We start from the raw sequence: 46592 nt of genomic DNA, 5'->3' as shown, positions 1-46592 counted from the left end.
ATGGCATCAATGTAAGCCAATACAAACCGTCGAGTAAAGCTGATGCCAATTATTAGAGGAAGATAAAATTGAAAAATGGTTTTAATGGTATATGCAATTGTTTTAATCTTCTAATAATATTCATGCCAGATTTTTATTCTGTGAATGGGCGATTAATAAGCATCAGAAGGTTGATTGATGGGGTTTATCCACCGTTTTTTCAGTGGCTTACTGCTATTCCTGAAAGAGAAATTGTGATCGCGGCAGGGTTATCGACAAGGCTTTATCTGCAAGAGGAAACGGCGTGCAGAATAAAATAGAATTTTTTCTATAAATTTAATGTCCTTGTTCAGATTTTTAAGCCTGAGAAGGATAAAATCCTGGCGTGAAGAGGTTGTGAGTGATGAGTACATAAACTATTATCATTTTCCTCCGGTCACGAGAATTTAGAAAAGACATGAATAATACTGAACGTATCGTAAAGGTAATGGTGTTTTACAAAATAAATATATTTAAAGAGATAATATTCCGGGCGCTCCATGATCTTTTACCCGATTACGTACTGAACATTACTCAGGTCGATTCCACTGAACAGGCGCTGGCGGCGGTCGCGGATAATAACGTGGATGTTTTCTTCACTGAATTTAATTATCTGCTTAATCATAAAGAGTGGAGTGCGGAGGTCAGCAGCCGTTTTACATCTTTATGTAAAACCCATCACGTCAGGCGTGTTCTGTTGGTGCCCGAGCTGCCTTACGGGCTGTTAAAAAAAGTTCTGGAGATGAAATTTGAATTAACCATCAGTCAGCAGGATGAATTGACTGAACTGAAAAAGGAATTACCCGCGTTGCTCATGGCGGACGGGCAAACACCGTCGATCTCTTCGTGGCTCAGGCGGGTAATGCGGTCCGGTTCCCGGGCGCGCTCCATCCTCTCGGCCAGAGAGTGGGAGGTGCTCCATCTTATCGTGGAAGGATTTTCAACGACGGAGATTGCCCGTCATCGAAACCGTTCGGTCAGTACCATTGCGACGCAGAAGCACAATGCGATGAAAAAGCTGAATCTTTCCAACCACAGCGAACTGATTAAGTATGTGCAAGCGGTTGGAAAGATGGAGAAATAGCTCACATCAGGGATAGATAATATTCAGCGTAGCCGATGTATTGATCTTACCCTGGCTCACCTGGGCGGGCGCCCACACGTAATAGTACGCCGCCATCGGAAGGTTGAAATGTTCGTCCAGCGCCGCGCCAGCCGCCACGCTGAAAATCATCGTGGCGTTGCCACGGCTGGTGGTTGAGGTAGAGAAGGTCACCGGCGTTTGTGGGGCGTCACGTTTTATCAGGCGTAGCCCCACGCCCTGCGCCGCGCTACTGCTGCTGTCGATCAGCACCGAGCTGTCGGTTGAGAGCAGCTGCGTGCTGGACAGAAACATCTCAATTGCCCGATCGGAATTGCCGTTAACCCCGACGTTCTGACAGCTCATGTTCAGTGAAAAAGGCGTCAGCCCCGGCTGTGAGGATGCACTGAGCTGGGGAATGCCGAGCGTCGGCAGCGCTACGGTCAGCCCCGCATTATCAAAGGAACAGGTAGTCAGTTTTGGCGCGTATTTGATGATCATCGGCTGACCAAACATATCGCGGTTGTCGTAAGGCCACTTGAACCCGCTGAATAACCACTGCGCTATCTTGATGACCTGATTGATTGGCCAGGTGATGATTTCCCAGAAGGATAGCCCACTCATGTCGCTGACGAACAGAACGTCGCTCATGTTCGCTGTATCCCCCGTCAGGGTAGTGCCGCTCTGGTTAACGAGGGTGAAGCGAACCGTAAACGGTGTGTTCAGCTCAGACGCCGTATGGCTACCGCTGGCAGTCAGGGTTTTATTGGCCGGGGGATTGGTGATCTCCGCCCGCACCATATACTTGTTATTGCTGAACCCGAGGATGGTCGCGTATTTGCTGTCGGTCGAGAGGATCGGCGTGTAAGAAAATTCACTGTTACCTGTCGTACAGTTGAATGAGCCGCTGTACTGGGTGCTGAAGCTGCCGGTCCATGTGGGCGTGGCCGGGCTCAGCTTATCCGATAAATCAATGGTAATCGGTGTGCCATAAACGATGCTGCTGCCGGAGCAGGTGGCATAGCTCATCCCACTAATACTGGAGAGGAGCAGGAATATGAATGATCGTAACATTTTGATAATCCGTAATTAATGGCAAACCGATGAGGGGCTGTTCAGCCCCCAGGCTGGGGTGGAGATTTCGCACTTCCCGCCGCGGAGATGCACGTTGAGCGCGCGTGGCGGCTGTTCAGCGCGGATATACAGTACGCTGGCCTGGCCGACATACCCGACAGATTCACCGTGTTCATCAAGCACTTCAGTGCCAAAAGGCAGCGGTTTGCCGTCGGCACGCGTCGCATGAAGTACCCATGACTGGCGTTTGTCGGTTTCGAAGCGGATGTAGCTCACCGCCCCGTCGTAAGGGGCCACGTTAGCCATGTTGCCGATCACCTCCGCGCCAGCGCTGTTTTCCGTTTGCGATAACGTAATGGCGTTTTTGCGATACGGGGTGGCGTAAGGCACCAGCGCCACGCCATCGCGGTTCGTCATAATGCTTTCATCGCCGTTCACCATCAGTCCCTCCGCTTTTGGCGCATCGACGATAGTCATGGTTGTGCCGGTTTCGTTTGAGGCGAGAACGTGCCACGGGTAGGCCACCAGGCTTCCCCGTCCGCTGAGCCCGGTCTGGCGGTAGTCGGAAGATTCGCTGTAAGAGCCACCGAGTGTCGCGAAGTTCGAACGGTACGCGGCGTTAACGCTTGCCGCATTTTTACCCCCCCGCGCATTACTGCCGGAGAGGGTGTAGCTCAGGCGGTTCGACGCCAGCGCGTTCCCGCTCATGCTGATATTGCTCTGCTCGTAATGCGAATCGCTGGCCGTCAGGCTGGAGGTGATCCAGGCATTATTATCAAACAGCGAGAACGGCAGGCTGAGGGAGAGGTAAAGGCGCGTCTCTTCTTCACTGTCCCTGTTCCGTACCCGGCTGGCCGACAGGGTATAGCTGGCGCGGCCGATGGCGTTGGAATAGCCCATCTGGTATTCGCGCGTGGTTTGCTGTGAGTTCCAGTAATCGCGCTGTGTGCCGGAGACAAATACCGTGCCCCAGTTATTGAGCAGGCGCTGATTAAGGTTAAGCGTAAAGGTATTCTTGGGCTGCGCCGCGCGCAGGGCATCCCAGGTGCTTAGCGACATGTCGGGCGCAACGCCAAACCGATCTTCATAGTCGTCGTACTGCGCTCTCAGGCGCTGATACCCTTCGCGCGAATAGAGCGCGTCGCTGAAGCTGTAATAGCCTTTAGTGGAATAGCGATAGGCCGCCAGGGTGAAGTTGGTGGCGGTGGTATCGATAAATTTGCTGTACGACACGCGATAACTCTGACCGCTGCTGGTGCGATCCTGTAGGGTGGTTTTGGCGTGGGTGACATCAAACGAGACCGCGCCAAACGGAAGGTTCCATCCGGTACCGACAAGCCCGGCCTGGTAGTTATCGCTAATAATCGTCCCGGTATACCCGGTGATGAGGTTATTAAACCCGTAGCGCAGCGTGGCCTGCATGAATGCGGGTTCGGCATCGAGCGTGTTCTGGTGCACTTTACCCGCCACCACGCTGTACTGACTCACCCCTTCTTTTAGCATCCCGGGCACGGCGGAAAACGGCACCGTGAAGGACTGCTGTGAACCGTCCGCTTCACGCACCACCACCAGCAAATCGCCCGCGGAGCCGGTAGGCTGAATGCTGTCGAGGGTAAACTGGCCCGGCGGTACGTTCTCCTGATAGATCACGTTGCCATTCTGGATAACTTTCACCAGGGCGTTCGTCCGTGCCACGCCGTGAACCACCGGTGAAAAACCCTGCTGTGAATTTGGGCGCATCTTCATGTCCGACGCCAGCGACACGCCGCGCACGCGCAGGGAATCAAACAGATCGCCAGGAATATAAAAGTCACCCAGCGTCAGGTTGGATTTCAGCGAGGCCAGGGGACGGCGCAGGTAGCGGGTATTATTCTGCCAGCTACTCTCTCCGCTGGCCGTTTTCCGCCAGGCGCTGCTGTCGCGAAACTGCCAGCCGAACAGGTTGGCGCCGGAATCCAGCCCGGCATAAAAATCATCATTTGTGTCTTTCGCAGCGCCTTTTGCGCGGGTGTTATACCAGGTCGTGTTCCACGAGAGCATCAGCGCCGGGATCCCCTCATCCCAAAACTGGGGGGCAATGTAACCTTCTTCAGTACGCAGCACGGCCGCCTGCGGAACGGTAAGCGCCAGACTCAGGGTGCTGGTATCGGTTTTGACTTCACCGCCCTGAACCAGATCGCGCAGCTGCACCTGCCCGTGCGCAATGGCGGGCGCAGGCACGGACGTGGTGTTGATGCCAAGCGACCGGGCATCTTTCCAGGCAAGGCGGATGTCGTCACGCTGCTCGCCGTAGATGACGGTATAACGTCCCTTCCAGCTGCCGTTTACGTAGATATCCATCTCCTGACTGCCGGCAGGCATGGCGTTGTTTTCGGAAAAGCGAGACAGATCGGACTCACCGGATGCGCCAGCAAGCAGGGAGGGATCAAACGAGACGGCCCCTGATTTATGCGAAAGCAGAAGCGTGCAGACTGCCAGCAGACAGAGTCTGTTTGGTTTCATTTTCATGGTGAGTCTTTCCGATCACTGACTGGTGAAAGTCCGGGTTTTATACGCGCCAAGATCGTCCACATACATCAGCTGGAAGGTCTGTCCGCGCTTAACCGTATTTTTTGCGGCGACCGTCAGCTGCCCAAACGGGGAAAGCATCGGGGACTCCTGAAGCAATTTCGTTTTACCCAGCGAAATATTGGCGACCGTAATATGGAACGGACTGTTATTTGTAATGCGAAAGCGATCGCCTTCGGCGGCGAGCGTCAGTTTCGCCACCGCGTCATCCAGCGTGCCTTTCAGCGCAGCGGGCCGGTAAAAAAGTTTGATACGGGATTTAATCGCCAGCTGAACGGTATTCTGATTTTGCAGATTTTCAGGTCTGGGCGGAATGTCGAGGACATTCAGGAAAAAGACGGATTCGCGATCCGCAGGCAAGCTGGATGGCAGCTTTTTAATACGAAGCTGTTGGCCATTATGTTCGTTAACTTTTATCACCGGCGGCGACAGCAGAAACGGCACATTGGCTGTTTCCGGCGTGGAATTAATATCACCGTCATCTATCCAGGATTGCACCAGAGCGGGCGCATCGCCCGTATTCATTAACTGGACGATCACCTCTTTGTTATTTTCAGGATAAAGGACACGGGTGCCATTAATGACAATATTGGCCCATGAGTGACCGGTGCTTAGCAGTAAGCCTGCCAGCAAAATTGCCTTGCGCATGATTGCAACCTTAAATACAGGCTCTGCGAAAACAGAGCCTGAATAATCATTATTACAGGTAGGAAATGGTATACGTTACGTTGGAGCTTAACTCGCCCACGGTGGCGGCAGCGGCGTTCGTTTTATAGTAATAAACATCCAGCGTCAGCGTCTCGGAATCTGGCGCGGTCGCTGTACCCATAATATCCGTAGTGTAAGGCTGGTTCAGGGTAATTGGCGTAGACGAACCTGGCTCCACTAACGCAAAACCGACATTACGTGCCACACTGGCATCGCTTTCGTTCACGCTGTTATTCAGCAGGTATTTACCGTCAGTGGAAATATTATCCGCGCTGGAGAAATACACTTTCAGCGGGGTACCGGTTGTTCCGGCTGCTGGTGAACAACCTGAGAAGGTCAGCGCAATAGATTTTTTATTCTTAGTGATCAGGCCAACCGTGGTGCCTGCATCTTTTACCGAAATAGGGGAAAGCGCAACGGTAAAGTCCGCGCTTTTACCGCCGTTAATGGTACAGGTTGTATCGGTAATAGCGCCGGTAAAGTTAATGATACCACCCGCTGAATTGTCTGCGGCAACTGCGCTGGTAGAAGCAATAGCGGCGGCCAGCAGTGATACGGTCATGATCGATTTGAACATGATAAACTCCATGAAGATTTGTGTTATTTAAAATGAATGTTAATCGGCTACACATGTCCCTGATGTACCGGCTAGACGCATGGCGACTCGGGAGAATGCTTTGACGATATTATGTTGCACTAAAAAAGTACATAACAAAACATTATTCCAACAACTTCTAAAGTTTAAGATTATAATCTTGCGAGTTAGTTTTTTTTAATGTTTTAACCTAAATGCGTTAGTTCGAATATTTTTATTAATGATTTAATAATTGTTAATTAATGAAGCTTTATGAATTCATCTCTCAATTAATATCACGCGACTTGACCACACAAACTTTAGACTTATTATTGCCTGGCAAATGCACATAATTTTAACAATGGCGTAATAATAATATGAAGTATCTCATTGATCTTACAATGCTTTATGAAGTCGACACCGGTATGATCATGATTAATGGAGAGGAAGAGTCATCCATTAAGTTATCTAACCAGGCGGGTCGTCTGCTTTATGAACTTATCATCAATAATGGTAAAACTCTCGACAGAGACGACCTGATAAAGAAGGTCTGGGAGGATCATGGTTTCTCTGGTTCTTCGGTAAGTCTGAATGTTGCCATAAGTGAAATCAGAAAAGCATTTCGTACTTTAGGATGCGATCCTTTACTGATAAAAACGATACGTGGCAAGGGATTTAGCCTTGCCGCGCATATTGAACATCACACGGTCAGGCCGCCGGTCGTTTCAACGCTTAGTGAGCAATCTGCCTCTGAAGCATTCGATACGCTAGCGCATAAGAAAGATGCCGATCCGCCTAAACAATTAATATCGCTGCACAGACTCTTTATTTCTCTTTGCACGTTATTACTGATTACCGTTATCGGCACCGCTGTTTTACTGTTGCACCAAAGGGATTCCTATGCCGAGAGCCTGAAAGATTCTGATATGCATCTGCTCGGTAAAGTGGACCGGTGTACGGTATACCTGATCGATAAGAATATGTATCAGCCGCGACAGCACTACTTTAATCACGTAAAAGAGGTCATTGCCAGTCAACATATCGACTGTCAACACCAGGTTGCAGATGCTTACTATTCCAGGTTTAAAAAGTCGCAGATAGAAAATTATTTCCTGGCCATCTGTTATCAGCAGGACAGTATCGACGATTATAAGAACTGCATTTCTTACAGAAGCCTGACCGGGAGTTAAAATATGTCAAGGACTAAAATGAGTGTACTGTTCAGTATCGTACTGGCGCTGTCTGCCATCGCGTTGTTGTGGATCTATTTTACCAGAACGCAGGATGAGGGGTTTGGCTGCCAGTCAGATACCATTTCCTGGAAAACCTATTCCACGGGTGAGTTAACCGATATGTCGCTAACCACGCTTTTCCTGTTTAACAACAAAGATGTTGTGACGGTTATTCATAAAGGCGTACTCAAGAAAGAGGGCAAAAGCTACCTGATTGACAGAAATTACACGCTCAGCGTGGAAAAAGTCGACGGAAGCAATATCTTTTATATTAAGGATAAAAAGCTGAATAAATCTGAAGATGATGCGGCGCCGGATGGCGTTGTAAACGAAATGTTACTTGATAATATCAACTTCTTCTATATTACCCGCGTTAAACCGCACGCCTGGTTAATTAAGGGGCTGGTTTTGCCTGTAATGATGTGTGTGGCTGTTCCGACGTCCTGATATTTCTCTTTACTGAAAAATCGATATTTATCTATTGCTCGGGAAATTGAGTGATTTACTCAATACGTAACAATAAGATACGAGAAATTTATTTATATTTTTATTGTTATTCTCCGGCGAGTGAATTTTTCTGTATTGCCTCGTTATTTTGCGGCTGTCTATACTCCGCCTCGAAAAAGGGGCTCCCCTTTTTATACACGTGGATTCTTTTTTGAAGGACTAAATAAATGAACAAACTGAACGCTATCGTTCTGGGCTCCCTGTTGTCTGTTTCTGCCCTGAGCGCAGTTAATGCAGCAGAAACGACGGCTTCTGCCACCTGGCAGGCAACCGCGACCAAAGACAGCGAATCCGACCTGGTTGTTACGCCAACGCGTGCTTTGAACTTCGTTTACAGCGCCAATACCAAATCTTTCAACACCGATACCGGTCTGTTTGATGTGGCTATCCGTGGCGATCACTCTACGGCGACCAGCTTCAAACTCGAAGCTATCCTCGACGATTCAAACAACACGCTGTTCAGCGTGGGCGGTGAAGCGACCAAGCTGAAAGTGGGTGCGCGTTGGGGCGGTAACGACCTGGGCTCTATCGGTGGCACCGTGGGGGCGAAATCAACCGCATGGACCACGCTGGTTGATTCTTCTTCTAACACCGGCGTCTCTTCTGGCCTGTGGAACCTGACCACCAGCGCAGGCGCGGCGGCAGATACCGAAATTACCGGCCAGGACAAATTCGTCTTCTACGTTGACTCCGCTCAGGACAACGCGGGTACTGCGAAAGAGTTCAAAGACCTGACCAACAGCCTGTGGGAAGGGACCGTATCTGTTGCGTTCCGCGCAACCTGGGGCTAAGGCCTGATCGATCCAGGGGCGCAAGCCCCTGTTTAGGGAAATAGCATGTTTAACCTCAAATCCGCCTTCTTATTTTTATTATTTATCTCTTCCTCCGCGCTGGCCATTAATGTGGGAAAAGTCACCACCATTATTCCTGCGGATGCTGACTCCACCGCCAAGGAAATAAAAAACGAAGCAGACAGCGTGCGTATTGTTTCTGTTCGCGCACAGCGGATCAGTAGCCCAATGGATGAAGGGATCGTCATTAATCCGGAGAAAGTGGACGAGCTGTTGCTGACGCCCACGCGCATGGTAATGCCCGCCGGTACCAGCAATATTGTCAAATTTTACTATCACGGGAACGCCGATAACAAAGAGCGTTACTACCGCATTACCTTCACGGATGAAGGGGTGAGCGAAGAGGTGGACAGCGGTTCGCCAAAAAACGGTACCGGGATGACGCGCGCGGTGGTGAGCACCATTCTGGTGGTTCAGCCCCGTGATAAGAAGATCGACTTCGTCTATGTGGCGGGAAAAATAACGAATAAGGGCAACACCGCTTTTCGCGTCAATGCGACCGGAACCTGCCTGAAGCCGAATCCGGAATCACCGACTACGCCGTGTACCAAAAACTTCTACCTGATGCCGGATACCTCGCGCGCTATTGAGGATATCAACGTTACGGATAACCATTTTCATCTCGGAATATGGGACCTGAAACAGTTCATACCTGTTAAGTAAGGATGCATGGTGAAAAATAAATTAGTGTTGCCGGTGATGATGGCTTGCGCATCCGGCACGCTGCCCGCGCTTGCGCATGCAGCCTCAAGCTCCGTGGTTATCGCTAATTACCGTTTTCCCGACTCGCTTTATGCACTGCTGGAGCAGGGGATCAAAATTCCCGTCTATCTGGTGAATACGCGTCCACACTCAGCACAACAAGGGAACCACGAAGGCACGGCGAGCGAATATGTTCGTATCGGTGACGTGACGCTCTTTGCAAAAGATCTGAAGCTGGGGCTGAGGGACGTTCAGGTCCAGGAGTCTGATAACGGCATTCGTCTGTCAAAAGAGATGAGAACGTTATTGCAGAGCATTAACGACAAGCAGTTTGATGACCAGATGCGCATTCCGGTAAGTACGGGGTCCGCGTTCGAGCTGGATCAGAAAAAAATGCGCCTGTTGCTGAATCTGTCGCAGAGCGACTACGGGGTGAATATTCGCCCGCGTGAGGTGGACATTGATGCGCCGGAGTCTGACGACCTGAGCGGCACGTTCTCCTACAACCTCGGGGCGTATCACACCGAGAGCGGCTACGGTGACAGCTGGTCGTCGGGGTATCTGAACGCAAGAAACTGGATCTCAATGGGCGTTGATCATGTGCTGATCGACGGCTCTGGCTACGTCAACGAGAGCAGCAGCGATACCCAGATGAACGCGGTTATGTGGGAGCGCGACTATCAGGGGATGCGCTACGCCGCGGGCATGCTGAACGGCTGGGCGATGCAGTCTCTGGCGAGCGTCAGCGGGATTTCCGGCGGTGAAGTCTACGGCGTTTCCATGGGCAACCAGGCCAACTCCCGTAAGCGCGATAACACGCTCTCTCTGACGCCTGTGGTGGTCTATTTCCCCACGGCGGGCGAGGCCCGTATTCGTCGTGACGGGCAGCTTATCGGGATTCAGCGCTTTGACGTCGGCAACCATGAAATTGACACCAGCAGCCTGCCCTACGGGATCTACAGCATCGAAGTTGAGGTGGTGAGCGGAAGCCGCACCGTGTCGCGTAGCATGTACACCGTGAATAAGCCGTTCTCCAGCAACGTGTCGGAAACGCTGCGCTGGCAGATGTGGGGCGGGATGTATAGCCGCGATAAATCCGTCGTCAATTATAAAAAATACGCGAAACACAAAAACGAGCAGGACAACACCTACTACTACGATTACGACACCAAACATAAAGACACCATGTCGCTGGTGGGGGCCTCGTTCAGCAAGCGCAGCGGGATGGTCGACTGGAACGCCTCCACCTACATGATGCGGGAACACATCGTCAGCGAGCTGTGGGCCTCCCTGAACCTGACGGGCTATTTCTCGGTGAATACCCAGACCATGGCCGCCTCCGACGGAACGTACCGCGCCAACTACGGCGCGAATCTCAGCCTGCCGTGGCAGATCGGTTCGGTCTGGTACTCCCATGAACAGCTCTCCAGCGGCAAGTTCCTCGATATCTATGAGAGCAAGGGCAACACCTGGGGCGCCTCCTTTAGCCTGCCGTCGTTCGGCCTGCCCTCAGCGGGCAACCTGAGCCTGATGCGTCAGGAGGACGACCTCTATCGCTATAAACGCTATCAGCTGGACTACTCCCAGGGGTTATACGCCGGTCGCTACGGTACGGCGCGCCTGCGGGTGGGGATGTCGCGCAACAAATACGACGGGTATTACGAAGAGAAAGATCGCTACGTGATGCTCGATTTCGCCATACCGCTCGGCAATACCGTGTCGGTTGGCGTTTCCCACAATCGCGATACCGGCACGGCGCTGAACGTCAGCGCCAGCCGCCAGTTTGAAGGCGATTACCTGAAATCGGCCACCGCCAACGTCTCGAAAGCCTTTAACAGCCGCCAGGATCGCAGCGTAAGCGGCGGCGGCAGCTTGAACTTCGACACGCCGTGGAACAGCAACATCCTCAGCGTCCAGAGCGGCATGAGTAAAGGCTGGAACTCCACGCTGACCAGTGACGGCAGCGTGGGCTGGTCCAAAGAGGCCATCGCCGCCGGGAAAGGCACCGAAAGCGCAGGGGTGATTGTCAGTACCGGTCTCAAATCTGATGAAGCGCTGACCCTGAAGCTTAACGGCCGGGCAGAACGCATCAAAGGGGATAAAACCTGGCTGTCGCTGCCGGCATACCAGGCTTATGACCTGGAAGTGATGAACAGTGAAACCGGTACGGAAAGCTATGAGATTGGCGCGAATGCGCGTCGCCATATCACGGTTTATCCGGGCAATACCGTGGTGATGAAGCCGCAGGTGAAGAAAATCGTCACCCTGTTTGGCCGCCTTGTGGATGCAAACGGCAATCCGATTGGCGCCACGCAGATCAAAAACCACGTTGGGCTGACCCGGACGGAGAACGACGGACGCTTCGTGATCGACGTTGATAAGAACAACCCTGTCCTGAGTATCGCCACGCCGGACGACAGCGTCTGCGAAGTGCGCCTGGACATTGAGTCTAACCGCGGTGCGCTGTGGCTCGGGGACATCTCCTGCGACAAAGGCGATTTCGTCTGGCAGGAAGCAAAAGGAACGCAGGAACGTGACGATGAAAAAGATATTCGCTCTTAATTTGCTGCTGATGAGCGCGGTGGCCCATGCGCAGGAGCTGCCCTATTTCGCCATTAATAATCCGGACAATAACGGTACGGGAAACAGCGCGGGGCTGTTTAGTCTGAACAGCACCTCGACCGCGTTTTTACACGGTTCGCGTGAGTGGCCGACGCTGAGCGCGAAAACGAATAACGGTATCGCCACTTACATCCCGGACAACAGCTACAGCGGTCCGGCAGGCAGCGCGCTGACCATCGACTTTTCGGTGACCGGTTCCAGCGCCTCTCCGTTCTTTAAAGGGACGGCGTGTTCCTCGTCCTGCGGCAACACGGGGTACACCCCGACGACCCGCTATACCGATACGTCGATGGTGGTCAAGCCGCCGGTGATGGAGCCCGGCACGTCATACGGGCGCTGGGTCCTGGGCGATCCGTTCTTTAACTATCTGCTCAACGCCGCGCCAGGGGATGAAGTGACCATCACCTCCACGCCGCAAATCAGCTCCATCAACAAAGTGACCACCACCAATACGCTTCACAAGGTGGGCACGCTGACCATGACCAACTCCAGGGCGCTCAACCTGGGGATTGACCCGATCAGCGGCGAGGTGACGATTGTCGATGGATCAACAGGGGCCACCTGCACCAAATACACCCGCAACACGGTCTCTGGCGTGCTGTGCGACCTGCTTGAATACACGTTTGTTGGGGAAGATATCTCCGGTTACAACGGGGGGCTGGCGCTCACCTCTTCCCGCGTCAACAGCGTGCTGCAATCGCACATGAACGGCGGCACCGGGCTTGCCGCCGAGCTGACCTTCGATGAAAACACCTGGTACAGCATCTCCGGCGGTATCCTGAGTGATACGCGTGTCCTGGCGAACACCTTCCTCGCGGCGCCGCAGAAAAACGGCGGCAAAGCGTACCTTAAAATATTTTTGCCGAAGGCGTTAATTCTGAGCGTGGCGCAGGCGGGGGACGGCAGCAGCATTGGCAATATCGTCAGCCTGTGCCTGACGCCCGGCAACAGCTCGCTGGCGGCGGATTTCTGCTTCCAGCCGGGGGGCGGCCTGGTGATTAACCCTATTCAGCCGGGGCTGGAGATTACGCCCGACAACCCGGATTATGCCCTCGATCCTGACGGTCTGGGCGGCTCAGGGAAAGGCGCCATCGGCGAAACGCCCATTGAGATCCCCTACACCATCACCTACAGCGGGGCGCAAAAAGATGCGGCGATTGCGGTCACGGTAAAAGTCACCGGGCCTACTCAAAGCCTGAATGGGGTGGACTACTGCGCCTTCAGCGGCAACGGCTTTACGGTTCCCATTCCGGGCAACGTGCTGGTGGGGAAAAGCCAGACGCGCATGGCGCATAACTGTAAAGGCGAGGTACTGTCGATCCCGGCGCCAGCCACCCATGCGGAAGAGTGGGACAAAATGAGTTCCGGCGTGACCGATATGTGGCTCTGGAAAACACCGCTGATCCTCCAGTTCGTTATGGATAATCCGGTATCGAAGACCACCTATGACGGAAATAGCTGGTTTGGCGAAGTGACCGCGCAGGGAAGAATAGATGTTAGCGCATCCTGGAATTAATCAACCATGACTGGAAAATTCCTGGCTATTTTTGCAATAAATTGCTTCATTTCCACAGGGGCAAATGCTTTAATTATCGAAAGTCTGAATATTGATTTTCTTCCCGAAAGAGAAGTTGTTTTTCAGCCGATAAAAAACGATACCAGCGAACGTCAGAATTATACCGTTTCGCTTATTCAGGTAGACGTTCCTAAAGAGAAGGGAAAAGAAACCGAAATAAAAGACGGCGAAGTCATGTATTCGCCTAAGCAATTAACGCTGGGGAGCGGTGAGCGCGCGGGTTTTAAATTTTACTATACCGGCCCGCATGACAACAAAGAGCGATACTATCGCGTAAAATTCACCGAGACGCCGCTCCAGGCAAAGGTCATCACGCGTAAAGGCCAGCGCATCCAGTCGGATGTGGTGGTCTCGCTTGAGGCTATTTTGATTGTCCGTCCATGGACACGACATTTTGATTATGCGTTTAGCAACGGGGTGGTGAGTAATACCGGGAATACCTATTTTAAATATGTTTCCTCGGTCGGGTGCAGTACGCAATACAATAATTCAAAATATATTCCTCCGGGGCAACGGCTGGAAATAGATAATGCCGGGCAGGCTGCAAGGCGAATGATTATTTATGGCAATAAAATCATTCCGCTGACCACCTGCCCGTAGCAACCGCTTTCCTTCATAAAAGGAAATTAGCCTTTAGCATCATGCTAAAGATCCATCACTACAGGAGATAAAAATGAAAGCGATTTCATTCGTAGAAGCGAAAGACATTATTGGCGGCGCGTTAAACCCGTTCGCTGGTCTGGTTAAAGGTGCACAGCTGGGTTACGACACTGGCGCTAGCATCATGGGCATGGTTGGCGGTGTGGTTGGCGGAGTTCTGGGTGGCGCAATGGGCTTCCTGGGCGCGCTGGTTGGTAGCTACAACTAATTCACGTTTACAGGAAAAGTATCATGCAAGTTATCGATTTCAAAAAAGCACAGGCCATCATCGGTGGTTGGGATCCGTTTGCTGCCGCTATTCAGGGCGCAAGCGCGGGCTATAACGCGGGCAGCCAGATGTTAGGCGCGCTGGGCGGCACCATCGGCGGCGTATTCGGCCTGGTGGGCGGCTTCATCGGCGGTTTCTTCAGCGCTTAAGCGAGAAGCACGTTGTACGCATGGCCCGCATTGCCGGGCCATTTTTTTATTTCAGCCACGGATCATTATGTTTTCGCTCTTTCAGTATAAAAAACAGGGTAAGACCCCTGTTATTCGCCAGCATGAATTTACCGAATGTGGACTGGCCTGCCTGGCGATGGTGTTGGGGCACTATGACCACCATGTCTCCGTCAGCCAGCTGCGCCGGGAGATTTCCGTTTCCGCCGATGCGGGAACCTCAATGGCGGAATTGTTGACCCTTGCCAGCGATAAAAATATGTCTGGCCGGGTGCTTAAAGGCGAAATCACTGAAATAGAAACGTCTGAGCTGCCGCTCATCGCCTTCTGGCGCGGCAACCATTTCGTGGTCATCGTGAAGATCGACAGCCGCAGCGTGACCGTTCACGACCCGGCCAGCGGCGTGCGTCGTTACCGCCTGAAAGAGGCGGAAAAACTGTTTTCCGGGTATGTGCTTGAGCTTAAGCCCACGCCGTGTTTCTAAAAGAAATCCCCGGATGAAAAGCTCACGCTTGGCCGGTTAGCCAATAAATCTCCGAGCCTGTTCCAGCGCCAGCTGCTGCTGTTTGTGCTCTGTATTTTTACTCTCATCACCATGCTGGCGAGCCCCACCTACGTGCAGCTGATTATGGATGAGGCCATTTCCCGCAGCGACAGCGATCTGGTGATCCTGCTCACCGCGATCTTCGCTATCGTCTTTATCTTTGAAGTCATCGGTAAATTCCTCAAGCAGCTGCTTGAGATCCTGATGCGTAACATTGCCTATGACGATTTAAGCCAGTCCGTGCGCCACTACATGCTGCGCACCCAGACCAGCTGGTTCCGCTCGCGCCCGCCGGGCATCGTGCTGGCTATTGAAAAATCGCTCCACGCCTGCGCGGAGTTCATCAGCAATGGTTACGTGCAAATTCTCTTTTCCAGCCTGATCGCCGTTACCAGCCTGCTGTTTATGCTGCTGTATAACGTCAAAATTGCGCTGCTGACGATGCTGCTGATGGGCGTGTTTTTCCTGATCCGCTTTTCGCTGATCGGCCCCTATCAACGCGCGGTGGATGACTCCATCGAGCGTACCGCCCAGTATGAATCTCTGCTGGTAGAGACACAGAAAGGGATCATTACGCTCAAGGCGAACAATATGGAGCAGGCCCGGGATGCGGTGATGGACAAATCCCAGCGCGAACACATCGCCGGGCTGATGCGTAAAGAGCGGCTGCTGGCCCGTTTTGACGTGGCTTCGCTGCTGGTGATCAATGCCGAGCAGCTGCTGGTGGTCTGCTTTGGCGCGTGGCTGATCCTGGAAGGGCAGATGAGCATCGGGATGCTGTACGCCTATATCAGCTATAAGCGCTATTTTTCCGATGCCATGGTGCAGGTGGCGCAGAAGCTGCTGGACAAAAATGCCCTTAAGGGGCCGCTGGATCGCGTGGGCGACCTGCTGTTTGCCCCCTCTGAAACCAGCCAGTTTGGGAAGCGGATTGTCACCTCGCCGGTCTGTCTGCAATTTGAGGATGTCTCATTTGCCTATCCGGGCCGGGAGGCCACGCTACAGCATATCAACATGACCCTGAAGCAGGGCGAAGAGGCGGTGATTGTGGGCCAGAGCGGGTCGGGAAAAACCACGCTGCTGCGTCTGATCTCCGGCATGCTGCTGTCATCGTCTGGCACGCTGCGGATCAATAAGATCCCCATTGAAGAGTGCGATCTTTCCTCGCTACGCCAGCACATCCGCATTGTCCATGCAGACGATATTCTCTTCACCGGCTCGATTCTGGACAACATCGCCTGCTTTGACAGCGCGCCGGATAAAGAGCAGGTCATCGCCGCGTGTCGGCTGGCGGAAGTGGACCACGTCGTCGCCCGTCTGCCGCACGGTTACGAAACGGAGATGCTGCCGGGGAACACCTTTTTCTCGGCCGGGGAGATGCAGCGTCTGGTCCTGGCGCGCGCCCTGTACAGCCAGCCTAAGCTACTGCTCTGCGACGAAGTGACGGCGAACCTGGATAAGACCACCGCGCAAAAGGTGCTGGCGAACCTGCGTAGCCTGGGGATTGGCCTGGTATTTGTTACCCACTCGCCGGACGTGGTGGGCTGTCAGGGGCGTCTCTATACCATGGAAAACGGCACCCTGCGGGAGAGTGAGCAATGATGTTTCTGCCGCGTCTCTATGCCCGACTCTGCGCGCGCCAGGCCGGACGCACCTTAATGGCAAACCGGATTGCGCAAAACTACAGCCAGTTTATGCCCTGCCCGGAGGCCGATGTGCCGGCTGATTTTCTGCATCAGAACGCCCATGAGCTGAGCGGGTTTAACTTCGTGGAACAGATTTTCCCGCCCGCGCTGTGGGCGCGCAACGTTCGCTTCGATCTGCATGCGTACGTAGCGCAGTGGACGCAGGATCAGGGGTTTTACAGTTCGCCTCGCACCCTGCTTCTGGGCATGCGCTGGGCGGGCTTTGGCCTGATTATGGATGCGCTGCTCGCCACCGCGCCAGATGATGTGCGCTTTCAGTTTATTACCCGTCACCCTGCGCTGCACAAGCTGATGGCCGCACACGACGGACGGCGCGTCGGCTCGTTTTTCGCCCCTCAGCGCCTGGTGACGGTGCTGCTGATGGATGAACGCCTGCCGGATGCGCCACTGTTCCCAATTCAGGCAGGCGATCGCAAGGCGTGGTTAACGGACGTCTCCACGCGGTTTTTATCCCGTTATGGCTACAGCGTCCGAACGCTGCTGCCGGTCTGTTCGCTGCACGCGGTAGAGTTTGGGCTGGAGAGCCAGGCGTATGCGCCAGAGGATTACCGTCTGGCCGCCGCCGACACGCTGAACGCGCTGCGCAAAACCCCCACGCTCTGGAGTGGATGGGACGATCTTTCAGTGATTTATCATGGATGACATATCGTGAAATTAAAAAACCGAAGCCGACAGCGTCGGGCGCTAATCCCGCACCACTTCTCAAAAAGCTATCAAATCAACGCGCCGCGGCTGAAAACCGTGCTGACGCTGTTCATCGCCTTTTTTCTCTGCCTGCTGGTCTTTGCGATTGCTTTCAACTTTTCGGAAACCACGCTGGCACGCGGGGTGCTGATCCCGGCGCAGGGCGATGTGGAGGTGCGCGCCAGAGAGTCCGGAACCCTTGTTGATTTTGCCGTCCGGCCCGGCCAGTACGTGAAGGAAAACGATCCGCTGTTCACCGTGTCGCAGGACTATGGCGGCAAGCAGGGCTCGGTGGTGCAGTTTGACCGCCAGCAGATGGAAGCGGAGAAAAAGCGCAGCGAGCAGCGCATTCAGGCCATTGAGGACTCGATTGCGTCGTATCGCAAAAATCTGGCGCAGCAGCTGGCTCTCACTGACAAGCAGATCGCCGTTTCCCGCGATAAGGTGAAGAAGCTGCGCGCGCTGTTAAAAAACAGCACCGACACCTACGAGGCGTGGAAATCCGTCTCCGGGAAGGGCTATGTCTCCAAAGTGGATCTCGATAAAAGCCATAACGATGTGCTCAACGCCCAGCTCAACCTGACGCTGGAGGAGAGCACTATTCTTGAGCTTGAGGCGCGCAAAACCAGCCTGACCGACAGCACCCAGTCGCAAATTGACTCGCTGAGCGAAGAGCAGCTGTACGTGAAAAACCGCATCAGCGAAATTGATCGCAACCTGTCCAGCCGGGGGAGTTCCACCATGGCGATGCTGGCCCCTTCAGATGGCTACGTGGTGGCGATTAACTTCCCGCCAGGCCGGGCCATTACGCAAAACAGCGAGGTGGTGGTGGTGATCCGTAAAAATACCGCGGCGACGATGGAGGGGTACCTGTATGTTCCGGCAACGGGGGTGGGGCGCGTGGCGAAAGGCGATAAGGTCAAGCTGCGCTTCGACTCCTGGCCCGTGGACAAATACGGTTCCGTGGAGGCGACGCTGTCCGATTTCTATGAGGTAAACATTGATGCCCATTCGGCGCTGATCCCGCTCCAGGAAGGGCAGAACTACTACCTGGCTAAAGTGCGCGTCCCCTCCTGGTTTACCGACCCGGACAAGAAAAAGCGCATGCTGATGGGCGGGATGACGGTGAACGCCGATATCGTTATCGATCGTAAGCCGCTTATCAATCTGCTGATTGCGCCGCTGGAAAGGGTACGCAAGCGGTTTATCGATTGACCCGATTTCATCGATCATCGCCCTTTAGCCCACATTCTTAACGGCACCCTGGGGCTATTCTCCTTCTCATACCAACCGGAGGATAGCCCATGAACATTACGCAAATTCGCAATGCCACCCAGCTGATCACTTACGCAGGAAAACGCTTTTTAATCGACCCAATGCTGGCGCCAAAAGGCGCTTATCCGGGTTTTCCCGGCACCGCGCGGGCCGATATTCGCAACCCGATGGTCGAGCTTCCCGTTGACGTTCAAACGCTGCTGGACACCGATGCGGTGATCGTCACCCATACCCATGACGATCACTGGGATCAGTATGCCGTTGAGCTGATCGCCAAACACAAGCCGATCTACGTGCAAAATGATAGCGATGCCGCGCTGCTGCGCGGACAGGGCTTTCACAACCTGACGGTCATGACCGACGAAACGACGTTCGGCGATATCCGGATTGCGAAAACTTATGGCGGCCAGCACGGCACTGACCGCGCTTACGCCGTGCCGGAGCTGGCAGAGCGTCTGGGTGAAGCCTGCGGCGTGGTCTTCCGTCATCCCGATGAGAAGACGCTTTATATCGCAGGGGATACCATCTGGCGCGACGCGGTTGCGGCCGATCTACAAAAGCATCAGCCGGACGTTGTCGTGCTCAACGCTGGTTACGCCCACGTCATCGGGTTTGGGCCAATTATCATGGGGGAAGAAGATCTGCTTAACGTGCATTTCCTGTTGCCGCAGGCGAAAATCGTGGCGACCCATATGGAAGCTATCAACCACTGCCTGCTGACCCGCCGCGCGCTGCGCGAGTTTGTTGACGCCAACGAGATAAGTGACGCGGTGAGCATTCCTCAGGACGGCGAAACCGTTATATTCTGAGTGTTAAAGGGGAAAGGAGAGACAGATGCCGCTTGTTAACGTTGCTATTGTCGCGGTGGACGGGTTTAGCCCGTTCCACTACTCCGTCCCCTGCATTCTGTTTGGCGATACGGTATCCGGGAAAAAGCGCTTTAACGTCACGATCTGCGCTGAAAAACCGGGATTCCTGACCTCGAAAGACGGTTTTGCCCTGCATGCGACGCAGGATTTTTCCGCGATCGCATCGGCTGAAATTGTGGTTGTACCCTACTGGCAGCACGTACTGGAGCGCCCGCCTCAGACGCTGCTCGACAGCCTGGTTAAGGCCAGAGACAACGGGGCGGAAATTGTTGGGCTGTGTCTGGGATCGTTTGTGCTGGGCTATGCCGGCATACTCAGCGGCAAACGGGCCGCCACCCACTGGGAGTTTGAACACCAGTTTCAGACGCTGTTTCCGGACGTTCGACTGGACATCAACGCGCTCTACGTGGACGACGGCAATGTGATCACCTCGGCAGGTACCGCCGCCGCGCTCGACTGCTGTTTGTATATCATCCGCCAGCGCTTTGGCAGCGTCGTCGCCAATCAGATTGCCCGCCGGATGATCGTTCCGCCGCACCGCGAGGGCGGGCAGGCGCAGTTTATTGCGCAGCCTGTGCCGAAAGATACCCGCGACGGGCGGATTAACTGTCTCATAGACTACCTTCAGCAGCACATTTCCGAGCCGCATAACCTGGATTCGCTGGCGGACGTGGTGTCGATGAGCCGACGCACGCTGACCCGCCATTTTATCAAGGCGACGGGCATGAGCGTTGCCGACTGGCTTACCGCCGAGCGACTGCGGCGCAGCCAGATCCTGCTGGAGTCCGGCAGTCTGCCAATCGAAAGCGTCGCTGAGCAGGTGGGGTTTTTATCAGCGGTGACGTATCGGCAGCAGTTTAAGGCGCGCTTTGGCGTCAGTCCGGCGGAGTGGCGTAAGACGTTTCGCGTTAAGCCGTTTGCAGCGAAAAATAATGCTGGCGAGATGGAATAAAAAGACGTGGGCGACTTCTTTGCCTTTAAAGCGGGCGGTAATGGGTATGCATCAGACGGGTTACTAGCACTTCTCTTCCGGTTAAGATAATCCACGTTACTTTCCAGAAGAAAAGGTAGTGGCATGAACAATATTGAAACGCAGTTACTTGAATCAGGTTTCACCGTAAAGGAATTAGCGTATCTGAACCGAAACGTTAGCCGTTATGGTTCATCCCTGCTCGAGGTGGTGCTTGAGTTGGGCAAGCGTTTCATCATGGTACTGTGTATTACTGCGGCTGTGGCTCTGATTTTCCTGGCGCTTCTTTTTTTCGCTGAACATTACAATATTTTTTCCGGAGGCATTTCTCTTTTCATCGTATTGATTATTGCCTGGTTTTTTCAACCCCCAATCATTGCTTACAAAGCCTGGCGCTTCAGAAAGAAATACATTCGTTCTGGCCAGACGCATTAGAAATTAAATCAAACGAGACTTTTGCAGAGACACCCCAGCCGACAATTTTCATAGTGAGCGCTGCGCGATTCATTCCGTCGACTTTGCGGTAGAAATCCAGCGGGAGATAACGTAACCGACGACTTTGTTATTTTCTTTAACTAGTTAATCTGAGCAAAAAGCTGAACAGTACGGGAGCGAAGCATTCTGCTTTGCTCAAGAAGACTTTCGTTCTCAGCCCGGATGTTTTTCAGGCACTCCATGCACTCCTCATCACTTCTGGCCGCCCGGGTAGCGCTAAATTGTTGCATCACAAACTGCCGAATATCATCCATAAATTTAATCCGTGCGAGTCCGTCGCTGAGATGTTGCCCTCCGACAATATTCGCAGTATTGATAATCTGTCGCGAGCGCAGAATTCGCCGAAGGTATATACCGACGGAAATCATCTTCGTCGTTGATGGCGACCTTGAAAGTGGTGACTGCATAAAAGAAATGCATTACCCCAGCCGCTCCATCCGCGTCTCCCCCTCCACCATCGACAGCTGATACAGCGAAAACGATCGGTGCTTCTCAATCAACTGCGCCAGCTCCGGCGAGTGGCTGGTGAGCCAGATCTGCGAGTAGCGGCTGGCCTCGGCAATGAGGCTTGCCAGAGCGGGCAGCATCTGCGGATGCAGGCTGTTTTCCGGTTCGTTGAGGGCGATGAATGCGGGAGGGCGCGGGCTTAACAGCGCCACCGCCAGGCACAGAAAACGCAGCGTGCCGTCGGAGAACTCTGCCGGTTCCAGCGGTCTGCTTAGCCCCTCGCGCTGCATCATCATGCGGAAGCGCCCGCCGGTGTTGTCGCTGTAAAACACGCAGCCGGGGAAGGCCTGGTCGAGAATGCGCATCAGCAGCAGCTCGTCGCCAATTTCGACAATGGTCTGAAACGCGGCGGCCAGGTTCGCGCCGTCGCTGGCCAGCACCGGGGAACGAAAACCCACCTGCGGCGCACGGATCGCCGAGCCGGATGAGACGGAAAACTCATGATAAAATCGCCAGTTACGCAGGGACTCGCGCATCTGCGACACTTCGGGATAGAGGTGCGGTTCGCCGAGCTGCCCGAACACCGACTCGTTCTCATACAGCGTACCGCTGTGGGTCACTTTTTCGTGATGCACGTTGTTCAGGAAAACCGCCTGATTCTTACGCTTCATCAGCTGTGACGACGGACGACGGTGCTGGCCGCTCAGCCAGATAGATTCCTCTTTGATCACCGGATCGAGCTGAAACTGTGAGGGATAGGGCAGCTTTTCCACGAACCCGACCTGAAGCTCATATTCATAGGTTTCCGTTTCCACCGCCAGGTTCATGCGCCGCAGCTGGTCGCTGCGGGTTTTGCCCGCCCAGAACACTTTCAAAATCCCCCCCCTCGTTTGCCAGCGCCTGGGAGAATTGCCCCTGCGCCGCGCTGTGCATCAGGTAAATCGCTTTATAAATATTGGATTTTCCGGTGCCGTTGGGGCCGAACACGATGTTGAGCTGTTCCAGCTCAAGCGACATATCGCGAATTGAGCGGTAGTTCTGAATATGCAGATTTTTGATCATCGGGGTACTCCGCTGTGCATGCTTAACCTGTACAGAATTACAGTATTTTACGCTGAGCGCAAAAAAAAGACGACAGTGAGGGTGTCGTCTAAACGGGGTACAGCTTTGGGCCTCTGTGGGTCAATGGGCCTTCGCTTCTTTCTTATCAGGTAACGGCCAGACGCAGACCCAAATCATCAGGATAGGGATCAAAGTAGTTTTGCGTCATCAGATAGCGGTCAGGGTATTCAGCCAGATAATGCTTAAGCAACGTCAGCGGCGCGAGGATCGGCAGCAGTCCGTCCCGGTAATGCAGGATCACATCACGCAGTTCTCCGCGCTGGCGGCTGTTCAGCTGGTTACGGAAATAGCCCTGAATGTGCATCAGCACGTTAGTATGATTCTTCCGCGAAGCGGGTTTTTTCAGGATATTCATCAGTTTGTCGCGATAGGCCACGAAAAACGCGTCCAGATCGTCCCACTCATGCAGTGATGCCACAAACGGACCAATTTCACGGTAGCCTGCCTGATGGTGCGCCAGAAGCTGAAGCTTATAGCGGCTGTGAAAGTCCAGCAGGGCACGGCGCGTCAGGCCATTTTTACGCATTACGTTCAGTTCATGGAGAGCAAAAACGCGCTCAACAAAGTTTTCCCGCAGTACCGGATCGTGCAGGCGACCGTCTTCTTCGACGGGCAGCCAGGGGAAAGTTTCAAGGAGGGCGGCGGTGAACAGCCCGACACCCTCCTTGCGGCCCCGGTTGCCGTTTTCGTCGTACAGCCGCACGCGCTCCATGCCGCAGCTAGGGGATTTTGCACAGACGATAAACCCTGACAGATCGCCGATTTTCGGCAGATAATCTGCCGTAAATGCGGCCATCTTCTGCGTGACGTCATCGTGCGGCGCTTTGCTGAACCGCATTTCTGTCTCGCCGCCAGTGGTCATCACCAGGCGCAGCGCCGGACGAGGCGTGGGCAGGCCGATAGCCATTTCAGGGCATACCGGGCGGAAAGCGACCCACTGCGCCAGCTCATCCATCACAAAGCCCATACGCTTATGTCCGCCGTCAAAGCGAACGGCGGAACCGGTCAAACATCCGCTAATACCCAGCACAGGTTTTGTTGTCATGATGTGCACCTCCCGATCTCATATCTAAAAGTTACACAACAATGCGTATTTGTCCAAGTATTGACGGGATTATTTTTTAATCGTCTTTAAAATCAAGGGCAATCAGCTGCCCTTGTAGGTTGAGTAACCGTACTGGCTGAGCAGAAGCGGGATGTGCAGTTTTTCATTGGTGCGGGTGACGGTGAACAGCACCGGCACTTCCGGGAAGAAGGAGTCCAGCTTTTTGCCGTGGAAGTAATCTGCGGTTTTGAAGGTCACTTTATACACGCCTGGCGCCATATCCTGATCCTGCGGATAGAGCGATTTGATGCGCCCGTCGTGGTCAGTTTTACCGCTGGCAATCGGGGTCCACTTGTCCTGCTCCTGCTTTTCCAGCGTGACGGCCACATCCGCTGGCGGCATACCGGTTTGCTGGTCCAGAACGTGGACGCTCAGGGTACCTGCCGGGGCGCTGAACGCGGCAGGGGCGAAAGCCATTGTAGCCAGCATCATCAGAGGGAGTGTCTTTTTCATCGTGTTTTCCTGTTGAGTTGTCGGTGACAGGAAAACGTTAGCACTCGCTGCGCGAAAAAATATTCAACTTTTCGTGAAGTTTGCCACAGCAGAAAATAATCAGAGGATAATTACCTCAAGGGAAACCTGCTGCTGCCACTGCGCAACCTGCTTTTTCCGCGCGGCGGTAAGTTTACCGCTGGTAACCAGCAGCCATTTGCGATCCGGGAAAATTTCCGGGGCCAGCGCGGCAGGGGGAACCGGCAGTATGTCGATGCGGTGGCCCTGGCCGGTGCGCGTCAGGGCTTCAAGCCAGATCTCACACGGGTCGTTCAGATGCCAGCCGCTGATGAGGATGTTATCGCCCGGCGCTTTTTTATCGCCCTCAAGGCAAAACGAGGTATAGGCGATGAGGATGCCGTCGAGGATTTCACGCAGCGTCATGGCGGCGGCGACGTTGGCCGATATCTGGCTGCGCAACGGACGCAGCACGTTAGTGACCAGCTCTGGCCTTGGGTATTCGCGTCCGGCGTCGTAAATCATCTGACGCAGGGATTCAATTTTCCCCTCCTGCAACTTTTGCAGCATGGCCTGTTGCAGGGTTTGCCAGTTATTGGCGCGGCGCGGCACAGGGCGTTCCAGCAGTGATTTTACCTGGCCGATGGGTACGCCTTTTTTAACCCAGTCGAGGATTTTCAGCGCCTGCTGAACGTCCTCATCGCTGTACAGGCGGTGACCGCCGTCCGTACGCTCGGGTTTGAGTAATCCATAGCGTCGCTGCCACGCCCGCAGCGTGGTGGCGGTGATGCCGCTGAGTCTGGCGAATTCGCCGATGGAGTAAGCCATGTCTGCATCCGAAGAGAAGGAGTAGTCTCAATATACTACGAATATTCCCCGACGGGATGAAGCGCCGCACGGGTGCGCTACACTTAACGTCCAACCGCGTAAATGAAAGGAGTTCTCATGAGGCTATGGCCTGTCGTTACCGGTGTCGCCATTGCGCTGACGCTGGTTGCCTGTAAATCTCCCACGCCGCCGAAAGGCGTGCAGCCCATTACCGGCTTTGATGCCAGCCGCTATCTCGGCAAATGGTATGAAGTCGCCCGACTGGAAAATCGCTTCGAGCGCGGTCTGGAACAGGTGACCGCGACGTACGGCAAGCGCAGCGATGGCGGTATCAGCGTACTGAATCGTGGCTATGATCCGGTGAAGAACAAGTGGAATGAGAGCGAAGGAAAGGCGTACTTTACCGGCGAACCGACTACGGCTGCGCTGAAGGTATCGTTCTTCGGCCCGTTCTACGGCGGCTATAACGTGATCAAGCTGGACGATAAGTACCAGTACGCGCTGGTCAGCGGCCCGAACCGCGACTACCTGTGGATTTTATCGCGCACCCCGACCATTCCGGATGCGGTAAAACAGGACTACCTGAATACCGCACGCGATCTGGGCTTCCGGGTCGATCAGCTGGTGTGGGTTAAACACTGACCTACTGATACGAAAACGTAATGCTCGCCAGGGCGTTAGCCGAGCCGGGGACCAGCTCTCCGGTTCGGATGTACTGCGCCTGGAACGGCAGCGACAGCGTTTGTGCTGCGCTGGTGGTCTGGATGAAAAACTGTCCCGTCGTGCCTGCGGCCGAGCTGTCTGGCCCCATCATCAGCGGCCCGGTACCGTTATAGAAAAACTGTACGCCAATGCCGGAGGCTGTGGAGTCCCCGGTCAGCGTCACGACCGACGAGGTATTTGACGGCGTGGTCTGATCGGTCATTACTGCGTTAACCGCCACGTTCTCATCGCAGGTCAGGCTGACGTTAAACGCCTCCGATGGCGAGGTGCTGCCTACGCTGGGTAGCGTGTGAACATCAATGGTGCCCAGGTCGACGTTGGCGCTTTTCGTGCCTACCGTGCAGCCGCTTGCCGTCACCGTGATGGTGGTCGGGTTGATGATCACCTGTGCGGTTTTCACTTCGTTGTTATAGGCCGTCAGGATCGCCGCATTAATGGTGGGGGTCTGGTATACGCCGGATTTCAGCGGAACGCCGGTCTTGATAAACGTCACTTTTGCCGACCAGCCCAGTGTGGAGGCGTAACCGTTAGTCCCGTCGGCCGGATAACTCTGCGTAATGCCCGTCTGCATCGGGACATAGGTGGTGCCATTATAATCTTTAAGCCCAAGAATGAAGCCGATGCCGGGCACGCCCGTTTCAAATACCATGTAATTTGCGCCATCAAGAATAACCGTGATGCCGGTGGCCGTTACGCTGCTGCTCGGCTCCAGCGTCCCTTTGGAGCAGGTAAATACCAGGCCGCACCAGAATACTTCCGAGACGCTCGCAGTGGCGCTCCATTCAGAGCCGATCGTCTTTCCGGGCACGATGGAGTCTGCCGGGCCGGACCAGGACATGGGCGTGGGTGAAAGCGTGATATCCGATGTCCAGGAGAGGGCAAGTGCCTGAGACGTCATGACAAACAGGCCTAAAAACAGTAAACGCATTATTGATACTCCGTCGTCCAGGTCGCCACTGCCGAAACGTCTCCGGCATTGACCGGCGCACCCGTGGCGGCCAGTCGCGCATAGAAGGTCATTTTTACGCTGTCATCCCCCGCCGCGCCGTAAGCAGTGGTTTGGGTGTCCAGCGGGATAAGTACGCTGTCTTTATCCAGAATCTGCACCGCCACGCCGGTCGCGCCGCCGTCAGCGACTTTCAGAAGCTGCGGGTTTTCGTCATCCGGTGTACCGCTGAAGCGGATTTTCACGCCAGCAAAGGTAGGGCCGCACGCTTCAAGGGTGAGCGTGAAGGGCGTTTTGATATTGCTGACTGCCCCCGCCTCGCTAAATTGCTTTACGCCGAGGGTGCCCAGCGGCACGTTTTGCTCCTTCGAATCTTCCGAGACAATACAGGTATTGCCGATCACGTTGCCGGTCACGGAAACCAGCACGTCATAGCCGTGTACGGGGACGGTGATGAACATCAGCAGGATCAGGGGGAGAAACCGGACGGTTACTGACATATGACCTCCTGGGAATACAGCCCGGTGCGGGCCTGATAATTTTTCGGGTTCAACGCATAGCGGATCGTGCAGCGCTGGGCGCTGTCGCGTCCCCATACGGCATGCAATGTTCCCTTCGCTGACAGGCCGGTCAGATACACGCTGCCGCCATCGCCGACGATACCGCTGGCGTTGTCATCCTCAGACGAGACCAGCGTGCCGAAGGGGAGCACGTCTTTAGCGTGACGCACGATAAACATCGCTTTTGCCCCCTGACGCGTGGTGAGGGTGGCGCGAACCAGTGCCCCGTCGGTGGGGATTTTATTGGCGATGGCGTTCTCAAGCTCCACGTCATTGCCCACGGTGGTGACATCCAGCGCAACCTGATTAACGCGATACGGCGTGGCGTACGGGATCACCGCATAGCCCCGGCTGTCGGTTTTGATGCCCTTGTGGTTGAGCACGGCGACATGGCTGGCGCCCGGGGCTTTCACCAGGATATTGGTGTTCCCGAGCGGCTGGCTCAGCGTCAGGCCATCCTCATGCAGCACCGCGCCGCCGCTCATCCCGTAGCTGAGGTTGCGGGAGTTACCGGCGTAGCTGTAGCCCAGGTTATAGTCTCCCCACGCGCCCTCGTATTGCAGCGCGGCATCGCCGCCGTAGTGCTGCTGCGCGCTGTAGCGCTGGTTGACGCTATAGAAAAGATTCTCCTGTCCCGGCAGATAACCACTGACACCGGTACTGGCGGTGGTGCCAGCGGGATCCGCATGGGTAGCGGTAAAACGGAGACGGGTCGACAGCGCCGGGTTACCCAGCGGCACCGACAGGGACAACGCAAGGATATTGTCTTTCTTGTTGTCGTACAGGCTAGAGCTACGCTGGGCGCTGATGCCAAGCGACAGATTACGAAACGTTGCGTTCCACGCGAACTGCAAACTTTGCGTGGTTTTTGACGTATTCCAGTAGGTTTGTTGATCCCAGGACAGAGACAGCGCGCCGTATTCGCCCATCGGCTGCGACAACAGCAGCTGATTTTTTGCCTTACGCGACATATGCAGGTTGTAAACCGTGTCGTAGTGAGTGGTGACGGTGCCATCGTCTTCTACGGTCTGTTCTGGCGCTCCGCCCGCCATGCCTTTGTAAGTGGTATCGCTGAGGGTATAAAACCCTGCCGTTGAGTAACGCAGCGAGAAGAAATTGACCCGCGTACCGATATCGTTCAGCAGCTTGCTGTACCGCAGGCGCACCGAATCCCCGGTGTAGTGCTGATTATCAGCCAGCTGGCTGCGGGCATGGGTGAGGTCGAGGGAGTAGGCGCCAAAGCGGCCGAGATTCTGCCCGATACCGAAGGCCAGGCCGTTGTAGCGATCGGAAAACTGCGCCCCGCCATAAAACGTGAGACCGTATCGCCAGCCCAGGAACAGCTCGCCCTGCGCGAAGGAGGGCGAGATCTGATTGCCCGCAGGGCGGTATTTCCCGGCCCCCAGAGCATATTTCACCTGACCGTTACGCACCAGATTCGGCACGCTGGCAAAGGGCAGGGTGTATTGCGTCTGGCTGCCGTCGCTCTCCTGAATGGTGACCGCGAGATCGCCGCCGGAAGAGGTCGGATAGAGATCTTTCAGCACAAACGCCCCCGGCGGAACCGAGGTTTGATAGATAACGTTACCGTTCTGGCGAACCGTCACCGTGGCATTGCTGCGCGCAATGCCGCGCACTTCAGGCGCGTAACCGCTCAGGCTGGCGGGCAACATATTGTCATCGGTCTTCAGGGCAATCCCACGCAGGCCAACGGCGTCAAACACCTGCGATGAGGTGAACGTTTCACCGGCATAAACCTGGGCACGCAGGGCGCGGATATCCCGCTGTAGCCAGGTCTGGACGTGGGTGAGCTCGTTACTCTCTTTGGTCCACGTGGTGAAATCACGCAGCCGCCATGCGCCCAGGTTGGCGCCGCTGTTCAGGCTCACAAACAGCTGTTGTTCCCGCGTGCGCGTCTCGCCCCGGTAGTCATTATTCGCGCCATTGACCACATAGTTCAGCCACGCGGCAGGGATGCCGGATTCCCAGCTCTCCGGGCTGACGTACCCGCGCGGCAGAGCGCGCATCGCGCTTTGCGGTACGGTGAAGTTGAGGGTAAGCGTCCTCTGGTCAAAATCAAACCGGGTATCGGCGAACGACCGGGTTAAAAAAATGCAGCGCTGCGCAGGCGACAGCTCACCCCCTTTCGCCTGACGGCTGTCGATGCCAAGTGCGGCGAATTGCGCAGGTGTAAGGCACGGCAGGGCTTCACCGGCGGTGTTTTCAGCGACGCGAAACGTGACGTTACCTGTGAACGCGAACTGGGTGTTGATATACACGTTAAGATTGTACTCGCCCGGCGGCAACGCGCTCCCGGCGTTGACCCAGGCGAGATCGGCACTGTTGGCGCGCTCGCCGTTGAGAAACGCAGGATTAAAGTGCAGCTCGCTTTCGGCAGCCACGGCTTGCCGAATCACCAGGGCGATCGCCGTGGCGCACAGGATTTTAATTTTCATGTGGTCACGCCTTACTGTTTTTATTATTGGGACAATGACGTGCGGGTGACGGGCGTCCAGGCCCCATAATCGTTAATCGTCTGGTAGCTCATGCTGCTCGCATGGCTGAAGGTGTCTGCCAGCGTCACGCTGGCTTTCGGCGGCACCATGACGGGCGACACCGGCCTGCCATCAATTTTCAGGTTAATGGTGGTGAGGTAATACGGCGTTGGGTTGGTCAGCGTGACCTTGCCCGCGCGGTAGGCGCCTGCAAGGTTTTTCCATGCCTCTCCTGCGCCTTCCCGAAGCGACTCAGGGCGATAAAAGACCTTGATGCGGTTGGCAGAGGCGAATTGCAGCGAATTGCCGGAACCGTTTTTAACCTGCTGTGGGATAGCTTTGACCGTCATCCAGTACAGCGTTTCGCGATCGGCTGGCAGTGCGTTGCCGCTGAACATGATTTTCACCGCGCTTTCGCTGGCGGGCTTCATGACGTACAGCGGCGGCGTGATGACGAAGTCGTTGGTACGGCTCCCTTTCTCGTCTTCCATCCATGACTGGATCAGGAACGTGGCATCAGGGTGGGTATTTCTTACCTGCATCATCGTCTGCGTCGTCGCGCCTGCGTAGACCAGCCGCGTTGCACCCAACCCCACGCCGCCTGCATACACGGCGGATGAACATAACGTGCCAGCCAGACAAATCCATGTGTTTACGCGCATTGTGCGTCTCCTGAAAGCTGAGTCAGACCCGGCCAGCAGACCGGGCCTGAAGATTACGAATAGGTCACGGTGTAGGTTGCGACCGCGCTGGCATCACCCGCCGTGGCGTTGCCCAGTGGGGAGTAATATTTCGCGCTGAAGTTCAGGGTGTTCGCCCCCGCACGCAGGGGGATCGCTGCTGCCGGCTCACCCAGCCTGACGACGTTGCCCTGTTCATCATAAAGACGGATAGCGACATGCTGCGCCGAGCCCGCGCCGCCGTTTACTCCCGCAGCCAGGCTATTCACATCGGTACTGTCCGGCGTACCGGTGAAGGTGATAGCCACAGTCGTTGCGGCAATGGGGTTATCTTCCGTGGACGCGGAGGTATCGGCGATTTCGCAATCTTCCAGCGTGATGGAGAAGGCTTTTGCGGTACTGGCTTCACTGCCTGCGGCAGCCAGCGTGGCGGTACGCACTTCACCCATGTCGACGTCGATATTCGCGCTACCGGCGCTGATGGCACAGGCGGAGGTCACCACTTTACCGCTAAAGTTAACCGTGCCGCCGCTGGTGGTGGCGGCCAGTGCTGAGCCCGCTGGCAGCAGGGCGGCAATACTTAATGCCAGCAGAGATTGGCAAGTAAGGCGTGCTTTCATTTCATGGTTCCTTGGTTTTTTTATTACGAGATTTGCTCTGAAAGCGGCAGGTCTAACTGGTTAAAAAGACCAGCAAATCTGTCTTATTCCTGAGCCCGAGTTTCCTTATCGCTGAGCTTTTTAAAGCGCTCACGCGGCGATAAGAAAGTTTCTCCAGTTCTGCGATGTAACGTATATCCAGTCCGTTCCTGAGTTCCTTTAATACCCTCCTTTCTCCAGGCGTCAGCGATAACGCCGCTGGCTGCTTTTGGGGCCGATAATGGCTATCGACCATTTTTGCTAGCTTTATCCGCCACTGATAAACCGTGTTCTGTAGCGAGATATAGGCATCAATATCTTCCCTGGCCCATAACAGGGAATGGGCAGAGGTTGAGTACAGGCAGATAATCACCTCTGGATGCGTGGCTTTGATTTTTTTTAAATATTTCAGTGAGCCATACCCTGTATGGTATTTCTCTGCGCCGGATATAAATAAGATATCGATACGAATCGACGACAGCGCCTTATCCAGTTCCTGATAACCTCCTTCTATGATAATGATGTGAAGGTCGTCGCGGATGCTGCGTAATAACGTTTTAATGCCGTTTCTTGCATAATGATCGCCTCCCATCAATGCAACAGTAATATGCTGTGTTATTTGGTTATTGTTCGTCATGTTATTCCTCGATTTATAATAGTAATCAGGCGAATTATTTATAAGGGTATCGCCAGTATTCTCGAAGCAATGACGTATTGCATAGTGTAGGCCTACTATACGTCGGCCAATAAAGAGGTAATCTGAATTAATCTAAAATTGTATTAATTACTAAGATCGAGACCGGTTACGACGCTTCCCTCTGATTGGTCTTATTCCGCTTCGCTTTCTGTAAATTATGATAGCCGCTATTTTTAATGAAAATTTAGCTTTGATAAATGTTTTGTAAGGAGTTTGTCGTCTGGTGTCAGTGCGGGTGTGAAGTTGCTGACGGGGAATAACAATTTACGAATGTTATCATCGATAAAAACTGATAGAGAGGTGGCTGAAAAGCATACAAAAACCATGTAAATTATTGATATTTGTCAGGTTGAGAAAACTTAAGGCTTAAGAGTACTGAATATTTCAGACACGCATGTCCGTGGCGTACAATGTTTTTTTATGTAGATATTTGTCAATGTCAAGAGGCGATGAGAGCGCCAAAAGGAGAGGCTCTGATAAAAGAGATGCTGTCGATAGTCAGATACTTCTGTGGAGCGGAAATTCACTTCACAAAACATCATAATGAGGATGATCGCGGATGAATCGGCTCTGCAAGCCGCATTCTACAAGGGTTGAGTTCTTATGCAGGTTCAGTGAAGCTTAAGGGATGAAATATAAATTAAGATTTTTCGCCAATGGCGAAGATATACAGCATGCCGTTAATCAGTCACATTAATCCCGACGCGAATGTCATCACATACATGCGGTGACTCAGGTTCAACATCTGTTAACCGGAGAATTCATACTGCCCCTATGCATAAGCATTACATTATAAATAATATCGTCGAATTTCATCCTGCGGCCAGCACGTTACGTGATATCAACAATCCTGACCGTGTGGTTGTGTTAAATTCGCCAGCAGGCCGATGCCTGTTGTTATTAATCGACAGAGCGGGGTCGATTGTCACTCAGCAAGAGTTCCTTGATATTGTCTGGCAAAGCCGCGGCATGCTTGTCTCCTCCAATACCTATTACCAGAACATCTCCATCCTGCGCAAAGGGCTCAAAAAGATTGGTTTTGAAACTGACCCTATCGTTACCATTCCCCGTATTGGGCTGACGCTGGCAAGCGACACGCAAATAACCGTCAGAGAGTCTTCGCCTGTCGCGCCTCAACCCGCAGAGGGACAATGTGTGGAGGCACCAGCGATCGAGGAGGTAGCAACATCTTCCGCGCCAGCAACGCCCGTTGCCAGGAAGCCCACGCGCTGGCTGGCTGTCGTCATGGGGCTATTGATCATCCTGGCCGGGGCAGGCGTGACGGGATATATGAGCGCCACAGAAAACCGGTTTGTTGAGGATTACCGTTTTGCGGCATCCGTCGGGGCCTGTCGCGTTTATCTTGCGAACGACATTCAGACCCACGCTGAACGCGCTTCCGCGCTGACCTATGTGGAACAATTCAAGGCTGAATGCGCGCAATATCCCTGGGTTTACATCAGCTGGTACGCTCTGCTTCCTCGTGCGTCGGTTATTCGCTGCGACCGGCCAATGAAAGAACCGAACCGCTGTATATCTGATTATTTCCTGAAGGATAGCTAGCATGACTCGTTTTCGGCAGATGCTGTATATCATCGTGACGGGCCTCGTCACGGCAGGCGTGCTGACGGGCTATTACCTGTGGCACCGAACTTACGTTCAGCCTTTTTCATGCCAGGCTAATCTGGTACAGCACCATCCGGATGAGACGCTGACGGTCTGGCTGAATTACACCTTCGACGGGAAATTCGGCACCCTGAGCATGAATGGCCGGGCGAAGAGCGATCCGGGTAAAACCATCGACAGGAAAATTTCCTTTCGGGTGGAGAGACAGGATCATCTCTATTTGCTGACGTCAGAAAAAAATATGACGTTCCCGGACGATAATGTCGACGACAGCTGGCTGGAAAAATATGAACCGCAGTTTTTTGTCTATCCGGGCAAGAGTATTTATATGCGGATCAATGAACAACATAATGGTAACTATATCTTTACCTTAGGAACATTACCGACATATGTGTGTCGTGGTTCAAAAAAAGAATGATATAAACGAGAAAAACATTATATTTTCCTCCCGTCTCATTTATGCTTGATTTAAAATATCAGGATTATCTTAGAAATATAAAGTGCGACAGATCATGTTGCGATAATGTAATTAATTTTAAATTTGGCAAGTAAATGAAAAGTGTATTTGACTCCTCCGATGGGGGGAAATCAGTACCGGAAAAGTGTCTGCATATTGGGTTGATATTATGGCCCCGTTATTCACTCCTGGCCGTCTCCGGGTTGCTGGAGGCGCTGCGTTATGCAGCGAAAGCTCAGGATAAATTAGCATTTAAAATCAGCCTGATAAGTGAATTCCCTGATATCCCGATTATCAGCAATGCGGGGATTATCATGAGGCCGGATTCTCCCCATGGGCCGCCGGACAGTTTTAACTACCTTGCTGTTATCGGCGGTGAATTGCAGTATCTGGACTTAGGGTATCAGGGGGATAAAGCGTATCTGGCACATGCCCACCATGCCGGGGTTCCGCTCATTGGCATTGGCACCGGCAGTTTTGTCCTCGCACAGGAAGGATTGCTGAATGAACGACGAGCGTCCATCCATCCTTTCCACCTTGATGCATTTCGGCAGGCTTTCCCGCTGGTTTATGCTGAGCAAGGGTATGATTTCATCGACGATGGTGATGTGCTGACCTGCCCGGGCGGTATTTCCACCCTGACGCTGGCAACTGAGCTTATCCGCGCCCATGCCGGGGATGATATCGCCAGCACCACCTGTCAGCGTTTGTCGCTCGTTCCGCATGAAATTGCCACCCCACGTCCGGCGAATCTTGCGCTTATCCCTGACTCGCGGTTGCGCCGCGCCGTCATGCTGATAGAACAGTTCCTGACCCGGCCGCTCACCACCGCCGGGCTTGCGCGAGAAGTGGCATTGAGTGAACGCCAGCTCAACCGTCTGTTCCACGCAGAATTCGGCAAAACGGCCCGCGAATTTATCCGCAGCGCCAGACTGCGCTATGCTTGCTGGCTGCTGAAGAACTCGCAGCAAAGCGTGACGGATATTGCGCAGCGGATGGGATTCAGCGACTGCGCGCACTTTATTCGTCATTTTCAGACGGAGTATGGTTGTACGCCTGGGGTGTGGCGCACGTCGCAGAATTAATTTTCTGAGGTGGATGTAAAATGCGGCTTATATAGTTGCGCCATCAACTACAGATACAATCGCGCTAGAGATGAAACGCAACCTGCTTGCCAGTGGGTAGTTCCACGTTAATGCTAAGTTTTCCGCCCATCGCTTCGATGTAACGCTTAAGCGTAGCAATCTTCAGATCGTTTCCACGCTGCTCCAGCTGTGTTACCGCAGGTTGACTTACGCCCATAAGATCGGCGACATGTTTTTGCGAGAGCTGGAGCTCTTCACGCAGAAGTTGCAGGCCGGTTTCGAGGAACATTTCCTCTGCCATCTCCTGAATGCGCTGTTGGCTTTCCGGTGAGCGTGACGCAATCACTTCATTTAAGGTTTTCACTTGGCTGCCTCCAGGCTTGTCAGATGAAGGGTGAATTCGGCATCTGCAATGCGAATCAGTTTTTCATAAAAGGTTTTGTCATTACGCTTATCGCCCGCGCAAAGCACAATGGCCTGACGTACAGGATCAAACGCGAAGAACGCACGAACCGGGCGACCCGCATATTGAATACGTAACTCTTTCATATTCTTATACTGTGAGCCCTTAACGGTATCCGCATAGGGACGAGGAAGACGCGGTCCATAATTCTGTAGATTTAACAGGTCTGCCAGTACCTTTTCCTGCAACCCATCTTCCTGTTCAAGCAACCATTGCTCGAATACCTTACTAAACAGTACCGTCCACATGCTTTCGGCCATGATAAGCTGTAGCTTATAAAAAGAATATAAGCTGTAGTTAATAAATGCAATGGCTGTCAGTGGCAGCCGGGGCGTGAGTGGCAGGAGTATGACAAAGAAGAGATATCAAACGGATGGTGCAAGTGAGAAACTGCGAGGCGCTTTCCAGCGTTTCTTCGAAATGATCATATAGGGCGGATGATCCGACTGGAAGATTCTTCAGGCACTTGTTATCCATAACAAAGCCATTTACCAGTTATTCCTGGAGCGCCTGATCTGCCCTAACCGAAAGCGAGGAAGCCGGGAAGGCAATAGTGAAATGTGTTGCGATTGTCCTTCTTGCTGAACTTGTAAGTAAGACTTACAAGTTGCTTTTTGTTCAAGCTCACCTTCTTCGTAAATAGCTTTAATATGCTGAGTAATAGCTTGAGGAGTGACCTGGTAAAGAGACGCAATGGCTGCTTGCGACAGCCAGAGTGTTTCATGTTCAAAGCGACATGTGATGCGAACCGTTCCATCATCACTGGCAAACATAACAAATTCGCCTGCCGGGGATTGGATTACGTCTTTATCTGCCATGTCGCCTCCACATCTAATGCACCAGGCAGGTAGTATGCCAGAAACAGCCGCTAAGCCAGGTGGTTTGTATTTGATTTTGCGAGGCGCTTTCCAGCATGTGGAATTTGGATCGCTGCAAGCGCGTCCTCTATCTCAATAAGCTTTGCTTTCGTCCGTTTATAATCGTCCTGCAAACGCTGCTCCTGCTCGTTATACGCCACCAGAACGATGCATCCTTTCATGACCTTTACTGTGACCTGCTGTCCGGTATCAAAACCTGCGGCGCGTAGCCATTTGCCGGAAAGGATGATTTTCGGCGTGGATTTGTCGTAAACATTCGGGCGGTATCCCACAATTAACGAATGCTCGGTTCCGGATTGGTCGGTGTCTGGGGTAGAATGCGAATCAGCCATAATCAACTCCTTGATAGTTGGTGAGGTTAGACGCTCCGGTTGTGTTCCCGCACATCGGGGCGTTGCAAATACAGGAGGTTTAGGTGGCCTCCTATATGTATCAGGGTAGATGGATAGGTGGCCTCATGTCAATCATATCGCGCGAAAAAAAACCAAAAGGCGGCGGGCAGTCTCCGCAGTTTAAGATGCGTATTGATCCGGCATTGAAGGAGCAGTTGGATGCTGTGGCGGCTCAAGAAGGGGTGAGCCTCGCCAGTTGGTTGAAGGAACTGGCGAGGGAGGCGTTACGAGCTAAGGGTATTTCACCGAAAGCATGAATATGTCAGCGTGTTTCTGTATCGCAATCAGTTGTAGTTTCAGGCATGACTTCATCATTCTGATTTGAATTATTCATGGGGGCATTAGTGATGAACATCGGTAAGGCTGTATCGCCAGAGAAAACTTTTTCTAGCCCTTTTAAGATATTTGCTTGTGTTGTTTCTAAATCGCCATGAGCAATTGGCCTATAGCAGTCTCTTTGTAATTGTACTTTATCAAAATCGTAATTCATTGCTTGTGAAAGAGCGTAGAGCAAGTCAGTAAAAAGATCATCGGATTTGGATATCCAAATATTAATATCTGGGTAGTCATTAATTTTATTTAGATGGCTATTATAACTTTTCCAGGCATGAGTAACAGTTTGTTCTTTCTTAGTTTGATATCTGATTCTTATTATTGGGAGTTTTCTTCCATAAAATTCTAGATCGATCATATTTAATGCTTGCACATGTTCTCTATGCAATCTTTGAGCTCTGGTAGACATTAAAGTTCTGAATATCGATAAGCGGCTTTGTTTTCTTTCTCTGAATTGCTCTAATGTTTTTTGTATTTGAACAGCAAGAACAGGGCCAACAATAACTGCTGCTGTCATAATTATATCTTTTGTTTCCATGCCAAATAATATGTTCATATAACACTTCCTGAGTGATAGTTATAAAAATATTATATGCTTTAAGAATGGATATTTGAAAAAATTAATTATATGAATTTTGGCGGAAGATCACAGGAGTCGAACCTGCCCGGGAACGCTGGCGCCCCCAACTGGATTTGAAGTCCAGCCACCTCACCGGAGATGACGATCTTCCGCGCCTGCATTGCTACATGGAGGCGGGGCGCATTATAGCTACTTTCAGGCATTTACCACATACCCCACACCACTTTTTTCACCTCTCTTTTGACCTGAATCCCCCTGTTTCAGCTAATTCTTAAGAAAATCCTCAGGTTAGCATTTCGTGCTCATCAACTTTTATCCCGATCACAAAAAACAAGAAACGTAATCTCTTAACCAGAAAACGCAATACCCGCTCCTGAAACAATGGTTTAAAACCAATGCAACCGGTCTCAGCGCCCCCTACAGCGTGAAGGATAAAAATATGAGCGAAGTACTGTCAGTAAAAGAGAAGATTGGCTACGGCATGGGAGACGCCGCCAGCCATATCATTTTTGATAACGTCATGCTTTACATGATGTTTTTCTACACCGATATTTTTGGTATTCCCGCCGGGTTTGTCGGCACTATGTTCCTGCTGGCGCGCGCGCTGGATGCGATCTCCGACCCCTGCATGGGGCTGATTGCCGACCGCACCCGCAGCCGCTGGGGTAAGTTCCGCCCGTGGATTTTGTTCGGCGCTATCCCGTTCGGCATCGTCTGCGTGCTGGCCTACACCACGCCGGACCTCAGCCTCAACGGCAAAATGGTTTACGCAGCCATCACCTACACGCTGCTGACCCTGCTCTATACCGTGGTCAACATCCCCTACTGCGCGCTGGGCGGCGTAATTACCAACGACCCGACGCAGCGTATCTCCCTCCAGTCCTGGCGCTTTGTGCTGGCGACGGCGGGCGGCATGCTCTCCACGGTGCTGATGATGCCGCTGGTGAACCTGATTGGCGGGGATGACAAAGCCTTCGGCTTCCAGGGCGGGATCGCCGTGCTGTCGGTGGTCGCGTTCCTGATGCTGGCGTTCTGCTTCTTCACCACCAAAGAGCGCATCCAGGTGCCGCCGAGCACCACCTCCATGCGTGAAGATCTGCGTGATATCTGGCAAAACGACCAGTGGCGCATCGTCGGCGTGCTGACCATCCTCAACATCCTCGCCGTCTGCGTGCGCGGCGGCGCGATGATGTACTACTGCACCTGGATCATGGGCTCGCCGGAAGTGTTCGTCGCGTTCCTGACGACCTACTGCGTCGGCAACCTGATTGGCTCGGCGCTGGCGAAACCGCTCACCGACTGGAAGTGCAAGGTCAGCATTTTCTGGTGGACCAACGCCGCGCTGGCGGTGGTCAGCGTGGCGATGTTCTTCGTGCCGATGCATGCCACCGTGCTGATGTTCGGCTTCATCTTCGTTATCGGCGTGCTGCACCAACTGGTGACGCCGATTCAGTGGGTCATGATGTCCGATACCGTCGACTACGGCGAATGGACTAACGGCAAACGTCTGACCGGCATCAGCTTTGCGGGCACGCTGTTCGTGCTGAAACTCGGCCTGGCGCTGGGCGGGGCGATGATCGGCTGGATGCTGGCAGGCGGTGGCTACGACGCGGCAGCCAAGACCCAGAACAGCGCGACCATCAGCATCATTATCGGTCTGTTTACGCTGGCTCCGGCGATCTGCTACGTGCTGAGCGCCATTATCGCCAAACGCTACTACACGCTGAAAACCCCCTTCCTGACCAAAATCCTGCGCGAGCTGGCGCAGGGTGCGCGCCGCAATCAGCAGGAGTTTGAAAACCTGCCGGTCAGTAAAGAATTGCAGAACTAAGAGGACGTAAGCATGAAAATCAGTGATGGAAACTGGCTTATCCAACCGGGCCTTAACGTGACGTATCCGGTACAGGTGTTCGACGTGGAGCAGCAGGGCAATGACCTGGTGGTGTATGTGGCGCCGCGTGACGTGCGCGAACGCACCTGGCAGCTCGACACGTTGATGTTCACGGTGCGCCTGTTTGCTCCGCAGGAAGGGATTGTCGGGGTGCGCATTGAGCACTTCCAGGGCGCGCTGAACAACGGCCCGCACTATCCGCTGAACGTTCTGAAGGATGTAAAAGTTGAGATTGAAAACAACGCCGAATTTGCCGAGCTGAAAAGCGGCAGCGCCAGCGTGCGCGTCACCAAAGGCGAGTTCTGGGCGCTGGATTTCCTGCGCAACGGCCAGCGCATTACCGGCAGCCAGCTGAAAAACAACGGCTACGTGCAGGACAGCAACACCGACCGCAATTACGTGTTCGAGCGGCTGGATCTCGGCGTGGGGGAAACGGTCTACGGCCTGGGCGAGCGCTTTACCGCCCTGGTGCGCAACGGCCAGACGGTCGAAACCTGGAACCGCGACGGGGGCACCAGCACCGAGCAGTCCTACAAAAATATCCCGTTCTACCTGACCAACCGCGGCTACGGCGTGCTGGTGAATCACCCGGAAAATGTCTCGTTTGAAGTCGGCTCTGAAAAAGTCTCCAAAGTGCAGTTCAGCGTGGAAGGGGAGTATCTGGAGTACTTCGTGATCGACGGCCCGACGCCGAAAGAAGTGCTGAACCGCTATACCCGCTTCACCGGCCGTCCGGCGCTGCCGCCTGCGTGGTCGTTCGGCCTGTGGCTGACCACCTCCTTCACCACCAACTACGACGAAGCGACGGTCAACAGCTTTATCGACGGCATGGCCGAGCGCGACCTGCCGCTGCACGTGTTCCACTTCGACTGCTTCTGGATGAAAGCCTTCCAGTGGTGCGATTTTGAGTGGGACCCGGTGACCTTCCCCGACCCGGAAGGGATGATCCGCCGCCTGAAAGAGAAAGGGCTGAAGGTCTGCGTGTGGATCAACCCGTACATCGGCCAGAAATCGCCGATCTTCCGTGAGCTGAAAGAGAAGGGCTACCTGCTCAAGCGCCCGGACGGCTCCCTGTGGCAGTGGGACAAATGGCAGCCGGGGCTGGCGATCTACGACTTCACCAACCCGGACGCGTGCCGGTGGTATGCCGACAAGCTGAAAGGCCTGGTGGCGATCGGCGTCGACTGCTTCAAGACCGACTTCGGCGAGCGTATCCCGACGGACGTCCAGTGGTTTGACGGTTCCGATCCGCAGAAGATGCACAACCATTACGCCTACATCTACAACGAACTGGTGTGGAACGTGCTGAAAGAGACGGTGGGAGAAGAAGAGGCGGTGCTGTTTGCCCGTTCTGCCTCCGTGGGAGCGCAACAGTTCCCGGTGCACTGGGGCGGCGACTGCTACGCCAACTATGAATCGATGGCGGAAAGCCTGCGCGGCGGGCTGTCGATTGGCCTGTCCGGCTTCGGATTCTGGAGCCACGATATCGGCGGGTTCGAAAACACCGCTCCGGCGCACGTCTATAAGCGCTGGTGCGCTTTCGGGCTGTTCTCCAGCCACAGCCGCCTGCACGGCAGCAAATCCTACCGTGTGCCGTGGGCGTACGATGACGAGTCCTGCGACGTGGTGCGCCACTTCACCCAGCTGAAATGCCAGCTGATGCCGTACCTGTATCGTCAGGCTGCGCTGGCCCGCGAGTTCGGCACGCCGATGCTGCGGGCGATGATGCTGGAGTTCCCGGACGATCCGGCGTGCGATTACCTCGACCGCCAGTACATGCTGGGGGATTCGATGATGGTGGCGCCGGTGTTCTCCGAGGCGGGCGACGTGCAGTTCTGGCTGCCGGAAGGGCGCTGGACGCACCTGTGGCACAACGATGAAATCGAGGGCAGCCGCTGGCATAAGCAGCAGCACGATTTCCAGAGCCTGCCGGTCTATGTGCGCGACAACACGCTGCTGGCGCTCGGCAATAATAACCAGAAGCCGGACTATGCGTGGCACGAGGGGACAACCTTCCAGCTCTTCAACCTGAGCGATGGCGCAACGGCGGTAAGCGAAGTGCCTGCGGCGGACGGTTCTGTGGTGTTTACGCTGAAGGCGTCACGTCAGGGCGACGTCGTGACCTTTACGGGTACAGGCGAGGCGCGTAACTGGTCCGTCTGCTTGCGCAACGTGCAAAAGGTTGGCGGCGTGAAAGGCGGTTCACATGCGGGCAGCGAGTGGGGTGTGGTGGTGAAAGCCGAGGGGGATGAGGTGGTGATCCACCTCTGAGCTGGAAAAATGCCCGGTGGCGCTTCGCTTACCGGGCCTACGGTAATTATGCGGTCTGATGCCCTCACCCACGGGGAGAGGGAACCAAAACCTCGTAGGCCGGGTAAGGCGAAGCCGCCACCCGGCTTTTTACTGTGCCGGAGCCACCGCCGACACCATCCCGCCGGTCATCGTCTGCTGCACCTGCTGTTTATCCATATTTACCGCGCTCAGCTTCCCGTTCACCGTCGGCTTCAGCGGCGCATTGGCCTGCACGCTGCCGCTGGCGGTGAGCTGAATATTGCCGTCGCCCGCAATCGGCAGCGCTGGCCAGCCCCACTGCTGCAAGACGTTGAGTGGTACGCCGCGCCCGTTCAGGCTCACGGTGGTTTGTCGCTGTGGCAGCTGTGACACGGTGGCGGTCGCTTCCAGGATCCCTTTCTCGGTAAAGGCGCTCAGGTCGGTAATGTTTACCGTTGCGGCGTTGGCATTCAGCGCCAGCGACGGGCGTCGCACGTCGACGCGGTTAAAGGTTGCTGCCGCCCCGTTCAGGGTTGCGTTACCGCCCCACACGCCCCACTTGTGGTCTTGCGCCAGACGCAGATTAGCGCCATAACCGTCGAGGGAGGTGATCTGCCATGGGAACGCCGGATCGATGTCGATCACCAGGTTGCGGCTCAGGCCGAATTTTTTCAGCGTCACGCTGTTCAGCCATGCCGGAAGCGGATCCATCCACAGCGTTTTCCAGTTTTCCGGAAGCGTATATTCCAGCCCGGCAATGGCAACGTCGTCCAGCACCAGCGCGTTCCCGTCGCGCAGCCAGTTGCCGGAGGTGCGCACCATGCCCCCTTCCCAGCGGGAAGTGAACTGACGCAGCGCAATGCCCTGCGGGGAGAATTCCGCGTTCAGGATAGGGTCAAAAAGATGCAGCGAGCCGTAGATAAATTCGCTGGCGTTCATGGATAACCGTCCCTCCTGGCTTTGCCAGTCACCTTTACTCAGGGTGAGGTTACGCAGGCTGAGATCGAGGTCGGTTACCGCCCAGTCTGGCCCCTGTAGACGGGCATCGGTCACTTCCAGCCGCCCAATCTGTAACGAAGGCAGGGTGGAGAGAGGGGCGAAGAAATCCAGCAGCGATTTGTCGCTTTGCAGGCGGATCTCATTCAGACGCAGGGTGTCGATAACCCAGCCACCGTCGGCATTACGCTGAGCCGACCCCGTAAGCGAGCCGCGCGCCATATCGGCACCGATGGTATTGAGCACCACCTCTTTGCCGTTGAGTTGTCCCTGAATCAGCACGTTGTTGGCCGGTATGCCGTTGAGCGTGAGCGACCCGGCGCTCATCTGGATTTGCGCATTTTTCCCCAGTACGTTCCCCGCCTCGGGCTGCCACGGGCTGACGCCGCCGGTCACCTTTTGCGCACTGAGATCCCACTCCGTATTCGGGCTGTTAAAGGCCATGTTATTCAGTTGCAGACGATCGGCCTGGAACGGCAGCGGCGCCGTCTGTGGAGATAAATTCAGCGTGCCATCGAACAGGGTGATGGCGTCCATATGCAGCGGGTCGGTGATCTGGCGGCTGCTTAAGCCAATATCCACTTTTTTAGCGACCAGCGTGGCCGGTTTGCCATCTCGTCCGAAGGTAACGTTTTCCAGAAGAATGTGAGAAGGGGATGAAAAGCGGTGATTCATCAGGTCAAAGTTGAGCTCGTAATCGGTATTCACCGTGATCCAGCTACTGACCTGCGATGCGCCCCAGCGGGTCTGGAGCAGAAAATAAAAGGCGAGCACTACAATGAGCAGGGCTACCAGAAGATAGATAAGCAGCTTTCCAATAAATTTCATGGTCTTCCTTCCCGCGAAACGCACATAAGGGTGTTATGCACGATTTATGCGCAATGCTCAAGGCGGGAATGGTGTAAAGAGATGTCACGGCAGGCATTGACAGCCTGCCGTGTGGGGATCAGTTCTTTTCAGGCGGGAAAATGAGATTCAGCACGATAGCGGTAATACCGCCCGCGGCGATGCCGGAAGAGAGCAGGTTTTTCACCCAGTCCGGGGCAAACTGCAAAATCAACGGCTGCTGGGAGACGCCAAGTCCTACGGCGAGAGACAGCGCAATAATCATGATTGCGCGGCGGTTCAGCGGCTCGCGGGAGACGATACGCACGCCGGAGGCCGCGATGGTACCGAACATGACCAGCGTCGCGCCGCCCAGGACCGGCTCGGGAATGTGCTGCACAAACCCGCTCACCGCCGGGAACAGGCCGAGGACCACCAGCATCAGCGCCACCACGAAGCCCACGTAGCGGCTGGCCACACCGGTCAACTGGATCACGCCATTGTTCTGGCCGAAGCAGGAGTTCGGGAATGTGTTGAACACCGCCGAGACAAACGAGTTCAGTCCGTTCGCCAGCACGCCGCCTTTCAGACGTTTCATGTACAGCGGGCCGGAGACCGGCTGCTCGGACACGTCGGAGGTGGCAGTGATATCGCCAATGGTTTCCAGCGAGGTGATCATAAAGACCAGCATCAGTGGCAGGAGCAGACTCCAGTCAATGCCCAGGCCGTAGTAGAGCGGCGTTGGCACGGTAATCAACGCGCTGTTGGTTGGGGTGGTGTTTTCCGGCAGCATGCCCAGCGCCCACGCCAGCAGGTAACCGGCCGCCATGGCGATCACCAGCGAAGCCACGCGCAGGTACGGGTTACGCTGGCGGTTAAGCAGAATAATGATCGCCAGCACCACGCCTGCCAGCAGCAGGTTTTTCGGCGCGCCGAAGGTATGGTCGCTCATTGCCGCGTAGCCGCCCCCGATGGAGGTCAGACCCACCTGAATCAGCGACAGGCCGATAATCATCACCACCACGCCGGAGACCAGCGGGGTGATCACCCGGCGCGCAAGGTGCAGAACGCGGGAGATGATCATCTCTGTGCAGCTTGCCAGCATCAGGGTGCCGAAAAGCGCCGCCATCATCGTCGGGACATCTGCGCCGCCGGTTTTCAGTGCCGTACCGCCCATGATCAGCGGCGCCACAAAGTTAAAGCTGGTGCCCTGAATCGACAGCAACCCCGAACCCACCGGACCCCAGGCTTTAATTTGAATGATGGAGGCTACACCGGAAGCGAACAGAGACATACTGATGATGTGTTGCGTATCCTGCGCCGGTAACCCCAGCGCCTGACAAATCAGCAGAGCCGGCGTGATGACCGCAACGAACATCGCCAGCAGATGCTGGCAGGCGGCAAACAGGGTTTGAGGTAGCGGGGGACGATCTTCAAGGCGGTAAATCAGTTCACTGTTTTGCTTCTGCGCAATCGGTTGCGCATCAGCAGACTCCAGAGTGTTAACAGACATCGGCGGCAATCCCACGGTGGAAAAGCGGGCATTTTAGCTGACCACCTGGTAAAAGCAAACGATTGCCAGCAAAAAAAAGAGAGAAAATCTGCCGGTGTGAGCAGGTTTTCTACAACGAACAGGAAAAAAAAATTACACTTTTCGCGCCGGCGGCTCATGACGAGCATCACCCGGCCCAGGATAACGCCGCGTGTGTATGGAACACGCGCATAACAGGAGCCTTTTATGATTCATCTCGATACGTTGTCGACCCTTGTTGCCGCAACGCTGGTTCTTCTGCTTGGTCGCAAGCTGGTACACAGTGTTTCCTTTCTGAAAAAGTACACCATTCCTGAACCTGTCGCCGGTGGATTGCTGGTGGCGCTGGCCCTGCTGGTGCTGAAAAAAAGCATGGGTTGGGAAATTGATTTTGATATGTCCCTGAAAGATCCGTTGATGCTGGCCTTCTTTGCCACTATCGGCCTGAACGCTAACCTCGCAAGCCTGCGTTCAGGCGGCAAGGTGCTGGGCGTGTTTCTGATTGTTGTGGTGGGCCTGCTGCTGATGCAAAACGCCATCGGCATCGGTATGGCGTCGCTGCTGGGGTTGGATCCGCTGATGGGTCTGCTGGCGGGGTCGATTACCCTGTCAGGTGGCCACGGAACGGGCGCGGCGTGGAGCAAGCTGTTCATCGAACGCTATGGCTTTGAAAACGCAACGGAAGTGGCAATGGCCTGCGCGACCTTTGGCCTGGTGCTTGGCGGGCTGATTGGCGGCCCGGTGGCGCGCTATCTGGTGAAACATTCCACTACGCCGGAAGGCAGACCAGACGATGAAATGGTGCCGACCGCGTTCGAAAAACCGGACGTTGGTCGCAGCATCACCTCGTTGGTGATGATTGAAACCATCGCCATGATTGCCATCTGCCTCACCGTGGGCAAAATCGTTGCGCAATGGCTGGCGGGAACGGCTTTCGAACTGCCAACCTTTGTCTGCGTGCTGTTTATCGGGGTGATCCTGAGCAACGGTCTGGCGCAGATGGGCTTCTACCGCGTCTTCGAACGCGCGGTGTCCGTCCTGGGGAACGTCAGCCTGTCGCTGTTCCTGGCGATGGCGCTGATGAGCCTCAAGCTGTGGGAACTGGCCTCGCTGGCGCTGCCGATGGTGGCGATCCTGGCGGTACAGGCCGTGTTTATGGCGCTGTATGCCATCTTTGTTACCTGGCGCATGATGGGCAAAAACTATGATGCGGCGGTACTGGCTGCGGGTCACTGTGGATTTGGTCTGGGAGCGACACCAACGGCCATCGCGAATATGCAGGCGATCACCGAACGGTTCGGCCCGTCGCACATGGCGTTTCTGGTGGTGCCGATGGTGGGCGCATTCTTCATTGATATCGTCAACGCGCTGGTCATTAAGCTCTACCTGATGCTGCCGATGTTTGGCTGACCGTCAGGCGTT

The 46592-nt window shown here is 54.4% G+C and carries 44 protein-coding genes, 1 tRNA gene and 2 pseudogenes; 25 read left to right on the top strand and 22 right to left on the bottom strand.

The window, feature by feature from the left end; genetic code table 11:
* The first annotated feature begins 466 nt into the window (after positions 1-466).
* A complete protein-coding gene (locus HP459_RS02820) occupies positions 467-1102 on the top strand; it encodes a LuxR C-terminal-related transcriptional regulator (protein ID WP_032622107.1) in 636 nt (211 codons plus the stop codon).
* A 6-nt stretch (positions 1103-1108) separates the two neighbouring features.
* Here the strand turns inward: HP459_RS02820 and HP459_RS02815 are convergent, their stop codons facing one another.
* Genes HP459_RS02815 through HP459_RS02800 form a run of 4 tightly spaced genes read right to left on the bottom strand, consistent with a single transcriptional unit; the run spans position 1109 to position 6026 of the window.
* The gene (locus HP459_RS02815) at positions 1109-2173 is read right to left on the bottom strand and encodes a fimbrial protein (protein ID WP_126291591.1); all 1065 of its coding nucleotides are present in this window, start codon (positions 2171-2173) and stop codon (positions 1109-1111) included.
* Between the two features lie 15 nt (positions 2174-2188).
* Positions 2189-4681: a fimbria/pilus outer membrane usher protein gene (locus HP459_RS02810; protein WP_171935906.1), complete on the bottom strand. Its 2493-nt coding sequence runs from the start codon at positions 4679-4681 to the stop codon at positions 2189-2191.
* A 15-nt stretch (positions 4682-4696) separates the two neighbouring features.
* Positions 4697-5389: a molecular chaperone gene (locus tag HP459_RS02805; RefSeq protein ID WP_171935905.1), complete on the bottom strand. Its 693-nt coding sequence runs from the start codon at positions 5387-5389 to the stop codon at positions 4697-4699.
* A gap of 52 nt (positions 5390-5441) precedes the next feature.
* Entirely contained in the window at positions 5442-6026 is a 585-nt protein-coding gene (locus tag HP459_RS02800) for a fimbrial protein (RefSeq protein WP_022646579.1), read from the bottom strand.
* 374 nt (positions 6027-6400) lie between these two features.
* Between HP459_RS02800 and HP459_RS02795 the strand changes: the two genes are divergently transcribed.
* The 16 genes from HP459_RS02795 (at position 6401) to HP459_RS02725 (ending at position 21091) form a co-directional block, all read left to right on the top strand.
* Positions 6401-7213 (top strand): winged helix-turn-helix domain-containing protein, encoded by an 813-nt coding sequence (locus tag HP459_RS02795; protein WP_022646580.1) that lies wholly within the window; start codon positions 6401-6403, stop codon positions 7211-7213.
* A gap of 18 nt (positions 7214-7231) precedes the next feature.
* On the top strand, positions 7232-7702 hold the full coding sequence (locus HP459_RS02790) for a hypothetical protein (protein ID WP_022646581.1): 471 nt from the start codon (positions 7232-7234) through the stop codon (positions 7700-7702).
* A 227-nt stretch (positions 7703-7929) separates the two neighbouring features.
* Positions 7930-8553 carry a common pilus major fimbrillin subunit EcpA gene (locus HP459_RS02785; protein WP_003860995.1) on the top strand — a complete coding sequence of 208 codons (624 nt, stop codon included), beginning with the start codon at positions 7930-7932 and terminating at the stop codon, positions 8551-8553.
* A 45-nt stretch (positions 8554-8598) separates the two neighbouring features.
* Positions 8599-9276: a fimbria/pilus periplasmic chaperone gene (locus HP459_RS02780; RefSeq protein ID WP_022646582.1), complete on the top strand. Its 678-nt coding sequence runs from the start codon at positions 8599-8601 to the stop codon at positions 9274-9276.
* A 6-nt stretch (positions 9277-9282) separates the two neighbouring features.
* The gene (locus HP459_RS02775) at positions 9283-11877 is read left to right on the top strand and encodes a CS1-pili formation C-terminal domain-containing protein (protein WP_171935904.1); all 2595 of its coding nucleotides are present in this window, start codon (positions 9283-9285) and stop codon (positions 11875-11877) included.
* Complete coding sequence (locus tag HP459_RS02770) at positions 11855-13453, top strand: hypothetical protein (protein WP_023298989.1); 1599 nt, start codon at positions 11855-11857, stop codon at positions 13451-13453. The genes HP459_RS02775 and HP459_RS02770 overlap by 23 nt, the downstream gene beginning before the upstream one ends.
* A gap of 6 nt (positions 13454-13459) precedes the next feature.
* On the top strand, positions 13460-14113 hold the full coding sequence (locus HP459_RS02765) for a hypothetical protein (RefSeq protein ID WP_006812468.1): 654 nt from the start codon (positions 13460-13462) through the stop codon (positions 14111-14113).
* A gap of 73 nt (positions 14114-14186) precedes the next feature.
* The gene (locus HP459_RS02760) at positions 14187-14381 is read left to right on the top strand and encodes a hypothetical protein (RefSeq protein WP_022646586.1); all 195 of its coding nucleotides are present in this window, start codon (positions 14187-14189) and stop codon (positions 14379-14381) included.
* A 23-nt stretch (positions 14382-14404) separates the two neighbouring features.
* On the top strand, positions 14405-14590 hold the full coding sequence (locus tag HP459_RS02755) for a hypothetical protein (protein ID WP_001196016.1): 186 nt from the start codon (positions 14405-14407) through the stop codon (positions 14588-14590).
* Between the two features lie 67 nt (positions 14591-14657).
* Positions 14658-15092, top strand: coding sequence for a cysteine peptidase family C39 domain-containing protein (locus HP459_RS23460; protein ID WP_253939616.1), 435 nt, complete (start codon positions 14658-14660; stop codon positions 15090-15092).
* An 84-nt stretch (positions 15093-15176) separates the two neighbouring features.
* Positions 15177-16754 (top strand): peptidase domain-containing ABC transporter, encoded by a 1578-nt coding sequence (locus tag HP459_RS02750; protein ID WP_367670999.1) that lies wholly within the window; start codon positions 15177-15179, stop codon positions 16752-16754.
* Positions 16751-17500 (top strand): hypothetical protein, encoded by a 750-nt coding sequence (locus HP459_RS02745; RefSeq protein ID WP_069596120.1) that lies wholly within the window; start codon positions 16751-16753, stop codon positions 17498-17500. Before HP459_RS02750 ends, HP459_RS02745 begins: the two co-directional genes overlap by 4 nt.
* A 6-nt stretch (positions 17501-17506) precedes the next feature.
* A complete protein-coding gene (locus HP459_RS23720) occupies positions 17507-18757 on the top strand; it encodes an HlyD family secretion protein (protein ID WP_023298992.1) in 1251 nt (416 codons plus the stop codon).
* 89 nt (positions 18758-18846) lie between these two features.
* A complete protein-coding gene (locus HP459_RS02735) occupies positions 18847-19626 on the top strand; it encodes an MBL fold metallo-hydrolase (protein WP_023305166.1) in 780 nt (259 codons plus the stop codon).
* Between the two features lie 25 nt (positions 19627-19651).
* On the top strand, positions 19652-20638 hold the full coding sequence (locus tag HP459_RS02730) for a GlxA family transcriptional regulator (protein WP_171935903.1): 987 nt from the start codon (positions 19652-19654) through the stop codon (positions 20636-20638).
* A 123-nt stretch (positions 20639-20761) separates the two neighbouring features.
* Entirely contained in the window at positions 20762-21091 is a 330-nt protein-coding gene (locus tag HP459_RS02725) for a hypothetical protein (RefSeq protein ID WP_126502766.1), read from the top strand.
* 479 nt (positions 21092-21570) lie between these two features.
* Here the strand turns inward: HP459_RS02725 and HP459_RS02720 are convergent.
* From HP459_RS02720 to HP459_RS02705, 4 genes and pseudogenes are all read right to left on the bottom strand, one after another.
* Positions 21571-22660 (bottom strand): annotated as a pseudogene (locus tag HP459_RS02720) (AAA family ATPase).
* 145 nt (positions 22661-22805) lie between these two features.
* Entirely contained in the window at positions 22806-23765 is a 960-nt protein-coding gene (locus HP459_RS02715) for a DUF523 and DUF1722 domain-containing protein (protein WP_022646596.1), read from the bottom strand.
* 102 nt (positions 23766-23867) lie between these two features.
* The gene (gene uraH, locus HP459_RS02710; protein WP_017383647.1) at positions 23868-24278 is read right to left on the bottom strand and encodes a hydroxyisourate hydrolase; all 411 of its coding nucleotides are present in this window, start codon (positions 24276-24278) and stop codon (positions 23868-23870) included.
* A gap of 99 nt (positions 24279-24377) precedes the next feature.
* Positions 24378-25103, bottom strand: a complete 726-nt coding sequence (locus HP459_RS02705; protein ID WP_022646597.1) for a MerR family transcriptional regulator — start codon at positions 25101-25103, stop codon at positions 24378-24380.
* Between the two features lie 117 nt (positions 25104-25220).
* Here HP459_RS02705 and HP459_RS02700 point away from each other — a divergent pair, with 117 nt between their 5' ends.
* The gene (locus HP459_RS02700) at positions 25221-25745 is read left to right on the top strand and encodes a lipocalin family protein (protein WP_023305169.1); all 525 of its coding nucleotides are present in this window, start codon (positions 25221-25223) and stop codon (positions 25743-25745) included.
* 1 nt (position 25746) lies between these two features.
* On the opposite strand, the gene HP459_RS02695 is transcribed toward HP459_RS02700, so the two are convergent.
* From HP459_RS02695 to HP459_RS02670, 6 genes are read right to left on the bottom strand one after another with little or no spacing between them, the layout of a single operon-like run.
* Positions 25747-26754: a fimbrial protein gene (locus tag HP459_RS02695; protein ID WP_171935902.1), complete on the bottom strand. Its 1008-nt coding sequence runs from the start codon at positions 26752-26754 to the stop codon at positions 25747-25749.
* A complete protein-coding gene (locus tag HP459_RS02690; protein WP_022646600.1) occupies positions 26754-27272 on the bottom strand; it encodes a fimbrial protein in 519 nt (172 codons plus the stop codon). The genes HP459_RS02695 and HP459_RS02690 overlap by 1 nt, the downstream gene beginning before the upstream one ends.
* Positions 27263-29788, bottom strand: a complete 2526-nt coding sequence (locus HP459_RS02685) for a fimbria/pilus outer membrane usher protein (RefSeq protein WP_171935901.1) — start codon at positions 29786-29788, stop codon at positions 27263-27265. Before HP459_RS02685 ends, HP459_RS02690 begins: the two co-directional genes overlap by 10 nt.
* Positions 29789-29811: 23 nt before the next feature.
* The gene (locus HP459_RS02680; RefSeq protein WP_022646602.1) at positions 29812-30489 is read right to left on the bottom strand and encodes a molecular chaperone; all 678 of its coding nucleotides are present in this window, start codon (positions 30487-30489) and stop codon (positions 29812-29814) included.
* Between the two features lie 53 nt (positions 30490-30542).
* Positions 30543-31127, bottom strand: a complete 585-nt coding sequence (locus HP459_RS02675; protein WP_022646603.1) for a fimbrial protein — start codon at positions 31125-31127, stop codon at positions 30543-30545.
* A gap of 52 nt (positions 31128-31179) precedes the next feature.
* On the bottom strand, positions 31180-31782 hold the full coding sequence (locus tag HP459_RS02670) for a helix-turn-helix transcriptional regulator (protein WP_022646604.1): 603 nt from the start codon (positions 31780-31782) through the stop codon (positions 31180-31182).
* An 834-nt stretch (positions 31783-32616) separates the two neighbouring features.
* On the opposite strand from HP459_RS02670, the gene HP459_RS02665 reads away from it, so the two are divergent.
* The 3 genes from HP459_RS02665 (at position 32617) to HP459_RS02655 (ending at position 35010) form a co-directional block, all read left to right on the top strand.
* Entirely contained in the window at positions 32617-33405 is a 789-nt protein-coding gene (locus tag HP459_RS02665; protein ID WP_063200584.1) for a winged helix-turn-helix domain-containing protein, read from the top strand.
* Position 33406: 1 nt separating this feature from the next.
* On the top strand, positions 33407-33886 hold the full coding sequence (locus tag HP459_RS02660; RefSeq protein ID WP_017693981.1) for a hypothetical protein: 480 nt from the start codon (positions 33407-33409) through the stop codon (positions 33884-33886).
* 242 nt (positions 33887-34128) lie between these two features.
* Positions 34129-35010 (top strand): GlxA family transcriptional regulator, encoded by an 882-nt coding sequence (locus tag HP459_RS02655; RefSeq protein WP_038415011.1) that lies wholly within the window; start codon positions 34129-34131, stop codon positions 35008-35010.
* Between the two features lie 64 nt (positions 35011-35074).
* Here the strand turns inward: HP459_RS02655 and HP459_RS02650 are convergent, their stop codons facing one another.
* The 4 genes and pseudogenes from HP459_RS02650 to HP459_RS02635 all read right to left on the bottom strand — a co-directional run bounded on the left by HP459_RS02650 (position 35075) and on the right by HP459_RS02635 (position 36683).
* On the bottom strand, positions 35075-35374 hold the full coding sequence (locus tag HP459_RS02650; protein ID WP_023299004.1) for an XRE family transcriptional regulator: 300 nt from the start codon (positions 35372-35374) through the stop codon (positions 35075-35077).
* Entirely contained in the window at positions 35371-35721 is a 351-nt protein-coding gene (locus tag HP459_RS02645; RefSeq protein ID WP_047050720.1) for a type II toxin-antitoxin system RelE/ParE family toxin, read from the bottom strand. The genes HP459_RS02650 and HP459_RS02645 overlap by 4 nt, the downstream gene beginning before the upstream one ends.
* Before the next feature lie 154 nt (positions 35722-35875).
* Positions 35876-36291 (bottom strand): annotated as a pseudogene (locus HP459_RS02640) (hydroxyacid dehydrogenase); the annotation flags it as partial.
* 50 nt (positions 36292-36341) lie between these two features.
* Positions 36342-36683, bottom strand: a complete 342-nt coding sequence (locus HP459_RS02635) for a SymE family type I addiction module toxin (protein ID WP_045308225.1) — start codon at positions 36681-36683, stop codon at positions 36342-36344.
* A 125-nt stretch (positions 36684-36808) separates the two neighbouring features.
* Between HP459_RS02635 and HP459_RS02630 the strand changes: the two genes are divergently transcribed.
* The gene (locus HP459_RS02630; protein WP_038416963.1) at positions 36809-37000 is read left to right on the top strand and encodes a toxin-antitoxin system HicB family antitoxin; all 192 of its coding nucleotides are present in this window, start codon (positions 36809-36811) and stop codon (positions 36998-37000) included.
* A 5-nt stretch (positions 37001-37005) separates the two neighbouring features.
* On the opposite strand, the gene HP459_RS02625 is transcribed toward HP459_RS02630, so the two are convergent.
* The gene (locus HP459_RS02625) at positions 37006-37632 is read right to left on the bottom strand and encodes a DUF6680 family protein (RefSeq protein WP_051979808.1); all 627 of its coding nucleotides are present in this window, start codon (positions 37630-37632) and stop codon (positions 37006-37008) included.
* Between the two features lie 80 nt (positions 37633-37712).
* Positions 37713-37807: transfer RNA gene (locus HP459_RS02620), tRNA-Sec, on the bottom strand.
* 288 nt (positions 37808-38095) lie between these two features.
* Between HP459_RS02620 and HP459_RS02615 the strand changes: the two genes are divergently transcribed.
* Together HP459_RS02615 and yicI are read left to right on the top strand one after the other, a co-directional pair.
* Positions 38096-39487 (top strand): glycoside-pentoside-hexuronide family transporter, encoded by a 1392-nt coding sequence (locus HP459_RS02615; RefSeq protein ID WP_015570055.1) that lies wholly within the window; start codon positions 38096-38098, stop codon positions 39485-39487.
* A gap of 12 nt (positions 39488-39499) precedes the next feature.
* The gene (gene yicI, locus HP459_RS02610) at positions 39500-41818 is read left to right on the top strand and encodes an alpha-xylosidase (protein ID WP_171935900.1); all 2319 of its coding nucleotides are present in this window, start codon (positions 39500-39502) and stop codon (positions 41816-41818) included.
* 129 nt (positions 41819-41947) lie between these two features.
* On the opposite strand, the gene HP459_RS02605 is transcribed toward yicI, so the two are convergent.
* Positions 41948-43642, bottom strand: coding sequence for an AsmA family protein (locus HP459_RS02605; RefSeq protein ID WP_171935899.1), 1695 nt, complete (start codon positions 43640-43642; stop codon positions 41948-41950).
* A gap of 118 nt (positions 43643-43760) precedes the next feature.
* Positions 43761-45152 (bottom strand): xanthine/proton symporter XanP, encoded by a 1392-nt coding sequence (gene xanP / locus HP459_RS02600; RefSeq protein ID WP_032626600.1) that lies wholly within the window; start codon positions 45150-45152, stop codon positions 43761-43763.
* A gap of 225 nt (positions 45153-45377) precedes the next feature.
* Between xanP and gltS the strand changes: the two genes are divergently transcribed.
* Complete coding sequence (gltS, locus tag HP459_RS02595) at positions 45378-46580, top strand: sodium/glutamate symporter (RefSeq protein ID WP_006812438.1); 1203 nt, start codon at positions 45378-45380, stop codon at positions 46578-46580.
* Positions 46581-46592 lie beyond the last annotated feature (12 nt).

Source organism: Enterobacter sp. CM29, from assembly GCF_013179605.1.
Taxonomy (GTDB): domain Bacteria; phylum Pseudomonadota; class Gammaproteobacteria; order Enterobacterales; family Enterobacteriaceae; genus Enterobacter; species Enterobacter intestinihominis.
Note: the sequence above shows the minus strand (reverse complement) of the source record. Positions and strands in the feature narration are given on the sequence as shown.

Coding starts and splice junctions, on each gene's coding strand:
- HP459_RS02770 (WP_023298989.1), top strand. CDS start 11,855: ATGAAAAAGATATTCGCTCTTAATTTGCTGCTGATGAGCGCGGTGGCC.
- HP459_RS23460 (WP_253939616.1), top strand. CDS start 14,658: ATGTTTTCGCTCTTTCAGTATAAAAAACAGGGTAAGACCCCTGTTATT.
- HP459_RS02780 (WP_022646582.1), top strand. CDS start 8,599: ATGTTTAACCTCAAATCCGCCTTCTTATTTTTATTATTTATCTCTTCC.
- HP459_RS02765 (WP_006812468.1), top strand. CDS start 13,460: ATGACTGGAAAATTCCTGGCTATTTTTGCAATAAATTGCTTCATTTCC.
- HP459_RS02725 (WP_126502766.1), top strand. CDS start 20,762: ATGAACAATATTGAAACGCAGTTACTTGAATCAGGTTTCACCGTAAAG.
- xanP (WP_032626600.1), bottom strand. CDS start 45,152: ATGTCTGTTAACACTCTGGAGTCTGCTGATGCGCAACCGATTGCGCAG.
- HP459_RS02755 (WP_001196016.1), top strand. CDS start 14,405: ATGCAAGTTATCGATTTCAAAAAAGCACAGGCCATCATCGGTGGTTGG.
- HP459_RS02785 (WP_003860995.1), top strand. CDS start 7,930: ATGAACAAACTGAACGCTATCGTTCTGGGCTCCCTGTTGTCTGTTTCT.
- HP459_RS02690 (WP_022646600.1), bottom strand. CDS start 27,272: ATGTCAGTAACCGTCCGGTTTCTCCCCCTGATCCTGCTGATGTTCATC.
- HP459_RS02735 (WP_023305166.1), top strand. CDS start 18,847: ATGAACATTACGCAAATTCGCAATGCCACCCAGCTGATCACTTACGCA.
- HP459_RS02625 (WP_051979808.1), bottom strand. CDS start 37,632: ATGAACATATTATTTGGCATGGAAACAAAAGATATAATTATGACAGCA.
- HP459_RS02820 (WP_032622107.1), top strand. CDS start 467: ATGGTGTTTTACAAAATAAATATATTTAAAGAGATAATATTCCGGGCG.
- uraH (WP_017383647.1), bottom strand. CDS start 24,278: ATGAAAAAGACACTCCCTCTGATGATGCTGGCTACAATGGCTTTCGCC.
- HP459_RS02605 (WP_171935899.1), bottom strand. CDS start 43,642: ATGAAATTTATTGGAAAGCTGCTTATCTATCTTCTGGTAGCCCTGCTC.
- yicI (WP_171935900.1), top strand. CDS start 39,500: ATGAAAATCAGTGATGGAAACTGGCTTATCCAACCGGGCCTTAACGTG.
- HP459_RS02685 (WP_171935901.1), bottom strand. CDS start 29,788: ATGAAAATTAAAATCCTGTGCGCCACGGCGATCGCCCTGGTGATTCGG.
- HP459_RS02630 (WP_038416963.1), top strand. CDS start 36,809: ATGTCAATCATATCGCGCGAAAAAAAACCAAAAGGCGGCGGGCAGTCT.
- HP459_RS02695 (WP_171935902.1), bottom strand. CDS start 26,754: ATGCGTTTACTGTTTTTAGGCCTGTTTGTCATGACGTCTCAGGCACTT.
- HP459_RS02810 (WP_171935906.1), bottom strand. CDS start 4,681: ATGAAAATGAAACCAAACAGACTCTGTCTGCTGGCAGTCTGCACGCTT.
- HP459_RS02645 (WP_047050720.1), bottom strand. CDS start 35,721: ATGTGGACGGTACTGTTTAGTAAGGTATTCGAGCAATGGTTGCTTGAA.
- HP459_RS02805 (WP_171935905.1), bottom strand. CDS start 5,389: ATGCGCAAGGCAATTTTGCTGGCAGGCTTACTGCTAAGCACCGGTCAC.
- HP459_RS02790 (WP_022646581.1), top strand. CDS start 7,232: ATGAGTGTACTGTTCAGTATCGTACTGGCGCTGTCTGCCATCGCGTTG.
- HP459_RS02680 (WP_022646602.1), bottom strand. CDS start 30,489: ATGCGCGTAAACACATGGATTTGTCTGGCTGGCACGTTATGTTCATCC.
- HP459_RS02715 (WP_022646596.1), bottom strand. CDS start 23,765: ATGACAACAAAACCTGTGCTGGGTATTAGCGGATGTTTGACCGGTTCC.
- HP459_RS02615 (WP_015570055.1), top strand. CDS start 38,096: ATGAGCGAAGTACTGTCAGTAAAAGAGAAGATTGGCTACGGCATGGGA.
- HP459_RS02675 (WP_022646603.1), bottom strand. CDS start 31,127: ATGAAAGCACGCCTTACTTGCCAATCTCTGCTGGCATTAAGTATTGCC.
- HP459_RS02670 (WP_022646604.1), bottom strand. CDS start 31,782: ATGACGAACAATAACCAAATAACACAGCATATTACTGTTGCATTGATG.
- HP459_RS02775 (WP_171935904.1), top strand. CDS start 9,283: ATGGTGAAAAATAAATTAGTGTTGCCGGTGATGATGGCTTGCGCATCC.
- HP459_RS02705 (WP_022646597.1), bottom strand. CDS start 25,103: ATGGCTTACTCCATCGGCGAATTCGCCAGACTCAGCGGCATCACCGCC.
- HP459_RS02800 (WP_022646579.1), bottom strand. CDS start 6,026: ATGTTCAAATCGATCATGACCGTATCACTGCTGGCCGCCGCTATTGCT.
- HP459_RS02745 (WP_069596120.1), top strand. CDS start 16,751: ATGATGTTTCTGCCGCGTCTCTATGCCCGACTCTGCGCGCGCCAGGCC.
- HP459_RS02660 (WP_017693981.1), top strand. CDS start 33,407: ATGACTCGTTTTCGGCAGATGCTGTATATCATCGTGACGGGCCTCGTC.
- gltS (WP_006812438.1), top strand. CDS start 45,378: ATGATTCATCTCGATACGTTGTCGACCCTTGTTGCCGCAACGCTGGTT.
- HP459_RS02730 (WP_171935903.1), top strand. CDS start 19,652: ATGCCGCTTGTTAACGTTGCTATTGTCGCGGTGGACGGGTTTAGCCCG.
- HP459_RS02760 (WP_022646586.1), top strand. CDS start 14,187: ATGAAAGCGATTTCATTCGTAGAAGCGAAAGACATTATTGGCGGCGCG.
- HP459_RS02795 (WP_022646580.1), top strand. CDS start 6,401: ATGAAGTATCTCATTGATCTTACAATGCTTTATGAAGTCGACACCGGT.
- HP459_RS02665 (WP_063200584.1), top strand. CDS start 32,617: ATGCATAAGCATTACATTATAAATAATATCGTCGAATTTCATCCTGCG.
- HP459_RS02815 (WP_126291591.1), bottom strand. CDS start 2,173: ATGTTACGATCATTCATATTCCTGCTCCTCTCCAGTATTAGTGGGATG.
- HP459_RS02635 (WP_045308225.1), bottom strand. CDS start 36,683: ATGGCTGATTCGCATTCTACCCCAGACACCGACCAATCCGGAACCGAG.
- HP459_RS02700 (WP_023305169.1), top strand. CDS start 25,221: ATGAGGCTATGGCCTGTCGTTACCGGTGTCGCCATTGCGCTGACGCTG.